The organism is Pseudomonas sp. PS01301 (genome assembly GCF_029960215.1).
Lineage (GTDB): Bacteria > Pseudomonadota > Gammaproteobacteria > Pseudomonadales > Pseudomonadaceae > Aquipseudomonas > Aquipseudomonas coleopterorum.
Map to the genome: position 1 here is coordinate 1 of NZ_JASCPM010000022.1, position 57671 is coordinate 57671.

51 protein-coding genes, 1 tRNA gene and 1 rRNA gene (1 of these 53 running past the window's edge) are annotated in these 57671 nt (G+C 60.1%); 39 read left to right on the plus strand and 14 right to left on the minus strand.

Annotated elements, in window-relative coordinates:
* Nucleotides 1-75: 75 nt before the first annotated feature.
* Nucleotides 76-191 (plus strand): 5S ribosomal RNA (rrf, locus tag QMX89_RS13095).
* Nucleotides 192-312: 121 nt separating this feature from the next.
* On the opposite strand, the gene queD is transcribed toward rrf, so the two are convergent.
* On the minus strand, nt 313-669 hold the full coding sequence (queD, locus tag QMX89_RS13100) for a 6-carboxytetrahydropterin synthase QueD (protein WP_090359068.1): 357 nt from the start codon (nt 667-669) through the stop codon (nt 313-315).
* A gap of 243 nt (nt 670-912) precedes the next feature.
* On the opposite strand from queD, the gene QMX89_RS13105 reads away from it, so the two are divergent.
* From QMX89_RS13105 to mrdA, 6 genes are all read left to right on the plus strand, one after another.
* The gene (locus QMX89_RS13105) at nt 913-1221 is read left to right on the plus strand and encodes a PepSY domain-containing protein (RefSeq protein ID WP_049859836.1); all 309 of its coding nucleotides are present in this window, start codon (nt 913-915) and stop codon (nt 1219-1221) included.
* A complete protein-coding gene (locus QMX89_RS13110; RefSeq protein WP_049859837.1) occupies nt 1221-1532 on the plus strand; it encodes a PepSY domain-containing protein in 312 nt (103 codons plus the stop codon). The genes QMX89_RS13105 and QMX89_RS13110 overlap by 1 nt, the downstream gene beginning before the upstream one ends.
* On the plus strand, nt 1532-2200 hold the full coding sequence (locus tag QMX89_RS13115; protein WP_056842207.1) for a response regulator transcription factor: 669 nt from the start codon (nt 1532-1534) through the stop codon (nt 2198-2200). Before QMX89_RS13110 ends, QMX89_RS13115 begins: the two co-directional genes overlap by 1 nt.
* Nucleotides 2197-3513 (plus strand): ATP-binding protein, encoded by a 1317-nt coding sequence (locus QMX89_RS13120; protein WP_282348549.1) that lies wholly within the window; start codon nt 2197-2199, stop codon nt 3511-3513. The genes QMX89_RS13115 and QMX89_RS13120 overlap by 4 nt, the downstream gene beginning before the upstream one ends.
* Before the next feature lie 99 nt (nt 3514-3612).
* Complete coding sequence (locus QMX89_RS13125; RefSeq protein ID WP_049859840.1) at nt 3613-4686, plus strand: AI-2E family transporter; 1074 nt, start codon at nt 3613-3615, stop codon at nt 4684-4686.
* Between the two features lie 99 nt (nt 4687-4785).
* Complete coding sequence (gene mrdA / locus QMX89_RS13130; RefSeq protein WP_282348550.1) at nt 4786-6678, plus strand: penicillin-binding protein 2; 1893 nt, start codon at nt 4786-4788, stop codon at nt 6676-6678.
* 4 nt (nt 6679-6682) lie between these two features.
* On the opposite strand, the gene QMX89_RS13135 is transcribed toward mrdA, so the two are convergent.
* Nucleotides 6683-7450 (minus strand): SDR family oxidoreductase, encoded by a 768-nt coding sequence (locus QMX89_RS13135; protein ID WP_282348551.1) that lies wholly within the window; start codon nt 7448-7450, stop codon nt 6683-6685.
* A gap of 25 nt (nt 7451-7475) precedes the next feature.
* Nucleotides 7476-9140, minus strand: coding sequence for an electron transfer flavoprotein-ubiquinone oxidoreductase (locus QMX89_RS13140; RefSeq protein ID WP_282348552.1), 1665 nt, complete (start codon nt 9138-9140; stop codon nt 7476-7478).
* Nucleotides 9141-9704: 564 nt separating this feature from the next.
* Here QMX89_RS13140 and QMX89_RS13145 point away from each other — a divergent pair.
* From QMX89_RS13145 to QMX89_RS13185, 9 genes are all read left to right on the plus strand, one after another.
* Entirely contained in the window at nt 9705-10454 is a 750-nt protein-coding gene (locus QMX89_RS13145; RefSeq protein ID WP_282348553.1) for an electron transfer flavoprotein subunit beta/FixA family protein, read from the plus strand.
* Nucleotides 10455-11399, plus strand: coding sequence for an FAD-binding protein (locus QMX89_RS13150; RefSeq protein WP_282348555.1), 945 nt, complete (start codon nt 10455-10457; stop codon nt 11397-11399). It begins immediately after the preceding gene.
* 162 nt (nt 11400-11561) lie between these two features.
* Nucleotides 11562-12350 carry a transporter substrate-binding domain-containing protein gene (locus QMX89_RS13155; RefSeq protein WP_282348593.1) on the plus strand — a complete coding sequence of 263 codons (789 nt, stop codon included), beginning with the start codon at nt 11562-11564 and terminating at the stop codon, nt 12348-12350.
* A gap of 24 nt (nt 12351-12374) precedes the next feature.
* Entirely contained in the window at nt 12375-12713 is a 339-nt protein-coding gene (locus QMX89_RS13160; RefSeq protein ID WP_282348595.1) for a DUF4398 domain-containing protein, read from the plus strand.
* A 14-nt stretch (nt 12714-12727) separates the two neighbouring features.
* Complete coding sequence (locus QMX89_RS13165) at nt 12728-13528, plus strand: OmpA family protein (RefSeq protein ID WP_049859848.1); 801 nt, start codon at nt 12728-12730, stop codon at nt 13526-13528.
* Nucleotides 13529-13639: 111 nt separating this feature from the next.
* Nucleotides 13640-15079 (plus strand): PLP-dependent aminotransferase family protein, encoded by a 1440-nt coding sequence (locus QMX89_RS13170; RefSeq protein WP_056842215.1) that lies wholly within the window; start codon nt 13640-13642, stop codon nt 15077-15079.
* A 238-nt stretch (nt 15080-15317) separates the two neighbouring features.
* Entirely contained in the window at nt 15318-15668 is a 351-nt protein-coding gene (locus QMX89_RS13175; RefSeq protein ID WP_282348556.1) for a translation initiation factor 2, read from the plus strand.
* A gap of 130 nt (nt 15669-15798) precedes the next feature.
* On the plus strand, nt 15799-16050 hold the full coding sequence (locus QMX89_RS13180; protein WP_049859850.1) for a YkgJ family cysteine cluster protein: 252 nt from the start codon (nt 15799-15801) through the stop codon (nt 16048-16050).
* Nucleotides 16051-16087: 37 nt separating this feature from the next.
* On the plus strand, nt 16088-16690 hold the full coding sequence (locus QMX89_RS13185) for an START domain-containing protein (RefSeq protein ID WP_049859851.1): 603 nt from the start codon (nt 16088-16090) through the stop codon (nt 16688-16690).
* A 48-nt stretch (nt 16691-16738) separates the two neighbouring features.
* Here QMX89_RS13185 and gltA read toward each other — a convergent pair whose 3' ends face one another.
* Entirely contained in the window at nt 16739-18028 is a 1290-nt protein-coding gene (gene gltA / locus QMX89_RS13190; protein WP_049859852.1) for a citrate synthase, read from the minus strand.
* Nucleotides 18029-18378: 350 nt separating this feature from the next.
* Here gltA and sdhC point away from each other — a divergent pair, with 350 nt between their 5' ends.
* From sdhC to brnQ, 11 genes are all read left to right on the plus strand, one after another.
* Nucleotides 18379-18765 carry a succinate dehydrogenase, cytochrome b556 subunit gene (gene sdhC, locus QMX89_RS13195; RefSeq protein ID WP_177327952.1) on the plus strand — a complete coding sequence of 129 codons (387 nt, stop codon included), beginning with the start codon at nt 18379-18381 and terminating at the stop codon, nt 18763-18765.
* Nucleotides 18759-19127, plus strand: coding sequence for a succinate dehydrogenase, hydrophobic membrane anchor protein (gene sdhD, locus QMX89_RS13200; RefSeq protein ID WP_049859853.1), 369 nt, complete (start codon nt 18759-18761; stop codon nt 19125-19127). Before sdhC ends, sdhD begins: the two co-directional genes overlap by 7 nt.
* A 3-nt stretch (nt 19128-19130) precedes the next feature.
* The gene (sdhA, locus tag QMX89_RS13205; protein ID WP_049859854.1) at nt 19131-20903 is read left to right on the plus strand and encodes a succinate dehydrogenase flavoprotein subunit; all 1773 of its coding nucleotides are present in this window, start codon (nt 19131-19133) and stop codon (nt 20901-20903) included.
* An 11-nt stretch (nt 20904-20914) separates the two neighbouring features.
* The gene (locus QMX89_RS13210; RefSeq protein WP_043193659.1) at nt 20915-21619 is read left to right on the plus strand and encodes a succinate dehydrogenase iron-sulfur subunit; all 705 of its coding nucleotides are present in this window, start codon (nt 20915-20917) and stop codon (nt 21617-21619) included.
* Nucleotides 21620-21865: 246 nt separating this feature from the next.
* Entirely contained in the window at nt 21866-24697 is a 2832-nt protein-coding gene (locus QMX89_RS13215; RefSeq protein WP_049859855.1) for a 2-oxoglutarate dehydrogenase E1 component, read from the plus strand.
* Nucleotides 24698-24739: 42 nt separating this feature from the next.
* The gene (gene odhB, locus QMX89_RS13220) at nt 24740-25975 is read left to right on the plus strand and encodes a 2-oxoglutarate dehydrogenase complex dihydrolipoyllysine-residue succinyltransferase (protein ID WP_282348558.1); all 1236 of its coding nucleotides are present in this window, start codon (nt 24740-24742) and stop codon (nt 25973-25975) included.
* 100 nt (nt 25976-26075) lie between these two features.
* Nucleotides 26076-27509, plus strand: coding sequence for a dihydrolipoyl dehydrogenase (gene lpdA / locus QMX89_RS13225; protein WP_049859857.1), 1434 nt, complete (start codon nt 26076-26078; stop codon nt 27507-27509).
* Nucleotides 27510-27686: 177 nt separating this feature from the next.
* Nucleotides 27687-28853, plus strand: a complete 1167-nt coding sequence (gene sucC / locus QMX89_RS13230) for an ADP-forming succinate--CoA ligase subunit beta (RefSeq protein WP_049859858.1) — start codon at nt 27687-27689, stop codon at nt 28851-28853.
* On the plus strand, nt 28853-29734 hold the full coding sequence (sucD, locus tag QMX89_RS13235; RefSeq protein WP_049859859.1) for a succinate--CoA ligase subunit alpha: 882 nt from the start codon (nt 28853-28855) through the stop codon (nt 29732-29734). Before sucC ends, sucD begins: the two co-directional genes overlap by 1 nt.
* Before the next feature lie 518 nt (nt 29735-30252).
* On the plus strand, nt 30253-31905 hold the full coding sequence (mqo, locus tag QMX89_RS13240) for a malate dehydrogenase (quinone) (protein ID WP_282348559.1): 1653 nt from the start codon (nt 30253-30255) through the stop codon (nt 31903-31905).
* A 272-nt stretch (nt 31906-32177) separates the two neighbouring features.
* Nucleotides 32178-33491, plus strand: a complete 1314-nt coding sequence (gene brnQ, locus QMX89_RS13245) for a branched-chain amino acid transport system II carrier protein (protein WP_056842220.1) — start codon at nt 32178-32180, stop codon at nt 33489-33491.
* A 58-nt stretch (nt 33492-33549) separates the two neighbouring features.
* Here the strand turns inward: brnQ and QMX89_RS13250 are convergent, their stop codons facing one another.
* The 3 genes from QMX89_RS13250 to QMX89_RS13260 all read right to left on the minus strand — a co-directional run bounded on the left by QMX89_RS13250 (nt 33550) and on the right by QMX89_RS13260 (nt 34683).
* Nucleotides 33550-33876: an Arc family DNA-binding protein gene (locus tag QMX89_RS13250; protein ID WP_043190613.1), complete on the minus strand. Its 327-nt coding sequence runs from the start codon at nt 33874-33876 to the stop codon at nt 33550-33552.
* A 383-nt stretch (nt 33877-34259) separates the two neighbouring features.
* Nucleotides 34260-34445, minus strand: coding sequence for a PA3371 family protein (locus QMX89_RS13255; RefSeq protein ID WP_056842221.1), 186 nt, complete (start codon nt 34443-34445; stop codon nt 34260-34262).
* Between the two features lie 10 nt (nt 34446-34455).
* A complete protein-coding gene (locus QMX89_RS13260) occupies nt 34456-34683 on the minus strand; it encodes a hypothetical protein (RefSeq protein WP_282348561.1) in 228 nt (75 codons plus the stop codon).
* 299 nt (nt 34684-34982) lie between these two features.
* Here QMX89_RS13260 and QMX89_RS13265 point away from each other — a divergent pair.
* Nucleotides 34983-35059: transfer RNA gene (locus QMX89_RS13265), tRNA-Arg, on the plus strand.
* A gap of 151 nt (nt 35060-35210) precedes the next feature.
* On the opposite strand, the gene dctA is transcribed toward QMX89_RS13265, so the two are convergent.
* Both dctA and QMX89_RS13275 read right to left on the minus strand, forming a co-directional pair.
* A complete protein-coding gene (dctA, locus tag QMX89_RS13270) occupies nt 35211-36518 on the minus strand; it encodes a C4-dicarboxylate transporter DctA (RefSeq protein WP_056842223.1) in 1308 nt (435 codons plus the stop codon).
* Nucleotides 36519-36620: 102 nt separating this feature from the next.
* The gene (locus QMX89_RS13275; protein ID WP_282348562.1) at nt 36621-37790 is read right to left on the minus strand and encodes a mandelate racemase/muconate lactonizing enzyme family protein; all 1170 of its coding nucleotides are present in this window, start codon (nt 37788-37790) and stop codon (nt 36621-36623) included.
* A gap of 99 nt (nt 37791-37889) precedes the next feature.
* On the opposite strand from QMX89_RS13275, the gene QMX89_RS13280 reads away from it, so the two are divergent.
* Nucleotides 37890-38795, plus strand: a complete 906-nt coding sequence (locus tag QMX89_RS13280) for a LysR substrate-binding domain-containing protein (RefSeq protein WP_122743413.1) — start codon at nt 37890-37892, stop codon at nt 38793-38795.
* Here the strand turns inward: QMX89_RS13280 and QMX89_RS13285 are convergent.
* Nucleotides 38773-39921: an MFS transporter gene (locus tag QMX89_RS13285; protein WP_282348563.1), complete on the minus strand. Its 1149-nt coding sequence runs from the start codon at nt 39919-39921 to the stop codon at nt 38773-38775. The genes QMX89_RS13280 and QMX89_RS13285 overlap by 23 nt on opposite strands.
* A 227-nt stretch (nt 39922-40148) precedes the next feature.
* Between QMX89_RS13285 and QMX89_RS13290 the strand changes: the two genes are divergently transcribed.
* The 4 genes from QMX89_RS13290 (at nt 40149) to QMX89_RS13305 (ending at nt 45270) form a co-directional block, all read left to right on the plus strand.
* A complete protein-coding gene (locus tag QMX89_RS13290) occupies nt 40149-41084 on the plus strand; it encodes an AraC family transcriptional regulator (protein ID WP_282348564.1) in 936 nt (311 codons plus the stop codon).
* Between the two features lie 387 nt (nt 41085-41471).
* Nucleotides 41472-42047: a (2Fe-2S)-binding protein gene (locus QMX89_RS13295; RefSeq protein WP_282348598.1), complete on the plus strand. Its 576-nt coding sequence runs from the start codon at nt 41472-41474 to the stop codon at nt 42045-42047.
* Nucleotides 42047-43042: a xanthine dehydrogenase family protein subunit M gene (locus QMX89_RS13300; RefSeq protein ID WP_282348565.1), complete on the plus strand. Its 996-nt coding sequence runs from the start codon at nt 42047-42049 to the stop codon at nt 43040-43042. Before QMX89_RS13295 ends, QMX89_RS13300 begins: the two co-directional genes overlap by 1 nt.
* On the plus strand, nt 43039-45270 hold the full coding sequence (locus QMX89_RS13305) for a xanthine dehydrogenase family protein molybdopterin-binding subunit (protein ID WP_192000462.1): 2232 nt from the start codon (nt 43039-43041) through the stop codon (nt 45268-45270). Before QMX89_RS13300 ends, QMX89_RS13305 begins: the two co-directional genes overlap by 4 nt.
* Before the next feature lie 55 nt (nt 45271-45325).
* Here QMX89_RS13305 and QMX89_RS13310 read toward each other — a convergent pair whose 3' ends face one another.
* Nucleotides 45326-45652, minus strand: coding sequence for a hypothetical protein (locus QMX89_RS13310; RefSeq protein WP_049859872.1), 327 nt, complete (start codon nt 45650-45652; stop codon nt 45326-45328).
* A 229-nt stretch (nt 45653-45881) separates the two neighbouring features.
* On the minus strand, nt 45882-46250 hold the full coding sequence (locus tag QMX89_RS13315) for a histone-like nucleoid-structuring protein, MvaT/MvaU family (protein WP_049859873.1): 369 nt from the start codon (nt 46248-46250) through the stop codon (nt 45882-45884).
* Between the two features lie 252 nt (nt 46251-46502).
* On the opposite strand from QMX89_RS13315, the gene QMX89_RS13320 reads away from it, so the two are divergent.
* From QMX89_RS13320 to QMX89_RS13335, 4 genes are all read left to right on the plus strand, one after another.
* On the plus strand, nt 46503-46913 hold the full coding sequence (locus QMX89_RS13320; protein ID WP_056842230.1) for a DUF3597 domain-containing protein: 411 nt from the start codon (nt 46503-46505) through the stop codon (nt 46911-46913).
* A 233-nt stretch (nt 46914-47146) separates the two neighbouring features.
* Nucleotides 47147-48865 (plus strand): ubiquinone-dependent pyruvate dehydrogenase, encoded by a 1719-nt coding sequence (poxB, locus tag QMX89_RS13325; RefSeq protein ID WP_090358992.1) that lies wholly within the window; start codon nt 47147-47149, stop codon nt 48863-48865.
* 169 nt (nt 48866-49034) lie between these two features.
* Nucleotides 49035-50192 carry an FAD-dependent urate hydroxylase HpxO gene (gene hpxO, locus QMX89_RS13330; RefSeq protein ID WP_282348569.1) on the plus strand — a complete coding sequence of 386 codons (1158 nt, stop codon included), beginning with the start codon at nt 49035-49037 and terminating at the stop codon, nt 50190-50192.
* Nucleotides 50193-50559: 367 nt separating this feature from the next.
* A complete protein-coding gene (locus QMX89_RS13335) occupies nt 50560-52914 on the plus strand; it encodes a DUF4214 domain-containing protein (protein WP_282348570.1) in 2355 nt (784 codons plus the stop codon).
* 35 nt (nt 52915-52949) lie between these two features.
* Here QMX89_RS13335 and QMX89_RS13340 read toward each other — a convergent pair whose 3' ends face one another.
* Complete coding sequence (locus QMX89_RS13340) at nt 52950-53957, minus strand: histidine kinase dimerization/phosphoacceptor domain -containing protein (RefSeq protein ID WP_049859878.1); 1008 nt, start codon at nt 53955-53957, stop codon at nt 52950-52952.
* Nucleotides 53950-54390, minus strand: coding sequence for a response regulator (locus tag QMX89_RS13345; protein ID WP_049859879.1), 441 nt, complete (start codon nt 54388-54390; stop codon nt 53950-53952). Before QMX89_RS13345 ends, QMX89_RS13340 begins: the two co-directional genes overlap by 8 nt.
* A gap of 232 nt (nt 54391-54622) precedes the next feature.
* On the opposite strand from QMX89_RS13345, the gene glgX reads away from it, so the two are divergent.
* Nucleotides 54623-56797 (plus strand): glycogen debranching protein GlgX, encoded by a 2175-nt coding sequence (glgX, locus tag QMX89_RS13350; RefSeq protein ID WP_244156859.1) that lies wholly within the window; start codon nt 54623-54625, stop codon nt 56795-56797.
* Nucleotides 56798-57059: 262 nt separating this feature from the next.
* Nucleotides 57060-57671: the beginning of a GGDEF domain-containing protein gene (locus QMX89_RS13355; RefSeq protein WP_282348573.1), read on the plus strand. Its footprint extends 936 nt past the window's final position; 612 of the gene's 1548 nt are visible here — the first part of the coding sequence; its start codon is at nt 57060-57062; the stop codon falls past the right edge of the window.

Consider the following 57671-nt stretch of genomic DNA (forward strand, 5'->3'; position numbering starts at 1 on the left):
AGCAAGACAACCCACAAATATCACATACCCGATTCGCTGGAGTGCCTCCCAAAGGGCATCCCGGCTACAGAATTTCTTGACGACCATAGAGCATTGGAACCACCTGATCCCATCCCGAACTCAGCAGTGAAACGATGCATCGCCGATGGTAGTGTGGGGTTTCCCCATGTGAGAGTAGGTCATCGTCAAGATTCAATTCCGAAACCCCTATCTGCGTGAGCAGGTAGGGGTTTTGTCTTTCTCGAAGCAAAAAAACACTGATCCGCACGCAAAAAAAACCACCCAGCAGGGTGGTTTTTCGTAGCATGCCGGTCAGTCGCCGGTGTACTCGCAGCCGCTCGTGCAGGTTTCGTGGATACGGATCTTGGACAATTCGGGCAATAGCGGTTTGAGCTCATGCCAGATCCATTTGGCGAGGTTCTCGCTGGTGGGATTCTCCAGGCCGGGAAGATCATTCAGATAGTTGTGGTCGAGACGCTCGTACAGCGGCTTGAATATCGCCTTGATTTCGGAAAAGTCTCGGATCCAGCCGGTATGGGGATCAACGTCGCCCTTAAGATAGATCGCGACCTTGAAGGAATGGCCATGCAAGCGACCGCATTTGTGTCCCTCGGGTACGTGAGGAAGCCGATGGGCAGACTCGAAAGTGAATTCCTTGAAAATTTCCACGTTTGTTCCAATTTGTAGGCAAGTCAGTGCTGCAGTTTATCAGGTGTCCAACCTGGACGGTAAGTGTGCATGGGGAGCGTGGTGGGATCGATCCAGCCGGCTGACGCACGGTGGGGCAGAGCGTGCTGCAACACCGCGATCATTTGGAGGCTAGCGTTGTGCCATTAAGTTTGAGTTAAGTCGCCTTCGGTATTGTGTCTCTCGTACACCATACATACCTCACACATACACAAGGTGAACTGAATGAAAACGTTGACTGCTTTGCTTCTGGCTTCTTCCATGAGTTTCGTTGCCGTCAGTGCTCAGGCCAAAGATCTTGGCCCGGACGAAGCGCTTCGCTTGCGCGATGCTGGTACCATCCAGTCCTTCGAGAAGCTCAATGCTGCAGCATTGGCGAAACATCCAGGCGGCACTGTTCACGAGACCGAGCTGGAAGAGGAATACGGTAAATACATCTATCAAGTCGAACTGCGCGACAGCAAGGGCGTCGAGTGGGATGTAGAGCTCGATGCAACCACTGGTCAAGTGCTCAAAGATCATCAGGATACCTAATGAACATACCGCCAGCGGGTCGCGCACTGATGGTCGGGCTGCTGGCGTTCTGCTCGTTGGCAGTGGCTCGAGATTTAGATCAGGATGAGGCGCTGCGACTCAGACAGGAGGGTGTGATTCTGCCCCTCGAACAACTGCTAGGCCAGGCCATGGCGCGTTATCCCGGTGCTCGCCTGCTGGAGGCTGAACTCGAAGAAAAGCAGCAGAAGCTGGTCTATGAAGTCGAGCTGCTGACCACGGCAGGTGTCGTTCGCGAGATCAAATTGGATGCGGCTACAGGTGATTTGCTCAAAGACGAGGAAGATGACTGATGCGCTTGCTGTTGGTGGAAGACAACGTTCCTCTGGCCGATGAGCTGAGCGCCAGCCTCAGTCGCCAGGGGTACGCCGTGGATTGGCTGGCGGACGGTCGAGACGCGGTCTATCAGGGGCAGTCCGAACCTTATGATTTGATCATCCTCGATCTAGGATTGCCTGGCCTGCCTGGGCTGGAAGTGTTGGCTCAGTGGCGAGCGGCGAACCTTTCCACCCCGGTGCTCATTCTGACCGCGCGTGGCTCATGGGCCGAGCGTATCGAAGGTTTGAAAGCAGGCGCCGATGACTACCTGACCAAGCCGTTTCACCCTGAAGAACTTCAGTTGCGTGCCCAGGCGTTGGTGCGGCGGGCGCGAGGTCTGTCGAACATGCCGCGTCTGGAAGCGGCGGGTCTGCATCTGGACGAAGGTCGCCAATGCGTATTGCAGGCCGGAGTCGATATACAGCTCACCGCTGCAGAGTTCCGGCTGCTGCGCTATTTCATGCTTCACCCCGACCAAATCCTGTCCAAGGGCCATTTGGCCGATCATCTGTATGATGGCGAGACCGAGCGCGATTCGAACGTGCTGGAAGTGCACGTCAATCACCTGCGGCGCAAGCTGGGTCGCAGTGTGATCGAAACGCGGCGAGGACAGGGCTACCGTTTTGCCGGGGTCGTGCAGTGAGATCCATCCAGGCGCGATTGAGCGTCGGACTGATCAGCGTTCTGGTCGTGGTTGGCCTGGTGCTTGCGCAGTTGAGTTTGTGGCTGTTCGAAATGGGTCTGCAGCGCTACCTGGAAGCGGGGCTGCGCAACGAAAGTGAAAACCTTCTGGTGGCCATGCAGCGGGGGCCGCAGGGTTTGCAGCTGGATCAACATCGTATTTCTCCTGCCTACGAACGTCCGTTCTCCGGGCATTATTTCCGCATAGACTTTCCCGAGGGCCACTGGCGGTCCCGCTCGCTGTGGGATCTCGAGCTGCCGGTGCCCGAGCAGTCGGGGTTGTATTCAGGTTTGAAGCTGGGTCCCGAAGGTCAACTGCTGCTGGTGTTGCGGGCTGACTACCGTCGGCTCGGCCAGCCACTGTCCATTATCGTGGCTCAGGACTACACACCCGTTCGCACAAGCTTTCAGCGGGTACGTCAGATTGGCCTGGGAATGGGTCTGGCCGCATTGATTGCGGTGCTCGTATTGCAACGCATCACGGTCAAACGCTCGCTCAAGCCACTTGAGCGAACCCGGGAGCAGATTGCCCAGTTGCAGCTCGGGCAGCGGTCGCAACTGGACAGCGAAGTTCCGGCAGAGCTTGAGCCGCTAGTGGCGCAGATCAACCATCTCTTGCTGCATACCGAAGACAGTCTCAAGCGTTCGCGTAATGCCCTGGGCAATCTTGGGCACGCGCTGAAGACGCCCATGGCGGTGCTGTTGAGTCTGGCGAGCAGTGAGCGGCTGCGTGACCATCCCGAGGTTGGTCGGCTGTTGCGGGAGCAGTTGGAGCACATCCAATTGCGGCTGAGCCGTGAGCTCAATCGTGCGCGCTTGGCAGGCGATGCGCTGCCGGGTGTTCAGTTCGATTGCGCAGAAGAGATTCCGGGTCTGTTCGCGACTCTGGAGATGATTCACGGCGGGCATTTGAACCTGAGCTACGAGGTGGCCGCGCATGTGCGTCTACCGTGGGATCGCGAGGACGTGCTGGAGCTGTTGGGCAACCTGCTCGACAACGCCTGCAAGTGGGCGGACGCGCAGGTCTGCCTGACCATCGTCGAGCACGCACAGGGGTACAGTATCTGGGTGGACGACGACGGTCCGGGGATACCCGAGGACGCACGTCAGGCGGTGCTGGATCGCGGCTCTCGCCTGGACGAGCAGGTCGACGGGCATGGTCTGGGGCTGGGTATCGTTCGTGACATCGTGGAAAGCTGGTCGGCTCGTTTGCAGCTGTCGGAAAGTCCGCTAGGTGGGCTGCGCGTAGCGGTCGAGTTGGATAAACGCGTTTAACGCGGATTTATCTTGCCGATGACTAAACTCGCAGGCGGCTGGGAGGACTAACCCACAGGGCCGAATGACGGTTCTGTAGCTTATCGACATGGATCGGACATGAACGAAACCAACCTGCAAAACAAAACCCTGTTGTTACTGTTGATCCTCGTCACCATCGCTTTCATCTGGATTCTTCTGCCTTATTACGGCGCGGTATTCTGGGCCGTGATCCTGGGTATCGTATTTGCGCCTTTGCAACGACTGGTGATGATGAAATTGAACCGGCGTCGCAACATCAGTTCGCTGGTCACGCTGACCACGGCGCTGCTTATAGCGATCCTGCCGGTGATCATCATCAGCGCGCTGTTGGTGCAAGAAGGCGCGGTGCTCTACAAGAATATCGAAAGTGGCCAACTGGACGTGGCGGGTTATATCGATCAGTTCAAGCAGCTGCTTCCGGCCTCCGGGCAACAATTGCTCGATCGCATGGGCATGGGCGATCTCGAAGGCGTGCGCGACAAAGTTGCCAAGGGCGCCATGCAGGGCAGTCAATATTTTGCGACTCAGGCATTCAGCTTCGGCCAGGGCACGCTGGATTTCGTGATCAGCTTCGGCATCATGCTGTACTTGCTGTTCTTCTTCCTGCGTGATGGCCCTGAACTGTCGCGCAAGATCCGTACGGCCATTCCATTGGCCGAGCAACAGAAGCGCCGTCTGCAGTTGAAGTTCAACCGTGTGGTGCGTGCCACGGTGAAGGGCAACCTGCTGGTGGCCGTTACGCAAGGTGCCTTGGGTGGGGTGATCTTCTGGTTCCTCGATATTCCCAGCGCGTTGCTGTGGGCTGTACTCATGGCTTTCCTGTCGCTGTTGCCTGCCGTCGGGGCCGGCATCGTCTGGGCGCCGGTGGCGGCCTACTTCCTGTTGAGCGGTTATATCTGGCAGGGGGTGACGTTGACCCTGTTCGGTATTCTGGTGATCGGCATGGTCGACAACGTGTTGCGTCCGGTTCTGGTCGGCAAGGACACGAAGATGCCGGATTACCTCATTCTGGTATCGACACTGGGTGGCTTGGCGGTGTTTGGCCTCAACGGTTTCGTGATCGGCCCGTTGATCGCGGCGCTGTTCATGTCCAGCTGGGGTATTTTCGTCAGTACTAAGCGCCAGGTGCGTCTGCCTCAGGACCGTACCTGATACACGCCTTACCCGGCTCCCTTGGTCAGCCCGAGGGAGTTGGCGCTTGAGGGCAGGGGCCTGCTTGGTTACCATCGGCGCTTTTTCAGAGCGGTCCGCATGCCCCAGCCCATTCCTCTCAAAGACCATGGCAAGGAACAAGGCCTGGTCAACCGTCGGTTGATCGCCTGCGCGTTGCTGGTGCTGGCCTTGAGCATTGCCTTGGTAGGGCGTCTGTACTTCCTGCAGGTTATCGAGTTCGCCTACAACTCCACGGTATCCGAAAACAACCGGGTGCACGTGCTGCCGATCCCGCCGGAGCGTGGGGTGATCTACGACCGCAATGGCGTGGTATTGGCCGATAACCGACCCAGTTTCAATCTGACTCTGACCCGCGAGCGCGCCGGCAATACCGCGCAGGTGCTCGATGAGGTGGTGAAGGTGCTGGAGCTGAGCGATGAGGCGCGCAAGCAGTTCGACAAGGACTTGAAGCGTGTACGCCATCCCTTCGAACCCGTCACCTTGATGTATGAACTGAACGAGAACCAGATCGCCAAGATCGCGGTGAATCAATTTCTGCTACCGGGCATCGATGTAGAGCCTCAGTTCGTACGTGAGTATCCGCGCAAGGAGCATTTCGCGCACTCGGTCGGCTACGTAGGGCGAATCAACGAGAAGGAATCCAAGACGCTCGATCAGACGCAATACCGCGGCACGCAGTCGGTGGGCAAGACCGGTGTCGAGCGCTTCTATGAAACGGAGCTGCATGGCCAGGTGGGCTATGAAGAGGTCGAGACCAATGCTCAGGGACGGGTCATGCGGGTGCTCAACCACCACGATCCGGTGCCGGGCAAGAACATCGTACTGAGCCTGGATGTGCACCTGCAGGAAGCCGCCGAGAAGGCGCTGGGCGATCGGCGTGGGGCGGTGGTGTGCATCGATCCGGAAACCGGTGACGTACTGGCCATGGTCAGCAAGCCCAGCTTCGATCCCAATCTTTTTGTCACCGGGATCAGCTTCAAGGAATATGCGGCGTTGCGCGATTCCATCGACCGGCCGCTGTTCAATCGCGTCCTGCGGGGTCTGTACGCACCTGGCTCGACGATCAAACCGGAAGTGGCGATTGCCGGCCTGGATACGGGTGCGGTCACGCCGCAGTCTCGGGTCTTCGACCCCGGTTACTACGAACTGCCCAACTACGACCACAAGTACCGCAACTGGAACCGCACGGGCGATGGCTGGGTGGACATGGACGCCGCCATCATGCGTTCCAACGACACCTATTTCTATGACCTGGCGCACAAGCTCGGTGTGGACCGCATGCACGACTACATGACCCGCTTCGGCCTGGGTCAGAAGGTGTCGCTGGACATGTTCGAGGAAGCGCCTGGCTTGATGCCGTCGCAGCAGTGGAAGCGCGCGACCCGACGTCAGGCGTGGTTCCCCGGTGAGACGCTGATCCTGGGCATTGGCCAGGGCTACATGCAGGTCACACCGTTGCAACTGGCCCAGGCCACCACGCTGATCGCCAGCAAGGGCGTTTGGCGTCGGCCGCACCTGGCTGAAACCGTAGGCGGGCTGGCGCCGGTGGACGACAACCCGATCCCCAATATCGTGCTGCGTGACAACCGCGAATGGGATCAGGTCAACCACGGCATGCAACTCGTCATGCACGATCCGCGCGGCATTGCGCGGCAGGCTGCCGCCGGTGCGCAGTATCGCATCGCGGGCAAGTCGGGTACGGCCCAAGTGGTTGCGATCAAGCAGGGTGAGCGCTACAACCGTCTCAAGACCTTGGAGCGCAACCGTGACAACGCGCTGTTCGTGGGCTTTGCGCCGGCCGACCGGCCGAAGATCGTGGTGGCGGTGATGATCGAGAACGGCGAGGCGGGCGGGCGCGTCGCAGGTCCCGTGGTGCGCGAGATCATGGATGCCTGGTTACTGGATGGCGAAGGTCACCTCAAGCCCAAATACGCGGCGCCCGCGAAGGCGCCTGCGGATCCCAGGGTCTAAGTATTCAGCAGAGAAAGCCACCGTCCACGTTCAGGGCGGTTCCTGTGGTGTAGCTGGAAGCCGAGCTGGCGAGGTACAGCACCGCCCCGGCCATTTCTTCAGGCTGGGCCACACGCTTGAGCGGAATCTGCGCGAGCGCGGTCTTGAGGATCGCCTGGTTCTCGACCAGTGCGGAAGCGAAACGGGTGTCGGTCAGGCCCGGTAGCAACGCATTGCAGCGGATGTTGAAGCAGGCGCATTCCTTGGCGAACGCCTTGGTCATGTTGATCACCGCAGCCTTGGTCATGGAATAGACGCCTTGGAACACACCGGGTGACACGCCGTTGATCGACGCCACGTTGATGATGCTGCCACCACCGTGTTCGCGCATCAACTTGCCGGCTTCGACCGACATGAAGAAGTAACCGCGGACATTGACGTCTACGGTCTTTTGGAAAGCGCCCAGGTCGACATCCAGGACGCTGCCGAACTGGGGGTTGGTGGCGGCATTGTTGACCAGGATGTCCAGGTGACCGAAGGTTGCGCGGATGCGTGCGAACAAGTCCTGAATCTGCTCGGTTTCGCCAATGTGGCAGGCCATCGCGGTAGCCTGGTCGCCGCCAGCGTTGATGCTGTCGGCGACACGCTGGCAGCCGTCCAGCCTGCGACTGACGACGATCACATGTGCACCCTGCTGCGCCAGCAATCGGGCAATGGACTCGCCGATCCCACGGCTGGCGCCGGAGACCAGCGCTATTCTGCCGTCGAGGTCGAACATCGTGGTCTTGGGCATATCCGCTCCTGCCGTGGGTGAGAAGTTACATGTTCGGGTAAGTCGGTCCACCCGAGCCTTCGGGTGCCACCCAGACGATGTTCTGCGAAGGATCCTTGATGTCGCACGTCTTGCAGTGCACGCAATTCTGCGCGTTGATCTGGAAGCGCTTGGCACCGTCTTCCTGGGTGACCACTTCATAGACACCGGCCGGGCAGTAGCGCTGGGCTGGCTCGTCGTACAGCGGCAGGTTCTTGCCGATGGGAATGCTCGGATCCTTGAGCTTGAGGTGGCACGGCTGCTCTTCTTCATGGTTGGTGCCTGAGATGAACACCGAACTGAGTTTGTCGAAGCTCAATTTGCCATCGGGCTTGGGGTAGTCGATGCGCTTGCTGTCGGCTGCCAGCTTCATGCAGGCGTAGTCAGGCTTGTTGTCGTGCAGGGTGAAGGGGATCTTGCCCTTGAAGAGGTTCTGATCGACGAAGTTGAACGCGCCGCCGACGATAGCTCCCCACTTGTGGATGGCAGCCCCGAAGTTGCGGCTGGCGAACAGCTCTTCATACAGCCAGCTGGCCTTGAAGCCGGACACGTAGCCGTCGAGCACGTCTCCGCCTTCCGAGCCCTGGAACAGCGCGTCGGCCACCGCTTCGGCAGCGAGCATGCCGGACTTCATGGCGGTGTGGCTGCCCTTGATCTTGGAGAAGTTCATGGTGCCCAGGTCGCAACCGATCAGCGCGCCGCCGGCGAAGACCATCTTGGGCAGCGAGTTGAAGCCGCCCTTGCAGATGGCACGGGCGCCGTAGCTGACGCGCTTGCCGCCTTCCAGGTACTGCTTGAGGACCGGATGGTGCTTGAGTCGCTGGAACTCGTCGAAAGGCGATAGGAACGGGTTGGCGTAGGACAAGTCGACGATGAGGCCGACCACCACCTGATTGTTTTCCAGGTGATAGAGGAACGAGCCGCCGGTGTTCTCGGTACCCATGATTTCCAGCGGCCAGCCGGCGGTGTGGACCACCAGCCCCGGCTGGTGCTTGGCAGGATCGATGTCCCAGATCTCTTTCAAGCCGATCCCGTAATGCTGCGCGTCGGCATCGCTGTCCAGTTTGAAACGTTCGATCAGTTGCTTGCCGATGTGCCCGCGGCAGCCTTCGGCGAATAGGGTGTATTTGCCGCGCAGTTCCATGCCTGGGGTATACAGCCCTTCTTTAGGCTTGCCTTCGCGATCCACGCCCAGGTCGCCGGTGATGATGCCGCGCACAACGCCCGTTTCGTCGATCAGCGCTTCTTGTGCGGCAAATCCAGGGTAGATCTCGACACCCAGGTTTTCAGCCTGCTGGGCGAGCCAGCGGCATAGATTGCCCAGGGAGATGATGTAATTGCCTTCGTTGTGCATGGTCTTGGGCACGAAGGCGTCGGGGATCTTCGTGCCACTCTCGGCGTTCTTCAGGATGAAGATGTCGTCGCGGGTGACGGGCGTGTTCAGGGGCGCACCCAGGGCTTTCCAGTCCGGGAACAGCTCGGTGAGCGCCCGCGGTTCGAAGACGGCACCGGAAAGGATGTGAGCACCGACCTCGGAGCCTTTTTCAACCACGCAGACGCTGATTTCCTGTCCGGCGTCGGCGGCTTTCTGCTTCAGTCGGCATGCGGCGGACAGGCCTGCTGGGCCTGCGCCGACGACGACGACGTCGAATTCCATGTATTCGCGTTCCACGGGTTCTCTCCTACTCAGGGCTCATCAGGCCTTTCTAATGGGTGAAGCGTCCGGAACGGTCATCCGGGGTGTCGCGGTTGGGTGCTGCGTTCATCTGCTCGTGTAGTACCGTGTCTGGACGGCTACAGGCAAGGGCATACGCGTGCTGCAGTATATCTACACCACTTGGCCGGTCCAATACAAACGTTTGTTTGAATCTGCTCCAGCCCAGTAAAATCAAGGTGGCCAGGGGGCGTGACCGGTGAGTTTCGCGTATTGACCGGTCAAGGCTCAGCGGTCAAGATACGGCCAGCTTCATGTTCGATGCAGCGCCTGCATGCAGTACAGGATGCCTCGAATCTCGACCCCGGCACGGGTCATTCATCCATGTCGAACGCCCATCGGGTCGAGTTTACACGTCATACTTGTTGAAGGCTGCCCCGTTTTGTTGGACAAGGTCTTGAAAAATCAGGTTTTTGCCAGCACTACGCAATGCTGCAAACGTTTCAATGGTGCCCTTGCGCCCACGTCATCGTCCGGTCTGCCTGGGCGACATTCTTTTCACCGGAGAGTAACGAGGAATCCATGAAGGTTCTTGTAGCTGTCAAACGAGTGGTCGACTACAACGTCAAGGTTCGCGTCAAGGCGGATAACTCCGGCGTTGATCTTGCCAACGTCAAGATGTCGATGAACCCGTTCTGCGAAATCGCTGTTGAAGAAGCCGTCCGCCTGAAAGAGAAAGGCATCGCCAGCGAAATCGTCGTGGTCACCATCGGCCCGGCCACCGCTCAGGAGCAACTGCGCACCGCGCTGGCCCTAGGCGCCGACCGCGCCATCCTGGTCGAGCACGCCGAGGAACTGAACGCCCTGGCAGTGGCCAAGCTGCTCAAGGCGGTGGTCGACAAGGAACAGCCGCAGTTGGTGATCCTGGGCAAGCAGGCGATCGATAGCGACAACAACCAGACTGGCCAGATGCTGGCAGCGCTGAGCGGCTACGCCCAGGGCACTTTCGCGTCCAAGGTCGAAGTGGCGGGCGACAAGCTCAATGTCACCCGTGAAGTCGATGACGGTCTGCAGACCGTTGGCCTGACCCTGCCGGCCATCGTCACCACCGACCTGCGTCTGAACGAGCCGCGCTACGCTTCCCTGCCCAACATCATGAAGGCCAAGAAGAAGCCGCTCGAATCGCTCACGCCCGAGGCGCTCGGCGTGTCGTTGACCTCCACCAACAAGACCCTCAAGGTCGAGGCGCCAGCGACCCGCAGTGCCGGTGTCAAGGTCAAGTCGGTGGCCGAACTGGTCGAAAAACTGAAAAACGAAGCGAAGGTAATCTGAATGACTATCCTGGTTATCGCCGATTATGTAACCGAAGGTCAGGTGAACACTGGCGTTGCACCTTCGACCCTGAACACCGTGGCTGCCGCGCAGAAGATCGGCGGCGACATTCACGTGCTGGTCGCCGGCGTGCAGGTCGACAGCGTTGCGCAAGCCGCCGCGAAGATCGCGGGCGTGAGCAAGGTGCTGGTGGCGGACAATGCCGCCTACGCGCACCAGTTGCCTGAAAACGTGGCACCGCTGATCGTCGAACTGGCCTCAGGCTACAGCCACGTGCTGTCCGCTGCGACCGCCAACGGCAAGAACATCCTGCCGCGCGTTGCCGCTGTGCTGGACGTCGACCAGATATCCGAGATCATCTCGGTCGAGTCGCCGGATACCTTCAAGCGTCCGATCTACGCCGGCAACGCCATTGCCACTGTGCAATCGAGCGCTGCGATCAAGGTCATCACCGTGCGTGCCACCGGTTTCGACGCCGTGCCTGCCGAAGGCGGGTCAGCAACTGTCGAAGCGGTGGGTGCAGCTCACGATACCGGCAAATCGAGCTTCGTTGGCGAAGAGCTGGCCAAGTCCGATCGTCCCGAGCTGACCGCGGCGAAGATTGTCGTCTCCGGCGGCCGTGGCATGCAGAATGGCGACAACTTCAAGCACCTCTACACCCTGGCCGACAAGCTGGGTGCTGCCGTGGGTGCGTCGCGTGCAGCGGTGGACGCCGGCTTCGTGCCCAACGACATGCAGGTCGGCCAGACCGGCAAGATCGTTGCGCCGCAGTTGTATATCGCGGTAGGCATTTCCGGCGCCATCCAGCATCTGGCTGGCATGAAGGACTCCAAGGTGATCGTTGCGATCAACAAGGACGAAGAGGCGCCGATCTTCCAGGTGGCCGACTATGGCCTGGTCGCTGACTTGTTCGAAGCCGTTCCCGAGCTGGAAAAGCTGGTCTGATCCAGCGCTTTGCGCTGCGGTCGAGTCAAGCCTGGTCGCCGTCCGTTGCCCACAGGGCAGCGGGCGGGGACCGGGCTTTTTTGCATCTGAATTTGCGTGTGACATGGGCTGGAGAGGTTGAGCATGACCAGACAAGGCAGACTTCGCCGCGCGGGCTTTTGCATGGTCGCGGCGTTGCTACCGCTGGCAGCGCAGGGGGCGGGCAAGTGCGAGCGACTGGTTGCCAGTGGCAGCCCCGACGCGCCGCCCTATCTATGGCGGGATCCACAGGACCCGGAGCGCCTGATCGGCGTCAACGCCGAGCTGTTGCAGCAGGTGGCGACCCAGATCGGCGTCAAGGTCGACATTCTTTATGCCGGCAAGCGTTCACAGGCGCTGGAAGAGGTGCGCAGTGGGCGAATGGACTTGCTGGTGGATGCACCCCTGAACGTCAGCGAGCTTGAATCCCTGGATTATGTGCATCCTGCCCTGGTCCCGAACGATTACCTGGTGTGGACCCTGCGATCGACGCCGCTGACTTACCGCAGTCTTGCCGATCTTCACGGCCACGCCGGGGCGATCTCGGCCAAGGCGCGACCCACCCAGGCATTCGCCACACTGGCCGCCGAGCATCTGAAGCTGGTCAGTACGGACAATCTGATTCAGGCCTTCGACAAGCTGGTGCTTGGCCAGGTCGAATACGTGATCGCCGGACGCTATTCCGGTGCGGCCATGGCTCAGGCACAGGGCCTGGGCGATCGACTGCAAAGCAGTGAGCTGCCCGTCGACCGGCCGGGGTTGTACCTGGCGTTGTCTCACGACTCCGCGTGCAACGATCCCTGGCTGCGCGGACAGCTGGCGAAAAAAATGACAGAATTGACCGCTTCAGGCATACCTGCCGAGGTGTTTTCCCGCAATGTCGAGCGTTGGAAAGTCCAGCAATCGCTCAAGCCTGCAGCACTTCCACAGTAGGAATCTTTCGTGAACATTCAAACGATGACCGCAGGCGCGATGCTTGCGCTGCTTGCCGGTTGCGCCAACGACCCGGCGCCTACGCAGCAATTGCGTCTGGCTGACCAGACCGTCGAGCAGGCCCGCGCCGTTGGCGCCACAGACGACAACGAGGCCATGAAGATGGCGGTCGACAAACTTGCCCAGGCGCGTGCGCAAATGGTCGATGAAAACTACAAGAGCGCCCGGCTCAACGCCGAACAGGCCGAGTTGGACGCACGTCTTGCGGAAGATCAATTGTTGACTGCCAAGGGGCAGGAGCAGATCAAGGTGCTGGAGGCTCGCATCCAGCGCCTGCGTAAACAATTGGGAGACATGCAGTGAAGCAGTTGACGGGAATGCGCATAGGCCTGGTGCTGGCGGCCGGTTTGGTGACGGTAGGCTGTACCGGTCAGCGCGCCAATAGCGAGGCCGTCCAGCGTGCCGAGGTTGCCTTTCAGGCGGTTCGTGATGATTCCAACGTGCTGCGCAGCGCGCCCAAGGATGTCATCCGGGCTGGCGAATCGCTGGCCCGCGCCGAGCGGCTCGCCAGCTATTGGGGCACGGGCAGCGACGCTCAGCATTATGCCTACCTGAGCCAGCGCTACAGCGAGATCGCCCGGGAGCGCAGTCAGCAGATGCTCAATCAGCAGCGCCTGACCAAGCTGCAGATGGACCAGCAGCGCCTGCAACTGGCGTTGCGTGACTCCAAGCTGGAAAGCGTGCAGCAGCAGGGCAAGTGGCTGGAAGAGCAGATTCTGGCGTTGGCCAATGTCGAGGCCGACCGCGGGCTGGTGATGACACTGGGTGACGTGCTGTTCGATACGGGGGAAGCGCAGCTCAAGCCACAGGCCAACCGTACGATCCTCAAGCTCGTGCAGTTCCTGCAACTCAATCCCAAGCGCGTGGTGCGTATCGAAGGCTACACCGATAACACTGGTGAAAAAGCCTTCAACCTGCAGCTGTCGACCGACCGAGCGCAGTCGGTAGCCGACACGCTGGTTGACTTGGGCATCGATGAGTCGCGTATTCAGGTACAGGGTTATGGCGACGCCTATCCTGTGGATGCAAACGCTTCGGAGCGGGGCAGGGCGCAGAACCGTCGGGTCGAGATCGTCTTTTCCAATGCAAAAGGGGAAATGGCGTTGCCGCGCGGTTGATGGAGAGGTGAATCTGGACAGTGCAGTTGCAGGATCAGCTCTGCTATTCTGCCAGCTGTCCCCGTACAGTTTGCATCTGTAGGGGTCCAGTGGCACATCTGAGATCCCGCCATGACCAACCTCTTGCTCTACCAGCGTATTGCCCAACAGTTGGCTGATGACATCCGTCGAGGGGTCTATCAGCCAGGTGAGCGTGTGCCTTCGGTACGCAAGATGAGCGCGCAGCTCAATGTCAGCCACGCCACGGTGTTGCAGGCCTACGCCAACCTCGAGGACCAGGGGTTGATTCGCGCGCGGCCACAGTCTGGCTACTACGTGCACCAGACGCCCGCGCTGACGGCGCCGACGCCTGACATTGCGCGGGTGGAGCGGCCGGGGTTGGTCACACGCAGCAGCATCATCCAGCAAGTGCTGGATGAGTCCCGACGCGAGGGCGTGTTTCCGTTGGGCGCCGCGGTGCCCCATGTCGAGTTTCTGCCGGTACGGGCATTGCACCAGCAGTTGGCCAAGGTCACCCGATTCCAGAGTCCACGTGCGTTCAGCTACATGTTCAGCCCAGGCTTCGAGCCGCTGCGCCGGCAGGTGGCGATCCGCATGCGCGATGCTGGCGTGGTGGTCGATCCTTCGGAGATCGTCATCACTCACGGTTGCGTCGACGCGTTGCAGATGAGCCTGCGCGTACTGACCCGACCCGGTGACCTGATTGCGGCCGAGTCGCCTACCTATTACGGTTTGCTGCAACTGGCGGACTTGCTCGGGCTCAAGGTGATCGAGATCCCCAGCGATCCGTCGACGGGTATCAGCCTGGAGGCGTTGCAGTTGGCCGCCAATCAGTGGTCGATCAAGGCGCTGGTGCTGACGCCGCGCTTGAGCAATCCATTGGGTGGGACCATGCCCGAGGAGCGCATGAAGCAGCTGTTGCGACTGTCTTCAGACTTCGATATCCAGATCGTCGAGGACGATATCTATGGCGAATTGATGTTCGAGCAGGGCAAGAGCAAGGCGCTCAAGGCGTTCGATCGGCTGGGGCATGTCATCTACTGCTCGAGTTTCTCCAAGACACTTTCCCCAGGGGTGCGGATCGGTTGGATGATTGCCGGTAAATACCAGGCCGAGGTCCAGCGCTTGCAGACGTTCAGCACCCATTCGGCCTGCAGCGTCACGCAGATGGGCGTGGCCAGCTACCTGGAGAACGGCGGCTACGACCGGCATCTGCGATTCATTCGTCAGGAGTACCGCAAGAACCTCAGTGCCTTCCAGTTGGCCGTGCAGCAGCACTTTCCCGAAGGCACGCAGATCACGCGGCCCACGGGTGGATTTATTCTCTGGGTCAGTCTGCCGGGCCGGGTCAATACCCAGGAACTGCACGTTCGCGCGCTGGAGCAGGGGATCAGCATTGCCCCGGGGCTGATCTTCAGCAATACAGAGCAGTTCAACCACTGCGTTCGGCTCAACTGCGGCGTGCCGTGGAATCGCGAGGCGGAGCGTGCCCTGGCGACGCTGGGTGTACTAGCACGTCAATTGTGTCAGGAGTCAGGAGTTTCTTATTGAAAGCGCTCAGGGGGCTTGTCAGCTCGACCGCGAACGCGGAGCATAGGGCTCTCATCGTTGTTGCCGTGCTCTTATGAACACCATGCGTCGTATTGCATTGCTGGTCTTCTGCTTGAATCTAGGCGTCTTCGCAGTGCCTTGCGTTCAGGCACAAACGTCGGAAAGTCCTTCTTCCGCAGCGCGCTCGGCGGAAACTGACAAGCCTGTCGTCAAAACTGACGCGCCGGCAAAGAAGGCCGTGGCAAAAAAACCGGCGGTTCGCAAGAAGGCGGCCAAAAGCCGTTCGCGTAAGGAGTCGGACGTCATCGCCACTCCTGTGCCTGAGGCCAAGCTGGATCTGAGCCTGCCCAAGGACATCGTCAAGGACCTCAAACCGCCGACTCAGCCTGTCAACGCTGCGGTCCAGCCGACTCCGCTTGCCGAGCGTGCGCCCAAGCCCATCCTGCCCGCTTTCTTCAGTGACAAGGGCAATGAGGATTTCCAGCTCAATGGTCGTCTGCTGAACAACGAAATGCAGCTGCAGCTGCAGCGGCGCGGCGACGGTCGTGAAGTCGAGGGTGCGGCGCTGGACTTCAATTTCAAGCAGTGATCAGTGCCCGTTGCGGTATCGGCCGTTACAGTTTGGCTGACTGAAATATCGATGCGGGCATTTTCAAACGCTCGTTTGGTCACTACCATGGGGGCTCTTCAACCCTTCGTGCCTGTGAGGTCATGACGTCATGAAATGCCGCGAAGGCTGTGGCGCCTGCTGTATCGCCCCTTCCATCAGTTCGCCTATTCCTGGCATGCCTTTAGGCAAGCCGGCAGGGCAGCGCTGCGTGCAGCTATCTCTGGACAACCTCTGTGCGCTGTTCGGTCTGCCCGAGCGGCCGGCAGTGTGCTCGGCGTTCAATGCCGATCCTGAGGTGTGCGGTGACAGCGATCAGGATGCCGTGCGCATTCTGGGTTGGTGGGAGCAGATGACCGCATAGGCAAGGGCTCCATTCTTGACAACAAGGAACAACAACAATGAGAGCGATGCATTCAATAGCGCTGGTAGCCCTGCTGGGCAGCGTCCACATGTCTGCCCAGGCGGAGCCGTGGGTGGTGGCCAAGGACGAGGAGGGGATCAAGGTCTCCTTGAGCGAGGTCGCAGGCTCCAAGTACAAGGCCTATCGTGGCGAAACCGTCATCAAGGCCAGCGTCGCGAAGCTGCGGGCGATGCAGGAAGACGTCGCCGGCGCGTGCACCTGGATTCACGAGTGCAAGACGCAAAAGCTGCTCAAGCATCAGGGCGATCAGACATGGACCTACACCCAGTTCAATACGCCGTGGCCGGTGACGCCGAGGGATTCAGTGTTGCACATCACCACGGTGGATGGCAGCGATGGCAGCGTTACCCGCAACCTGGCCGGGGCGGCAAACTATGTGCCAGAGGAGAAGGGCTTCGTGCGCGTGGCTCAGGTCGAAGGCTTCTGGAAGATGGTGCCTCAGGGTGCCAATCAGACCCAGGTGATCTACCAGGTGCACACCGAGCCTGGCGGCAGCGTGCCTTCCTGGCTTGCCAACAAGTTCGTCGTGGATGCGCCATTCAACACCCTCAAGGCGCTGCGTGCCAAGGCGGAACAATAGAAAAGCAAAAGGCCGCCCGAGGGCGGCCTTTCGTTGCAACCCGAACGCTTAGGTACGGTCGTCCAGCGCTGTGACGTCGCGGCTTTTCTCGCCGGTGTACAGCTGGCGTGGGCGGCCGATCTTGTACGGGCTCGAGAGCATTTCCTTCCAGTGGGAAATCCAGCCAACGGTGCGCGCCAAGGCGAATATCACCGTGAACATGCTGGTTGGAATGCCGATGGCCTTGAGGATGATGCCCGAATAGAAATCGACGTTCGGGTACAGCGAGCGCTCGATGAAGTACGGGTCGGTCAAGGCGATCTCTTCCAGGCGCATGGCCAGTTCGAGTTGCGGATCGTTCTTGATGCCCAGTTCCTTCAATACTTCGTCGCAGGTCTGCTTCATCACCGTGGCCCGTGGGTCGCGGTTCTTGTAGACGCGGTGGCCGAAGCCCATCAGTTTGAACGGATCGTTCTTGTCCTTGGCCTTGGCAATGAAGGCGTCGATGTTGGAAACATCGCCGATTTCATCGAGCATGGTCAGCACGGCTTCGTTGGCACCGCCGTGGGCAGGGCCCCACAGCGCCGCGATGCCGGCAGCGATGCAGGCGAACGGGTTGGCGCCCGAAGAGCCTGCCAGGCGCACGGTAGAGGTGGACGCATTCTGCTCGTGGTCGGCGTGCAGGATGAAGATGCGATCCATTGCCTTGGCCAGCACCGGGCTGATCGGTTTGATCTCGCACGGCGTGTTGAACATCATGTGCAGGAAGTTTTCGGCATACGAAAGATCGTTGCGCGGGTACATCATGGGCTGGCCCATGGAGTACTTGTAGACCATGGCTGCCAGTGTCGGCATCTTGGCTACCAGGCGTACTGCCGAGATCTCGCGATGCTGAGGGTTATTGATGTCGAGCGAGTCATGGTAGAACGCGGACAGTGCGCCGACCACTCCGCACATGATGGCCATGGGGTGGGCATCGCGGCGGAAGCCGTTGAAGAAGGTCTTCAACTGCTCGTGAACCATGGTGTGGTTCTTGATGTTGCCGACGAACTTGGCCTTCTGCTCGGCAGTCGGCAATTCGCCGTTGAGCAGCAGGTAGCAGGTTTCAAGGTAGTCGGATTGTTCGGCGAGTTGCTCGATCGGATAGCCGCGGTGCAGAAGGATTCCGGCATCGCCGTCGATGTAGGTGATCTTCGACTCGCACGAAGCGGTCGACATGAAGCCTGGGTCGAAAGTGAAGCGGCCCGTGGCAGTCAAACTCCTGACGTCGATTACATCGGGACCAACGGTGCCGGTTAAAATCGGCAGCTCGACGGGGGCTGCGCCCTCGATGATCAACTGCGCTTTTTTGTCAGCCATGTGGCCTCCTATTAATGCTTGAAATCATCAGACAGACCCCCCACGCAGGGCCCGCACCACTATAGTGAGATAAATTCGAATGTCAATTTGCTTAAAGTGAGGCCCCAGAGGGCTTCGAGCGTGCTTTTTTCGCGAAATTCCGACTCGTTCAAGCCTTTTGCCCCGCCTGCGCAATCCGCCGTCCGAGACCTGCGAGTGCGTTGTCATTAGTAGCCTAACTGTCTATACTCGGCAGCCGACCGCCGGGGGCTTTTCCGAGCCATTTCGACGGGGTCGTCACTCCCTGGGTGGTGAGTACCTGACCAGTACACTTCCCTACAACTTGCCCTGCTTGCTAGGGGCTCTTCAGTGTGAAAAAAGCCGTGAATAGCCAACGACCTGTAAACCTAGACCTAAGGACCATCAAACTCCCTGTCACTGCTTACACGTCCATTCTCCATCGTATATCCGGTGTCATCCTGTTCCTGGGCATCGCTCTCATGCTGTACGCATTGGGCAAATCCCTGGGCTCCGAGGAAGGCTTCGGCGAGGTGAAGGCGTATTTGACCAGCCCGCTGGCCAAGTTTGTGATCTGGGCCCTGCTGTCCGCCTTGCTGTATCACCTGGTGGCCGGTGTGCGCCACCTGATCATGGACATGGGCATCGGTGAGACGCTGGAAGGCGGCAAGCTGGGCTCCAAAATCGTTCTCATCATCTCGGTGGTGCTGATCGTTCTGGCAGGAGTTTGGGTATGGTAACCAACGTTACGAACCTTTCGCGTTCGGGCCTCTATGACTGGATGGCACAGCGCGTGTCTGCGGTCGTTCTCGCGGCTTATTTTCTGTTTCTGATCGGGTACATCATTGCCAATCCAGGCATGGAGTACACCCAATGGCACTCGCTGTTCAGCAGCAACTGGATGCGCATCTTCAGCCTCCTGGCCCTGGTCGCCCTGGGCGCCCACGCCTGGGTCGGCATGTGGACCATCGCCACCGACTACCTGACGCCGATGTCGTTCGGCAAGTCGGCCACGGCTATACGCTTCCTGTTCCAGGCGGTATGCGGCGTCGCGATGTTCGCGTACTTCGTCTGGGGTGTGCAGATTCTTTGGGGTATCTGATTCATGGCTAACATTAGTACGCTTTCCTTCGACGCCATCATCATTGGTGGTGGCGGTGCCGGCATGCGCGCAGCGCTGCAGCTGGCCCAGGGCGGTCACAAGACTGCCGTTGTCACCAAAGTCTTCCCGACTCGCTCGCACACCGTGTCGGCGCAGGGCGGCATCACGTGCGCCATCGCTTCGGCCGACCCGAACGATGACTGGCGCTGGCACATGTACGATACCGTCAAGGGTTCCGACTACATCGGTGACCAGGACGCTATCGAGTACATGTGTTCGGTAGGCCCGGAGGCCGTCTTCGAGCTCGAGCACATGGGGCTGCCGTTCTCGCGTACCGAGCAGGGCCGCATCTACCAGCGTCCGTTCGGTGGCCAGTCCAAGGACTTCGGCAAGGGCGGCCAGGCGGCACGTACCTGTGCTGCTGCCGACCGTACCGGTCACGCCTTGCTGCACACCCTCTACCAGGCGAACCTGAAGGCCGGCACTGTATTCCTGAACGAATACTATGCGGTCGATCTGGTGAAGAACCAGGACGGTGCGATCGTTGGCGTGATCGCCATCTGCATCGAAACTGGCGAAACCTCCTACATCCGTGCCAACGCCACCGTATTGGCAACCGGCGGGGCCGGGCGCATCTACTCGTCCACCACCAACGCCCTGATCAACACCGGTGACGGCGTCGGCATGGCCCTGCGTGCCGGTGTGCCGGTACAGGACATCGAGATGTGGCAGTTCCACCCGACCGGCATCGCCGGCGCAGGTGTACTGGTCACCGAAGGTTGCCGCGGTGAAGGCGGTTACCTGATCAACAAGCACGGCGAGCGTTTCATGGAACGCTACGCACCGAACGCCAAGGACCTTGCCGGTCGTGACGTGGTTGCGCGCTCCATGGTCAAGGAAATCATCGCCGGCAATGGCTGTGGTCCCGATGGCGATCACGTGATGCTCAAGCTCGATCACCTGGGCGAGGAAGTGCTGCACAGCCGCCTGCCGGGCATCATGGAGCTGTCCAAGACCTTTGCCCACGTCGATCCGGCCGCCGCGCCGATTCCTGTCGTGCCAACTTGTCATTACATGATGGGGGGTGTCGCTACCAACATCCACGGTCAGGCAATCACCCAGGATGCCAATGGCAACGACGCCATCATCCCTGGTCTGTTCGCTGTAGGCGAAGTGGCTTGCGTGTCGGTTCACGGTGCCAACCGCCTGGGTGGCAACTCGCTGCTCGACCTGGTGGTATTCGGCCGCGCCGCCGGCCTGCACCTGGAGCAGGCACTGAGCGAAGGCATCGACTACCGCCGTGCCAGCGACACCGATCTGGAAGTCGCCTTGGCGCGTCTGGACGGCCTCAATGCGCGGACTACCGGCGAAGACGTCGCCAGCCTGCGCAAGGAACTGCAGAGCTGCATGCAGAACTACTTCGGTGTGTTCCGTACCGGCGAGTACATGCAGAAGGGTATCGACCAGCTGGCCGGCCTGCGCGAGCGCATCGCCAACGTCAAGATCAACGACAAGAGCCAGGGCTTCAACACCGCCCGGATCGAAGCGCTGGAATTGCAGAACCTGCTGGAAGTGGCGGAAGCCACCGCGATCGCTGCAGAGCATCGCAAAGAGTCCCGCGGTGCTCACGCCCGTGAAGACTATGAAGATCGCGACGACGAAAACTGGCTGTGCCACACCCTGTACTTCCCGGGTGAAAAACGTGTTGCCAAGCGCGCCGTGAACTTCTCGCCGAAAACCGTTCCGACTTTCGAACCGAAAATCCGGACTTATTGAGGGTGGCCGTCATGTTGCAAGTCAGTGTTTATCGCTACAACCCGGATCAGGACGCAGCGCCGTCCATGCAGGAATTCCAGGTCGACACCGGTGGCAAGGATGTGATGGTGCTGGACGTGCTGGCCTTGATCAAGGAACAGGACGAAGGCTTTTCGTATCGTCGCTCGTGCCGTGAAGGCGTGTGCGGTTCCGACGGCATGAACATCAACGGCAAGAACGGCCTGGCGTGCATCACGCCGCTGTCCGCTGTCGTAAAAGGTAACAAGTTGATCGTGCGTCCGCTGCCAGGATTGCCCGTCATCCGTGACCTGGTCGTGGATATGAGCATCTTCTACAAGCAGTACGAGAAGGTGAAGCCGTTCCTGCAGAACGACACTCCGGCTCCGGCCATCGAGCGTCTGCAGACTCCGGAAGAGCGTGAGAAGCTTGACGGTCTGTACGAGTGCATCCTGTGTGCATGCTGCTCGACATCCTGCCCGTCGTTCTGGTGGAACCCCGACAAGTTCCTGGGCCCGGCAGCGTTGCTGCAGGCTTACCGTTTCCTGGCCGACAGCCGCGATACCCGGACCAGCGAGCGCCTCGCATCGATGGATGACCCGTTCAGCGTATTCCGCTGCCGCGGCATCATGAACTGCGTCAGCGTCTGCCCGAAAGGCTTGAACCCCACCAAGGCCATTGGCCATGTGCGGAACATGCTGCTGTCCAACGGCGTCTGATTCAACTGCTACACCGCAAGCCGTCACAGCGCAGGATCGATCCTGCGCTGTGACGAAAACCCGAGCGCGGCTGCGTATGGCTTCGCTTTTACTTTCGAAGAAACAAAACCAGCAGGGGCTCCGGGCTGGTACCCGGACTACCAGCGTACAACTCTGAGGTGGCTTGCACGGTCGCTCTACACGGACCGCGTCAATACGCCCAAGGTGTCAGCGCCGGTGGTGTCCCCTAACCGAGGGTGACCAAGCATGCAAGAAAGCGTGATGCAGCGCATGTGGAACAGCGCCCACCTATCCGGTGGTAACGCTGCCTATGTGGAAGAGCTCTATGAGCTTTACCTGCACGACCCTAACGCTGTGCCAGAGGAATGGCGCACCTACTTTCAGAAGTTGCCTGCCGAAGGCAGCACTGCCACCGACGTTGCACACTCCACCATTCGCGATCATTTCGTCCTGCTGGCCAAAAACCAGCGCCGTGCTCAACCGGTTTCCGCCGGGAGCGTGAGCAGCGAGCACGAAAAGAAGCAGGTAGAAGTGCTGCGACTGATTCAGGCCTACCGGATGCGCGGCCACCAGGCAGCCCAACTGGACCCGTTGGGGCTGTGGCAACGGCCTGCTCCGGCAGACCTGTCAATCAACCATTACGGCATGACCAATGCCGATCTGGATACGACCTTCCGTGCCGGCGACCTGTTCATCGGCAAGGAGGAGGCGAGCCTACGTGAAATTCTCGAGGCTTTGCAGCAGACATATTGCCGCACCATCGGCGCCGAGTTCACTCACATCACCGATTCCGAGCAGCGCAGCTGGTTCCAGCAGCGTCTGGAAAGCGTGCGCGGTCGTCCTTCTTTCTCGGCCGAGATCCGCAGCCACGTGCTGGAGCGCGTCACCGCTGCCGAAGGCCTTGAGAAGTATCTGGGCACCAAGTACCCCGGCACCAAGCGTTTCGGTCTGGAAGGTGGCGAAGCCCTGATCCCGATGCTCGACGAGATGATTCAGCGCTCGGGCTCCTACGGCACCAAGGAAGTCGTGATCGGCATGGCCCACCGTGGCCGTCTCAACGTACTGGTCAACACCTTCGGCAAGAACCCTCGCGACCTGTTCGACGAGTTCGAAGGCAAGAAGAAGGTCGAGCTGGGCTCCGGTGACGTCAAGTACCACCAGGGCTTTTCGTCCAACGTGATGACCGCAGGTGGCGAAGTGCACCTGGCCATGGCGTTCAACCCGTCCCACCTGGAGATCGTTTCTCCGGTGGTCGAGGGTTCGGTACGTGCCCGCCAGGACCGTCGCAACGATGCGGTCGGTGACAAGGTGCTGCCGATCTCGCTGCACGGCGACGCTGCATTCGCCGGCCAGGGCGTGGTCATGGAAACCTTCCAGATGTCGCAGACCCGCGGTTTCAAGACCGGCGGTACCGTGCACATCGTGATCAACAACCAGGTTGGTTTCACCATCAGCAACCCGTACGACGCGCGCTCCACCGAGTACGCGACCGACGTGGCCAAGATGATCCAGGCGCCGATCCTGCACGTGAACGGCGATGATCCGGAAGCCGTGGTGTTCGTCACCCAGCTGGCCATCGACTACCGCATGCAGTTCAAGCGCGACGTGGTCATCGACCTGGTGTGCTACCGCCGTCGCGGCCACAACGAGGCCGACGAGCCAAGTGGCACCCAGCCGCTGATGTACCAGCAGATCGCCAAGCAGCGCACCACCCGCGAGCTGTATGCCGAAAGCCTGATCAAGGCCGGCGTGCTCGACGAAGGCAGCGTGCAGAGCCAGATCGACGAGTACCGCAATGCGCTGGACAACGGTCTGCACGTGGTCAAGAGCCTGGTCAAGGAACCGAACAAGGAATTGTTCGTCGACTGGCGTCCTTACCTGGGCCATGCCTGGACGGCGCGCCATGACACGCGCTTCGACCTCAAGACCCTGCAGGAACTGTCCGCCAAGCTGCTGGAGATTCCCGAAGGCTTCGTGGTGCAGCGCCAGGTGTCCAAGATCTACGAAGATCGCCAGAAGATGCAGGCCGGTGGCTTGCCGATCAACTGGGGCTATGCCGAGACCATGGCGTACGCGACCTTGGCCTTCGAAGGTCATCCGATCCGCATGACCGGCCAGGACATCGGCCGCGGCACCTTCTCGCACCGCCATGCGGTGTTGCACAACCAGAAGGATGCGGCGACCTACATTCCGCTGCAGAACCTGTACAACGGCCAGCCGCGCTTCGATCTGTACGACTCGTTCCTGTCCGAAGAGGCGGTTCTGGCGTTCGAATACGGCTACTCGACCACCTCGCCCAACGCGTTGGTGATCTGGGAAGCGCAGTTCGGTGACTTCGCCAACGGTGCACAGGTCGTGGTCGACCAGTTCATCACCAGCGGCGAGCACAAGTGGGGCCGTCTGTGCGGTCTGACCATGCTGCTGCCGCACGGCTACGAAGGGCAGGGCCCGGAGCACTCGTCGGCGCGTCTGGAGCGTTACCTGCAGCTGTGCGCCGAGCACAACATTCAGGTGTGCGTGCCCACCACGCCCGCGCAGATCTACCATCTGCTGCGTCGTCAGGTGATCCGTCCGCTGCGCAAGCCGCTGATCGTGCTCACGCCCAAGTCGCTGCTGCGTCACAAGCTCGCGGTGTCGACCCTGGAAGACCTGGCTGAAGGTTCGTTCCAGACCGTCATCCCGGAAATCGATACCCTGGACGCCGCCAAGGTGACGCGTCTGGTGCTGTGCAGCGGCAAGGTCTACTACGACCTGCTGGAGAAGCGCCGCGCCGAAGGCCGCGAAGATGTCGCCATCGTGCGTATCGAGCAGCTGTATCCGTTCCCTGAAGACGACTTGATGGAAGCGATCGCTGCCTACACCAATCTGGAGCACGTGGTCTGGTGTCAGGAAGAGCCGATGAACCAGGGTGCCTGGTACAGCAGTCAGCATCACTTGCGCCGCAGCATGAGCAATCACAAGAAGACCCTGGTCCTCGAGTATGCCGGCCGTGACGCATCGGCTGCCCCGGCTTGTGGTTACGCTTCGATGCATGCCGAGCAGCAAGCCAAATTGCTGCAAGATGCCTTCACCGTTTAATGCCAACGCGCACCTGAAACCGAATTTAAGGAATTACTGATAATGGCTATCGAGATCAAAGCCCCTACCTTCCCGGAATCGGTCGCCGACGGCACCGTTGCGACCTGGCACAAGCAGCCGGGCGATGCAGTCAAGCGCGATGACCTGATCGTTGACATCGAGACCGACAAGGTCGTCCTGGAAGTACTGGCCACTGCCGACGGCGTCCTGGGCGCGATCGTCAAGAACGAAGGCGACACCGTTCTGTCGGACGAAGTCCTGGGCTCCATCGAGGAGGGCGGTGCTGCCGCCGCTGCACCTGCTGCTGCACCTCAGGCCGCTGCCGCGCCTCAAGCCGCCGAACCACAGGCCGCCTTGGCGCCTGCGGCCGGCGACGATGACGCCATCGGTGGTCCCGCTGCACGCAAGCTGGCCGAAGAAAACGGCATCAACCTGAACAGCGTCAAGGGCACCGGCAAAGACGGTCGCGTTACCAAGGAAGACCTGGTCGCCGCCATCGAAGCCAAGAAATCGGCACCGGCCGCCAAGCCTGCCATGCCTGCCGCTGCAGCCGCCGTGGTCCAGACTACCGGCGACCGCACCGAAAAGCGCGTGCCGATGACCCGTCTGCGCGCCAAGGTCGCTGAACGTCTGGTCGAAGCCCAGTCGAACATGGCCATGCTGACCACCTTCAACGAAGTCGACATGACCGAAGTCATGGCCTTGCGCTCCAAGTACAAGGACCTGTTCGAGAAGTCGCACAACGGCGTGCGCCTGGGCTTCATGTCGTTCTTCGTCAAGGCAGCCACCGAGGCACTCAAGCGCTTCCCGGCTGTCAACGCCTCGATCGACGGCTCCGACATCGTCTACCACGGCTACGCCGACGTCGGTGTAGCGGTGTCCAGCGACCGTGGCCTGGTGGTTCCCGTCCTGCGCAATGCCGAGGCCATGAGCCTGGCCGAGATCGAAGGCGGCATCGCCACCTTCGGCAAGAAAGCGCGCGACGGCAAGCTGTCGATGGACGAAATGACCGGGGGTACCTTTACCATCACCAACGGTGGTACCTTCGGTTCGATGATGTCGACCCCGATCGTCAACCCGCCGCAGGCGGCCATCCTGGGCATGCACAACATTCTGCAGCGTCCCATGGCGATCAACGGCCAAGTGGTCATCCGCCCGATGATGTACCTGGCGCTGTCCTATGACCACCGCCTGATCGATGGTAAGGAAGCCGTGACGTTCCTGGTGACCATCAAGAACCTGCTGGAAGATCCAGCTCGTCTGTTGCTGGATATCTGACAAGGCAGCCACAGGTAGCGGGATCCGCCATCGAGCCCACGCAGCTTGATCCGGGTCCCGTTGGCTGGGCTTCAAGCATGCCGCTAATAGGAATTGTTTTATGACTCAGAAATTCGACGTGGTAGTGATTGGCGCAGGCCCTGGTGGCTACGTCGCTGCCATCAAGGCCGCACAACTGGGCCTCAAGACTGCCTGTATCGAGAAGTATCAAGACGGCGAGGGCAAACTGGCCCTCGGCGGTACCTGCCTGAACGTGGGTTGCATTCCGTCCAAGGCACTGCTGGACAGCTCGTGGAAATTCCACGAAGCCCAGGACGGCTTTGCCATCCACGGTATCAACCATGCCGGCGTGACCATGGACGTCCCGGCGATGATTGGTCGCAAGTCCAACATCGTCAAGAACCTGACTGGCGGCGTTGCCGGCCTGTTCAAGTCCAACGGCGTGACCGTCCTGCAAGGCCACGGCAAACTGCTGGCTGGCAAGAAAGTCGAAGTGACCGGCCCCAACGGCGTTGAAGTCGTCGAAGCCGACAACGTCATTCTGGCTTCCGGCTCGCGTCCGATCGACATTCCACCGGCGCCGGTCGACCAGAAGATCATCGTCGACTCCACCGGTGCGCTGGAATTCCAGCAGGTGCCCAAGCGTCTCGGCGTTATCGGTGCCGGCGTGATCGGTCTGGAACTGGGTTCGGTATGGTCGCGCCTTGGCGCTCAGGTCACCGTGCTCGAAGCGCTGGACACGTTCCTCATGGCTGCCGACACTGCGGTGTCCAAGGAAGCCCTGAAGACCATGACCAAGCAAGGCCTGGACATCAAGCTCGGCGCTCGCGTGACCGGCTCCGAGGTTCAGGGCGAAGAAGTCGTGGTCAAGTACACCGATGCCAATGGCGAGCAGTCGATCACTTTCGACAAGCTGATCGTCGCCGTGGGCCGTCGTCCGGTGACCACCGACCTGCTGGCTTCGGACAGCGGCGTTGACATCGACGAGCGCGGCTTCATCTATGTCGATGACTATTGCGCGACCAGCGTCCCTGGCGTCTATGCCATTGGTGACGTGGTCCGTGGTCTGATGCTGGCGCACAAGGCGTCAGAGGAAGGCATCATGGTTGTCGAGCGCATCAAGGGCCACAAGGCCGTGATGAACTACGATCTGATTCCATCGGTCATCTACACCCACCCGGAAATCGCATGGGTCGGCAAGACCGAGCAGGCGCTCAAGGCCGAAGGCGTTGAAGTCAACGTCGGCAGCTTCCCGTTCGCGGCCAGCGGTCGTGCAATGGCAGCCAACGACACCGGCGGTTTCGTCAAGGTCATCGCCGATGCCAAGACCGACCGCGTACTGGGTGTCCACGTGATCGGCCCAAGCGCCGCAGAACTGGTTCAGCAGGGCGCCATCGCCATGGAATTCGGCACTAGTGCCGAAGACCTGGGCATGATGGTCTTCTCGCATCCGACCCTGTCGGAAGCCCTGCACGAAGCGGCCCTGGCCGTGAATGGCGGCGCCATCCACATCGCCAACCGCAAGAAGCGTTAAACAATAAGAAACCACGGTGGATTGCCCGTCGCATGCCCTGTTCGCAGGGGTGCCGCGGAACGTCCGCCGGACTCGCCTCGTCGGTCAACCGGCGAGTAGCAGTCACAGGTGGCGCGGCACTTCAATCACGAAGCGCAGCGCCGAAAAGCGCAGTACCTAACGAAGACGGTAATAAGCATGAATCTTCACGAGTATCAGGGTAAGCAGCTGTTCGCTGAATACGGCCTGCCAGTATCCAAGGGTTACGCGGTAGACACCCCCGAAGAAGCCGCAGAAGCCTGCGACAAGATCGGCGGCAGCGAGTGGGTCGTCAAGGCCCAGGTCCACGCCGGTGGCCGTGGTAAAGCTGGTGGTGTAAAGCTGGTTCGCAGCAAGGAAGACGCCAAGGCTTTCGCTCAGCAGTGGCTGGGCAAGCGTCTGGTGACTTACCAGACTGATGCCAACGGTCAGCCTGTCACCAAGATCCTGGTCGAGTCCTGCACCGATATCGCCAAAGAGCTGTATCTGGGCGCCGTAGTGGACCGCTCCAGCCGTCGCATCGTGTTCATGGCTTCCACCGAAGGTGGCGTGGACATCGAGAAGATCGCTCACGACACCCCCGAGAAGATCCTCAAGTCCACCATCGATCCGTTGGTCGGCGCTCAGCCGTTCCAGGGCCGCGAGCTGGCATTCCAGCTGGGTCTGGAAGGCAAGCAGGTTGCCCAGTTCGCCAAGATCTTCGTTGGCCTGGCCAAGCTGTTCCAGGACCACGACCTGGCCCTGCTGGAAGTCAACCCGTTGGTCATCAAGGCGGACGGCGATCTGCATTGCCTCGATGCCAAGATCAACATCGACGCCAACGCCATGTACCGTCAGCCCAAGCTGAAGGGTTTCCACGATCCTTCGCAGGACGACCCGCGTGAAGCGCACGCTGCCAAGTTCGAACTGAACTACGTGGCGCTGGAAGGCAACATCGGCTGCATGGTCAACGGTGCCGGCCTGGCCATGGGTACCATGGACATCGTCAACCTGCACGGCGGCAAGCCAGCCAACTTCCTCGACGTTGGCGGCGGTGCTACCAAGGAACGCGTGACCGAAGCGTTCAAGATCATTCTGTCCGACACCAATGTCGCGGCCGTACTGGTCAACATCTTCGGCGGCATCGTTCGTTGCGACATGATTGCCGAAGGCATCATTGGCGCGGTGAAGGAAGTCGGCGTGAAAATCCCGGTGGTTGTGCGCCTTGAAGGCAACAACGCTGAACTGGGCGCTAAAGTACTGGCGGAAAGCGGTCTGAACATCATCGCAGCCACCAGCCTGACCGACGCTGCTCAACAAGTTGTCAAAGCTGCGGAGGGCAAGTAATGAGCGTCCTGATCAATAAAGACACCAAGGTCATCTGCCAGGGCTTCACCGGCTCGCAGGGTACTTTCCACTCCGAACAGGCCATCGCCTACGGCACCAAGATGGTTGGCGGCGTGACTCCGGGCAAGGGTGGTACCACCCACCTGAACCTGCCTGTGTTCAACACCGTGAAAGAAGCCGTGGAAACCACAGGCGCTACCGCCTCGGTCATCTACGTACCGGCTCCTTTCTGCAAGGATTCCATCCTTGAAGCGGCGTTCGGCGGCATCAAGCTGATCGTCTGCATCACCGAAGGCATTCCGACCATCGATATGCTGGAAGCCAAGGTCAAGTGCGACGAGCTGGGTGTCATCCTGATCGGCCCTAACTGCCCAGGCGTGATTACTCCGGGCGAGTGCAAGATCGGCATCATGCCAGGCCACATCCATTTGCCAGGCAAGGTCGGTATCGTGTCGCGTTCCGGCACCCTGACCTATGAAGCCGTCAAGCAGACCACCGACGCCGGTTTCGGCCAGTCGACCTGCGTCGGTATCGGCGGTGACCCGATCCCGGGCTCGAACTTCATTGACATCCTGAAGCTGTTCCAGGAAGACCCACAGACCGAAGCGATCGTCATGATCGGCGAGATCGGTGGTTCGGCCGAAGAAGAAGCCGCTGCCTACATCAAGGCACACGTGACCAAGCCGGTCGTTTCCTACATCGCTGGTGTGACTGCCCCTCCAGGCAAGCGCATGGGCCATGCCGGTGCAATCATCTCGGGCGGCAAGGGCACTGCAGACGAGAAGTTTGCTGCCCTGCAGGACGCTGGTGTGAAAACCGTGCGTTCGCTGGCTGATATCGGCAAGGCCTTGGCCGAGCTGACTGGCTGGGCGGTCAAGTAAGCTTCGCTTACCTGCACGTGTAGTCGCAAAAGCCACCTTCGGGTGGCTTTTGTGTTTCTGGAAGATAAGTTCACGGCGACAACGAATAGAGACGATTGTTGCAGGGACAGTACAAGCTTTCTGCGACTTTGGGATGGTTGCGTTAGCGAGCCTCATGTACTATGTCGACCCGCCAGATTGTCGCAGCTCGCTGAAACGTTAAATCGTCTCTTCTGGGCGTGGTTGACGTCTGTGTCAGTGGGTCGAATCAAGCGGTTCAAATCAAGTTGGTGGAATTCTGTACGGCCCTGCTTCGGCAGCCGCAGGATTCAGCGTCGCTCAAGTAGCTGAAGACAATATTCAACAAGAAGAAGTCAGCGCAGGAGAGACATGAAAGTGAGACCGAGCACTGTCGTACGGTCTTGTATGTCTGCCCGTCAGTCCCTCTGAATGCCCGTGTGCGCTGGATTTGCCAATGAATGCTGGCTGTTCCGGGTCGCGACGACGGATGGATGACGTTCTATCCTAGGAATTTCTGAATGTTGAAGAAAGCGAACACAGCGCTGCTGGGTCTGGCTCTGTCCATCGGGATGGTGTCGGCACAAGCGGCCGAAGCGAAGAAAGTCGACGTCCTGCTGGTCGGCGGCGGTGTCATGAGCGCCACGCTGGGCGTGCTGCTCAACGAGCTCGAGCCGAGCTGGTCGATGGAAATGGTCGAGCGCCTGGACGCTGTCGCCGAAGAAAGCTCCAATGGATGGAACAACGCGGGTACCGGCCACTCGGCCCTGGCCGAGCTGAACTACACCCCGGAAGACAAGGACGGCAAGGTCCAGATCGCCAAGGCGATCGAGATCAACGAAGCCTTCCAGATTTCCCGTCAGTTCTGGGCTCACCAAGTGACGGTGGGGGTGTTGAAGAACCCGCGTACGTTCATCAACTCCACGCCGCACATGAGCTTCGTCTGGGGCGACAACAACATCGAGTTCCTCAAGAAGCGCTATGAAGCGCTGAAGGCGAGCCCGCTGTTCGCCGGCATGCAGTTCTCCCAGGACCACGAACAGATCAAGAAGTGGGTGCCGTTGATGATGGAGGGTCGCGACCCCAATCAGAAACTGGCCGTCACTTGGAGCCCGCTGGGTACCGACATGAACTTCGGCGAGATCACTCGTCAGTACGTCGGTCACCTGAAGGACCAGAAAGGCTTCGATCTGAAGCTTTCCAGCGAAGTTGAAGACATCAAGCGCAATGACGATGGTTCGTGGCGCGTGACCTACAAGAACCTGAAAGACGGCACCAAGACCGAGACCGACGCCAAGTTCGTGTTCATCGGTGCCGGTGGCGCTGCCCTGCATCTGCTGCAGGATTCGGGTATTCCAGAAGCCAAGGAATACGGTGGCTTCCCAGTGGGCGGCTCGTTCCTGGTGACCGAGAACCCAAGTGTGGCCATGCAGCATATGGCCAAGGCCTACGGCATCGCATCGACCGGTGCACCGCCCATGTCCGTTCCGCACCTGGACACCCGTGTCCTGGACGGCAAGCGTGTGGTTCTGTTTGGCCCATTCGCCACCTTCTCGACCAAGTTCCTGAAGAACGGTTCGTACCTGGACCTGCTGACCAGCACCAACCTGCACAACGTATGGCCCATGACCAAGGTCGGCATCGAGCAGTACCCGCTGATCGAATACCTGGCCGGTCAGGTCATGCTGTCGGACGACGATCGCTTCGAAGCCTTGAAGCAGTACTTCCCGCACGCCAAGAAAGAAGACTGGCGCCTGTGGCAGGCTGGCCAGCGCGTGCAGATCATCAAGCGTGACGCAGACAAGGGCGGCGTGCTGAAACTGGGTACTGAAATTGTCGTCTCCAAGGACAGCAGCATTGCTGGTTTGCTGGGTGCATCGCCTGGCGCATCGACGGCTGCACCAATCATGATCAACGTGCTGGAAAAGGCGTTCAAGGACAAGGTCGCGACGCCCGAGTGGCAAGCCAAGCTGCGCCAGATCGTGCCTAGCTATGGTACTGCGCTGAACAACTCGCCGGAAGCTGTGCAGAAAGAGTGGAACTACACCGCGAAGATTCTGCAGTTGGCCGTTGCTCCTCCTGTGATCGACCAGGCCGCTGCCGCTGCCAACCCGATCGAAGGCCAGACGGCACCGAAAGCTGAAAGCAACCCAGCGGCCGACATGGCGCTGTAAGTCCGGGCCTCACGCCTGAGGCTTCTGGAACAAGCTGTATCGTTTCCGCTGAGTCTTGCACCGATGCGACACTCAGGTGCACTCAGCGGACACTTCGCACTGCAACAGTGCGAGGGGCGTCGAATTTCGCTACTCTACGCGCCATTTTGCCGGGCCCGCTCACAAGGCAGCCGCCTGCGCATTCAGTCTGGCCTCATCCGGTCGACCGTGTTTCCCTCAATCCATGGGGAAAACCTCTCTCAATTCCAATCTATTGACGTGGTTTCCTTCCAATGAAAGTGCTTAAAGGCCAGGATATTCTGGCGCTTGGTTTCATGACGTTCGCCTTGTTCGTAGGCGCGGGCAATATCATCTTTCCACCCTTCGTCGGCCTGCAGGCTGGGCCGAACGTCTGGATGGCGGCATTGGGCTTCCTGGTGACGGCGGTAGGTCTGCCGGTGATCACCGTGGTGGCGCTGGCCAGGGTCGGCGGTTCGATGGATGCGCTGAGCAGCCCGATCGGCAAGCTGGCGGGTGGTCTGTTGGCCGCCGTGTGCTATCTGGCGGTCGGCCCGTTGTTCGCAACGCCGCGCACCGCCACCGTGTCGTTTGCCGTAGGCCTGGCGCCCTTGACCGGTGAAACGCCGCTGGCGCTGTTTCTCTACAGCGCGGTGTACTTCCTGCTGGTATACATCGTCTCACTCTACCCCGGGCGCCTGCTCGATACCGTAGGACGGTTTCTGGCTCCGCTGAAAATCATTGCTCTGGCCGTATTGGGTATCGCTGCGTTTGCCTTGCCGGTAGGTCCCAGCGGTGATGCGGTGCCCGAGTATGTCGCTGCGCCATTTTCACTCGGCTTCATCAATGGTTACCTGACCATGGATACGTTGGGTGCGCTGGTGTTCGGCATCGTCATCGTCAACGCCATTCGCTCCAGAGGGGTCGAGTCGCCCAAGCTGATCACGCGCTACGCGATCATCGCCGGGCTGATTGCCGGAGTAGGGCTGGCCCTGGTGTACATCAGTCTGTTCCGTCTTGGGTCGGGCAGCCACGCCGTTGCGGCCGGTGCTACCAACGGCGCTGCGGTTCTGCATGCCTATGTGCAGCACACCTTCGGTGGGCTGGGCAGTGGTTTCCTGGCCGTGCTGATCTCGCTGGCATGCCTGGTGACTGCTGTTGGCCTGACCTGCGCCTGCGCCGAGTATTTCAGCCGAGTCCTGCCACTGTCCTACAAGACGCTGGTGCTCTTGCTGGCGCTGTTCTCGCTGCTGGTATCCAACCTGGGCTTGACCAAGCTGATCGCGTTTTCCATCCCCGTGCTGACCGCCATCTACCCGCCCTGCATCGTGCTGGTGGCGCTGAGTTTCTGCGCCGGGTTGTGGTATTCACAATCGCGCATTCTTGGTCCGGTGATGCTCGTCTCGTTGCTGTTCGGCCTCATCGATGCGATCAAGGGGGCGGGTCTTTCGCAGTGGTTGCCAGCATCCTTGCTCGACCTTCCGCTGAGTGAACAAGGTCTGGCCTGGCTGGTGCCGTCGGTTGCTGTGCTGCTCGTGGCGGTGGTAATCGATCGTGTGCTGGGCGCGCGCGTTCACGCTGCGGCCTGAGCCTTTCGTCACCCACAAAAAAGCCAGCTCTAGAGCTGGCTTTTTTTTGCGGCGGTGTTCATGACGCTTCGGCTGCGGCCTCGACGTCATGGGCGATCAAGGACACCAGTGCATTTTGCTGTCGGTGCGACAGCTGACGGAAGCGCTGCAGGAGCTCACGCTCATGCAGGGACAATTCCGGGCTGTCCATCTTCATGCTCAACTCTTCACCCAAGGCACCTTCCTGGATCAGGCTCTGTTCCAGGCGTGCGATGATCTCTGAGTTCATGCTGCGGTGATGGTTACGAGCCACCTCAGCGATCTGCTCACGCATCCCGTCAGGAAGACGTACTACGAATTTGTCAGCCGTGCGGCTGGAGTAAACAGCCTGTTTGAGTGGGCGCATAGTGATGACCGATAAGTTCAGGGGGAGCGGTTCTTGAAGTAGGCCGCAGGATGTCGGTTAGGACACGCCGATCGGCAAATTGTTCCAGCCTGCCGATGCGGCGCTATGATGCACTAATGCGACATAGCTTTGACGCCAATTCTGTGACAAATAATGATCCGAATCGTGGCATTTCGCCAGCCCCTCCTGCACTGTATTTTGCGCAGGCTGGCCGCATCTGTCAGGACACGTTCACATACAGAGTGGAGATCTCTTCAAGAGGTGCTCTGACCCGCTTTGTGCATACTGCGCACAGCACGCGCGAGCTACCTTGGGGGGTAGCATAGTGACATCTGGGCCATTTGCTAGCATTGATTGTCGACAGGTACCGATCTTGTAGGCGATTAGCGTAACAGGGGATCGAATTTGATCCTGCGACCTTTGATCAGGGCCAGCAATAACGCAAGACTTGCGATACCGCCCATGGCTTGCAACGCGATCCCCAAAGCAGACGTGTGTTGTCCGAACGCGAACGCGCTGGTCCAACAGGCTATGGCAATCAACATGAATGCCAAGGCATATCTCGACATCTGCAACTCCTTAAAAGGTATAGCGTTCAGTGCGCTGGGTCGTGGCGGGCTCGCTGACGCCCTTGGCGGCCGTGAGCGGCGCCTCGGTACTGGAAGACGCAACGCGAGCGACGGGGGCGGGGATAAAGCGAGCGGCATCGACATGGACCAGTGCAGGGTCAGTGGTCTGGCTGTGGAACTGAAAGCCAATGAGGATGACCAATGTCATAGCGTTGAGCATCAAGAGTACGCTGTTCATTGAAATTCTCCGCAGCCTGAATGTCTAAGCGTGGTTCAGCATCGAATATAGCAGGCGGCGTGCCAACTTCAGAGATTGGGGAAAACCCAGTGATTTCAGCGGTATGCACAGTTCTCAGGGCAATTTGATATTGCATCCTGCACTGCCGAGTGCAGTTGAGTATTGCAAAATGCATGAACGCCGAAGCTGGGTTTTCGAACGACTCAACAAGGCAAAATCCTTTCCATGCTGCATGACAAACCGGGCCTGGCTGGGTAACATGCATGCCGTTCGTCGTGCCGCCCGGTACGCCGCTGTGTGTCTCAGTAGCTCAATTGGATAGAGCATCCCCCTCCTAAGGGGAAGGTTGCAGGTTCGAACCCCGCCTGGGACACCATTTTACGCGCGATTGTTTATCTGTCGTCAGCCTTTAAGGGCATCCAAAAACCAGACCGTCATGGCCTAGTGAGTTGTAACAACGTTTAATCGGTGTACTCAACGGTCCTGCGCCATGAGTCGTGATGCCCAGACGTGGCGAGCACGGCCTCTCACTTTTGCGCCAGCAGCGCTTTTTTTGCGGCCTTTTCGTCTTTCATGGCTGCCAGTTCACGCTGGCAGGTTTCGACGTCGAACGAGTTGTCCCACTTTGCAATCGCGATGGTGCCGATGCCGTTTCCGATCAGGTTGGTCACAGCGCGGGCTTCGTTGAGGAACCGGTCGATACCCAGCAGCAGCACCAGACCGACCAGAGGGATGGAGTGAATGGTGGTCAGCGTAGCCGCCAGCGTGACGAACCCGGCACCTGCCACGCCCGCCGAGCCTTTGGATGTCAGCAGGAACACGGCCAGCAGAATCATCTGGTCGGCGAACGTCAGGGGGGTATTGGTCGCCTGGGCGATGAAGATCGCTGCCATGGTCAGGTAGATGCAAGTGCCGTCCGCGTTGAACGTGTACCCGGTAGGCAGGACCATGCCCACGACCGATTTCCTGCAACCCAGCTTCTCCAGCTTGACCATCATGCGCGGCAATACCGCTTCGGTGGAGCAGGTGCCCAGCGTGATGAGTATTTCGTCCTTGAAGTAGCGCAGAAACTGCATCAACGGCATCCCCGACCAGCGGGCTACCGCGCCCAGCACGACCACGATGAATATCAGCGTCGTAATATAGAGCGCGACCAGCAACTGGCCGAGGGACAGCAAGGTACCGATGCCGTATTTGCCGATGGTGAACGCCATGCCGGCGCCTGCGCCGAGCGGCGCCAGGCGCATGACCATGGCGACGATCTTGAACAGCCCTTGCAGGAAGAGATCGATGGTATTGATCAGCGGCTTGCTGACTTCGCCCAATTGAACCAGCGCGATGCCCATCAGTACCGACAGCAGTATGACCTGCAGCATCACGCCGTTGGAAAACGCACCGACGAAGGTGTGCGGGATGATGTTGAGGAAGAATTCGACCGTACCGCCTTGTTCGCTGGCCGCCTGGCTGTATTTGTTGATGGCACTGGCGTCGAGTGCATTGACGTTGATGTTCATGCCGACGCCGGGCTTGACGATATTGACCACGATCAAGCCTACGACCAACGCAATGGTCGAGAGGATCTCGAAGTAGATCAGGGCTTTGACGCCGATGCGGCCAACCTCCTTGATGCTACCCATTTTTGCGATGCCGACGACGACGGTACCGAAAATGATGGGTGCCAGAAGCATTTTGATCAGCTTGATGAAACCATCGGCAAAGGGTTGAAGCTTGGCGCCGATGTTGGGGGCGAAATAGCCGATGGCGGCACCGATGACGATGCCGATCAACACTTGGACATACAGCTGGCCGTACCAGCGAGATCTGGAGACTTCCACGAGAGCACCTCATTTTATTGTTGTGATGGGCGTGTGGCGTGGCGTCGGTGTCCGACGCCGGCGTCTGCGGCCTGTTCTGGGCAGGCCGCAGAAGGGCGGCGGTCAGCCTTCGCCCAGTTCGCGCATGACGGCGTACAGGGCCGACTTGGCTTCGAAGCCGACGCCCGGAATGTCCGGTAGGCCGACATAACCGTTTTCGACCTGGATGCCGTCGGCGAAGCCGCCAAATGGCTGGAACACATCCGGGTAGGATTCGTTGCCGCCCAGGTGCAGGCCGGCGGCGATGTTCAGCGACATCTGGTGGCCACCGTGCGGCACCACCCGACGCGAAGACCAGCCCAGCTCTTCCATCACCTTCAGGGTGCGCATGTATTCCACGAGCCCGTAGGACAGCGCGCAGTCGAACTGCAGGTAGTCGCGATCAGGGCGCATGCCACCGTGACGCAGCAGGTTGCGGGCGTCCTGATGGGAAAACAGGTTCTCGCCGGTGGCCATGGGCAGTTCGTAATGATTGGCCAGTTCGGCCTGGAGGGCGTAGTCCAGCGGATCACCGACTTCCTCATACCAGAACAGGTTGTACTGCTTGATCGCTTCGGCATAGGCGATGCCGGTCTGCAAATCGAAGCGGCCGTTGGCATCCACGGCCAGTCGACGGCCATCGCCCACCACCTCGAGAACGGCTTCGATACGGCGGATGTCTTCATCCAGCGGTACGGCACCGATCTTCATCTTGACGACGTCGTAGCCGCGGTCCAGATAGCTTTGCATCTCGGCCTTGAGCTTGGTCTGGTCCTTGCCGGGATAGTAATAACCACCCGCCGCGTAGACCCAGACCTTGTCGTCCGCGACGCCATTGCGGTAGCGGTCCGCCAGCAGGCGATACAGCGGCTTGCCTTCGATCTTGGCGACCGCATCCCACACCGCCATGTCCAGGGTGCCGACGGCGACCGAGCGCTCGCCATGACCGCCCGGCTTTTCGTTGGTCATCAGGGTTTTCCAGATGGCGAACGGATCGAGGTTGTCGTTTGCCGAATCGATCAGGGTGTCGGGATCGGCTTCGACGATGCGTGCCAGGAAGCGGTCACGCATCAGCGCGCCCTGACCGTAACGACCATTGGAGTTGAAGCCATAGCCGATCACCGGCTTGCCATCGCGAATCACGTCCGTGATCACGGCCACCACCGAGCAGGTCATCTTGGAGAAGTCGATGTAGGCGTTGGCAATGGGGGAGGCAATGGAGACGGTCTTTTCACGAATGTCCACGATGCGCATGGAGGGTTCCTTTTGTTGGTTGTGGCCTCACGTTATGCTTTGCGCAGTCACCCGCCCAATGCTATTAATGCCGAACCCTATGCACAGAAGGCATGGCCCGTGGAACTCGTCTGGCTTGAAGATCTTTCGGCGCTTGCCGAATACGGCAGCTTCGTGCGCGCCGCCGAAGCACGTCACATCACCCAGCCGGCTTTCAGCCGCAGGGTCCGTTCGCTGGAAAACTGGATGGGTGTAGAATTGCTCGTGCGCACGCCCCATGGCGCGACGTTGACGGAGGCAGGGCGCAAGATTCTACCCGGCGCCCAGGAGGCGGCCCGGCACCTTTACCGGCTGCGCAACGAGGCTCAGGAAGTGGCGGGCGTGTCGGCCCGGTCACTCAAGTTCGCTGCGACCCATTCGCTGTCGTTCACGTTTTTTCCCAAGTGGCTGCGCAGCTCCGAAACCGGTGCGCCGATCGAAGCGGTGCAGCTTCATTCCGACAGCATGGCCGTCTGCGAGCAGATGCTGATACACGGCCAGGTTCAGTTTCTGCTCTGCCATCGTCACCCCGACGTCCCACCGCTGCTGGCTCCCGACCAGTTCGTCAGCAAGAAGGTGGGTGAGGATGTTCTGGTACCGCTCGCCAGTGCCGGCGTTCATGTCGGTACGTCGCCGGCGGCACTTCCTTACCTGGCCTATACCCATCAATCAGGTCTGGGGCGGATCGTTGCTCACCGCCTTCGGGGCAAGGAGGACTACCTTCATCTGCAGCCTCTGTTCAGCAGTCATCTCGCGGCCGTGCTGATGTCGATGGCGCTAGAAAGCAAAGGCGTCGCCTGGCTACCCAAGAGCCTGACGGAGCAGGAAGTTCAGGAAGGACGCCTGGTCAGGGCACTCGACGAAGATTGGGACATACCGCTGGAGATTCATTTGACTCGGCCAAAAGGCCATCTGGGCCAGTCGGCCGAAGCGTTCTGGGCTAGAGCGGGCAGTGATCTGGCGCCTAGTCCGCTGCCGCGCGGCTGAAAGCCGATGCATGGGATGTGGCGCGTCCTGCAATCGCCGCCAGAATCGCGGCCATTGCCAGCAACGCTGCGCTGGACTCGAAGGTTGCACGGTAGCCGCTTGCGTCGAAGATCAGCCCGCCGACGATGGCGCCAGAGGCGATGGCCAACTGGATGATCGCCACCATCAGGCCGCCGCCGGCATCGGCGTCGTCCGGCAGTGTCTTCGCAAGCCAGGTCCACCAGCCCACCGGTGCGGCCGTCGCCACCAGCCCCCAAAAACCGAGCAGTACAGCGGTCACCGTTGGTGAACTGCCGAAGGCAACCAGTGCCAAGGCCACCGCTGACATCAGCAGGGGAATGACGATCAGCGTGCGGTGCAGCCCATGCTTCAGGAAGGCCTCGATCAGGAACGTTCCGGCCAGCCCGGCCACCCCCAGTCCCAGAAGCATCAATGAGAGAGTGGAAACGCTGACGTGCGTGACCGTTTCCAGAAACGGGCGCAGGTAGGTGAACAGCATGAACTGGCCCATGAAAAACACGCTGATCGCGAGCATACCCAAGGCGACGGGTGCAGTTTTCAGCAAGGGGAACACATTGCTGCCGCTCGATCCGCCTTGCGGTTTCATGGGGGGAAGGCTCGCCAGCAGCCATGCACAGGCCACGACGGCGATGGGGAGCAGCGACAGGAACGCGCCGCGCCAGCCGATCAGGGCTCCCAGAAAGCTGCCCAAAGGGGCCGCGACTACGGTCGCCAGTGCGTTGCCACCGTTGACGATGGCCATGGCCCGAGTGATCTGCTCTTGTGGGACCAGGCGCATGGCGGTGGCTGCCGACAAGGACCAGAATCCGCCAATCGCGACGCCGATCATGGCCCGGCCGATCATGAATACCCAATAGTTGGGCGCGAACGCCACCACTGCGCCGGAGACGATCATCAGCACGGTGAGGGCAACCAGCAGTGGTCTGCGGTCCACTCGAGCGGCGACGGATGCGATCAAGAGGCTGGTGAACAGGGCAAACAGCCCCGATACGGAAATGCCCTGACCCGCCTGGCCCTCGGTGATGTGCAGGTCCGAGGCAATGGGGGTGAGCAGGCTGACGGGCATGAATTCCGAGGCGACCAGTACGAAGGCGGCCAATGACATGGCGAATACCGCGCCCCAGGATCGAGGGGGCTGGGTGACAGGTGTCGGAGACCTTTCCATCCGATGTTGCCTCTCCAATGAGTGTTGGGATGTGCATTCTCCTGTGCTCATGAGACGGTCTGTAGCGCATTTCACTGGATTACTTGCCTGATTCGATGAGTGTTCAGGGCGAGGCAGGACGGACAGTCGAGCGCGGGTTAAAGTCGCTGCAGGAGCCCGAGGTGCATATGACCCACACAGTCGACACAGTTTTCCAGCCGGTATCGGCCCCAGAAAGGCTGGCCCGCATGATCGGTTCGCGCATTGCCAGCCCAGGTGATTACCCCACGGACATTCCCGGCCTCGGGCTTTTCAGACGTGATCATCCCGCACCGCCGGTGACCTGCATGGTGGAGCCGAGCATCATCCTGGTGGCGCAGGGCGAGAAGCGTCTGTGGGTGGGCGGGGAGGGCTACGAATACAGCACGTCGAGGTTCTTGATCACGTCTCTGGATCTGCCGGCCAACTCCGAAGTGCTCGTCGCAAGCCCCGACAAGCCCTGCCTGGGGCTGACGTTGAGGCTGGATGTGCGCATGCTCGCCGAGCTGATCGGGTTGAGCGATCTGCCTGCGGCCCGCGATCGGAACCGGGTCAGGGGCAGGGGCAGGGTCAGGGGCGTGGGTATCGGGTCGGTGACCGTGCAGATGCTCGGTTCGCTGGAGCGTTTGCTGGCATTGCTCGATGAGCCGGAATCCATTGCGGTGATGGCGCCGTTGATACAGCGTGAAATTCACTACCGCCTGCTGCAGAGCGATCAGACCGGAAGGCTCAGGCAGATCACTGCGGTGGATGGGCAGGGGTATCGAATCGGCAGGGCCATCGATTGGTTGAAACTCAACTATACGTCGCCGCTGCGTGTCGACGAGTTGGCGGCAAAGGTCCAGATGAGCACTCCGACCTTTCATCACCACTTCCGGCAGCTCACCTTGATGAGTCCGTTGCAGTATCAAAAATGGCTTCGGCTCAACGAAGCCAAGCGTTTGATGCTCAATGAACATCAGGACGTATCCAGCGCGGCGTTCAAGGTCGGCTATGAGAGCCCATCACAGTTCAGTCGCGAATACCGGCGTCTGTTCGGCGCGCCGCCCAAGCGTGACATCGCTGTCCTGCGTGGCGAGGGCTAGGCCGGCTTTCTTTCATTGGATTCTTTCATTGGAATAGGCAAGAACGCGCTTCGATTGGGCAAGGGCCTGGTTGTGGGCGAATGCATACTGAAAGTCTTTGTGCTGATTGCGTTCGCGAGCGTCTGATTTACACAGTCCCATCGGTGGCGCGTGACGTGCGACACGCTTTGAAACCAAACCGCGAACCGACCTGACGTACAACATCAACCAATGGTGCCCTTCAGATGTCTGCACTAGGCACAGCAAGACCGTGATTCGTGACATAAAAAAATAGATGAGGACCGCTACATGACCGATCCGACCGAAAAAACTTCCTCAGATCCCGAAGGCTCCGGCGAGCTGTTCAAGGAGCTGACCACGCCGTCGCGCCGTAACTTTCTGCGGACCATGGGCATATCGGGCATGGCGGCTGCGACCGCGCCGGTCTGGGCCCAGGCCGCGCAGCTGGCGCCCATCGATGACAGCGAAAAGCCGCTGGCCAAGGGCGAGCAGCGGATCACGCTCAAGGTCAACGGCCAGCCGCACACCCTCAATGTGCCTGGCAATGCCGTGCTGCTGGACGTGCTGCGCGATCGCCTGCAGCTGACCGGCACCAAGAAGGGCTGTGACCATGGCCAGTGCGGCGCCTGCATCTTGCACATCAATGGCCAGCCGGTGAACAGCTGCCTGTCCCTGGCGGCGATGCACCAAGGTGACGAAATCACCACCATCGAGGGCTTGGAGCGCAATGGTCAGCTGCACCCCATTCAGGAAGCCTTCTGGGCCCACGACGCGTTTCAGTGCGGTTACTGCACCTCGGGCCAGATGATGACGGCCGCGGCGATCATCAAGGACCCGAACATCGGTGCCGATGACGCCAGCGTGCGCGAAGCCATGAGCGGCAACATCTGCCGGTGTGGCGCGTACAAGAACATCCTCGCCGCCGTGCAGGATGCCCGTGGCAAAGTACAGGGAGCCAGCTGATGAGAGCCTTGGAATACACCCGCGCAACCAGCCCCGAACAGGCCGTTGCCACCCATGCCCGCAATGAAGCCACGGCGTTTCTGGCCGGTGGCACGACGCTGCTGGATTTGGTCAAGATCGACATCATGCAGCCCGATCGAGTGATCGATGTGCATGCCCTGGCGCTGGACCAGGTCGAGACCTTGAGTGACGGTCGCACCCGCATCGGGGCCATGGTCACCAATACCGGGTTGGCCAATCATCCGCGCATCAAGAGCGACTACGCGGTGTTGTCCCAGGCACTGCTGTCGGGAGCCACCACGCAACTGCGCAACAAGGCCACCACGGCCGGCAATGTCATGCAACGAGTACGCTGCAACTACTTCCGCGACGGCGTTTCTGCCTGCAACAAACGTACACCCGGATCCGGCTGCGCTGCCATCGGCGGACACAACCGCAGCGTGCATGCAGTGCTGGGCACCAGCGATCAGTGCATTGCCACCCACCCGTCGGACATGTGCGTAGCCATGGCGGCGATCGGCGCCACCGTTCAGGTGCAGGGCCCCAACGGCAAACGGGAAATCGACTTCCAGGACTTCCATCTGCTGCCTGGCGCGACTCCCTGGAAAGAACACGCCCTGCAGCCTGACGAATTGATCACGCACGTCACGTTGAACGCGCCTCTGGCGGGCGGCAAATCTGCCTACCTGAAGCTGCGTGATCGGGCTTCCTACCAGTTCGCTCTGGCCTCCAGCGCGGTGATCCTGGTGATGGACGGTCAGGTCATCCGTGAGGCGCGCATTGCCTTGGGCGGCGTCGGCACCAAGCCGTGGCGTGCGCTCGAAGCCGAGCGTGCGCTGCGTGGCGCGGCGGCGACCCCGGAGAATTTTGCCAAGGCCGCAGCCATTGCCCTGCAAGGCGCCAAGCCGTATGCCCACAATGCCTACAAGATCCCGCTGGGGCAGCAGGCCATCGTGCGCAACCTCATCACACTGGGCACAGGAGCCATCGCATGAGCGAGTCAATCATGGGAGCATCCCCACGCCGCGTCGACGGTCGCCTGAAGGTCACCGGTGCCGCGCACTATGCAGCCGACCATCAGCCCAAGGGCATGGTTTTCGCCTACGGTGTCTACAGCACCGTAGCTAGTGGCTCGATCAAGTCCCTGGACATCGATGCTGCACGGCGCTCGCCCGGCGTGCTGGAAATTCTGCACCACGGCAATTTTCCCCAGGCGTTCCATACCTCGCCCGTGCCGTTTTCCCTGGCCGGCGTGCTGTCGGGCTCACGTACCGATGAAAAACGGCTGCCTTTCGAAGACAACGTGGTGCGCTATGCCGGTCAGTTCGTGGCGCTGGTGGTGGCCGACACGTTCGAGCACGCCCGTGAGGCGGCCTACAAGGTCAAGGTCAGCTACAGCGAAAGTGCCGCCGCAGCCAATCTGGAGCAGGGTCTAAAGCGCAAGGCGGCTGCCGATGGTGGGCAGGGTCACAAGCGCGGCGATCCGGCCGGTGCGTTCGACGGTGGTGCACAGACGGTCGATGCCACCTACACGACGCCGGTGGAAACCCACAACCCGATGGAGATGCACGCCACCGTGGCCATGTGGGACAACGGCAAGTTGGTGGTGTACGAATCGACCCAGTCGGTAGTAGTCCATCGCAACACATTGGCGCAGATTTTCGGCCTGCCGACCGAACGCGTCGAAGTTCGCGCGCCTTTCATTGGTTCGGGGTTCGGCGGCAAGCTATGGATCTGGCCGCACTCGGTCGCGGCCTGCGCCGCTGCCAAGGTGGTCGGTCGCCCCGTGCAGTTGGTGATTCCACGGGCGCAGATGTTCACCACCGTGGGCCATCGTCCGGAAACCCGGCAGCGCATGCGCCTGGCCGCCGATGGCAAGGGCAAGCTGGTATCCCTGCGGCATGAATCGCTCAACACCACTGGCATTGGCGACCAGTACGTCGAGAACTGCGGGGGCATGAGTGCCAGCCTGTATTCGTGTGCCAATGTCGAGGTCACCCACGGCACGGTCCAGGTCAACCGCGGGGCACCGACCTCGATGCGTGCGCCGGGTGCGGCACCCGGCCTGTTCGCGCTGGAGTCGGCCATCGACGAGCTGGCCGAGCGCTGCAAGATGGACCCGCTGGCGTTCCGTCAGTTGAACTGGGCCGAGCAGAACGAGCAGGAAAACCTGCCCTGGTCGGGCAACCATTTGCGCGAAGCCTTGGCTCAAGGTGCGGAACGTTTTGGCTGGGCCAATCGCAAGCCCGGTATCGGCAGCATGCGCGATGGCCATGAAATCGTCGGCTACGGCATGGCACAGTGCAACTGGGATGCCTTCCGCACGCCCTGCGAAGCACGGGTTTCGCTGACGGCCGACGGCCGTGCCGTGGTGTATTGCGGGGGCCAGGACATCGGCACCGGTACCTACACGGTGCTCGCCCAGTGTGTCAGCGACATCACCGGTCTGCCTTTGGACAGGATCACAGTGGAGCTGGGTAATTCGTCCTATCCACCCGCGCCGGTTTCCGGCGGCTCCTGGATGACGGCCAGCGCACTGCCCGCCGTGGCCGAGGCCACCCGTGCAGCGCTTACCCAACTCAAGAGCTTTGCCGCTTCCGAGGAGGGCGGGTTGCCCAACGCCAAGGCGGAAGCGATCACGGTGAGCAACGGTCGTCTGCAGGATGGCTCGACCAGCCTGGAATTCGCCGAAGTGCTGAAGAAGCTCAAGATCGCCAGTGCCGAGGGTGAGGCCCATACCGGCATGGCCGACACCAAGAAGCACGCCTTCAGTTCGTTCGGCGCGCATTTCGTCGAGGTTCGCTGGGATCCGGGCATCTCGCGCCTGCGGGTGTCTCGTGTGGTCAGCGCCATCGACGTCGGCAAGGTCATCAACGGCAAGACCGCGCGTAATCAGGTCGAAGGGGCGATCGTCATGGCCATCGGCATGGCGTTGTTCGAGTCCACCGACTACGACGAGCGCAATGGCATGCCGGTGAACAACAACTATGCCGAATATGTAGTGCCGGTGCATGCCGACCAGCCGGAGATCGATGTAATTCTGCTCGATTACCCGGACTACAACCTCAACGAGTACGGTGCGCGTGGGGTCGGTGAGATTGGTGTGACCGGTTTGGCGGCGGCGGTGGCCAATGCGGTCTACCATGCCACGGGCAAGCGGGTGCGCAACCTGCCGATCACCCTGGAAAAGCTGATGGATGGCGTACCCACCGTCAGCGTTTGATCGCTGTATGCCGCGCCGGGGTAGTCTCGGCGCGGTCCAGCCTTGCCGTGGCGCGCTACTTCAGCGATGCCTCATCCAGCCCCGCGTACCAATCTGCATAAACGGTATTGCGCGCCATGCGTCGATTCATGTCGGCGCTGCCGTCGGTCCACCACACTTCGCCCCGTTCGCCCAAGGCCTGCTTGGCAGCGTCGACCTGCGCACGCGCCTGTTTCAGCGCCTGGGGATCTTCGGCGTGTTTGGCAGCCTTGACGGCTCGCCGGGCATCCATCAGCGCGTTGACCCAATGCTGGCGCACGTTTTCGGGAAGGGCAGGATTGCTGCAGCGCCAGAGTCGACCGCGTACTACGAAATAGCGTCCATCGGGCGTGGTGGGATACATCGGCAATCTTCGGAAGGGAGGGTATCGGAAGGGAAGGGGCAGTCCGGCAAGCGGGCCGCGTGGTCCCGCTTGCCGGTGGGTGTGACTTAGGCTCTGTGTGAAAAGCCTTGATACTCGGTGATGCTGCGTTGAAAACAGCCTCGGAATGCTCATTTACAACCCGTAAACTCCGCTTCCTCGGCTGTTTTCGCCTTGCCTGACCTTCGTCTCAAGACTTTTCAAACAGACCCTAGCTCAACCAGCTTTCGACGGTGTCGGAACCGTATTCGGCTTTCCATTCTTTCAGCGTCTTGTGATTGCCGCCCTTGGTTTCGACGACTTCACCCGAATGCGGGTTTTTGTAGGTCTTCAAGGAGCGCGGCTTGCGGGTTGCCTTCTCGGGTGCGGCAGGGGCCTTGGTCGATTTGCCGCCATGCTGCGGATCGAGAATGGAAACGATGTCCTTGAGGCTTTTATTGTATTCGCCCAACAACGCACGCAACTTGGTTTCGAACTCGATTTCCTGTTCCAGACCCTTGTCGCCTTTCATGGCTTCGAGTGCGGCAAGTTGTTCGGCCAGATGACGTTCGAGTTGACGGTATTCAGCAAGTTTGGACATTGGTATCCCCAGGCATGGATCGTGGTATGGATCGTGGATAAGAACGGTAAAGGTATCGAGGAAGGATTCTGGCGCAGTACGCGCATTCACGCCACAACTAAATAACGTGTTTTAACACTTTAATTCACCTCTCTAGGAGGGTGGGTGTGGGGAATGTCGCCGATTCGATAAAACTTTTCGGCAACCCGGGGGGTCAGGTCTTAAGTAGGCTGTCGAATCCACGGCAGCAGCCAAGAAATCTGGAGATACGAAATGAGCTTTTTTAGCAGCATCCTCGAGAAACTGGGTATCGGCAAGCACGCGGTTCCGGACGCAGACGCTTCTACGCAAACCCCTGCCGCCCCGGCGCCAGGTGCCTCGCCAACCACCACCGTGACCAACCAGCCTTCGGCTGCGCCGATTACCCAGGTGGATGTCGCTCAAAAACTCGAAGCGCTGGCCGCCAATCACGGTGAGACGCTGAACTGGCGAACTTCGATCGTCGATTTGCTGAAACTGCTGGGTCTGGACAGCAGTCTGACCGCTCGCAAGGAACTTGCCGAAGAATTGCACTACACCGGTTCGACCGATGACTCCGCGGCCATGAACACCTGGTTGCATTCGGCTGTGATGAAAAAGCTCGCCGAAAACGGCGGCACCGTGCCAGCGGAATTGCTAAACTGATAGTTCGTTCAAGCTTTCGCTAACGCTTATTAAGAAGGCCCGGCATCCGTCGGGCCTTCTTGCATTTGAACACCTCTCTCGCTCAGCGCGGCTGCCCTTTAGAAGCCGAGCTTAAAGGTCTGCGCTTAGACATCAGCGAACCCCCAACCTATCTTTTTGTTAATAAATCGGTTGGAACACCGTCGGCAGCCCGGCACTCAGATCCTTGAACTTATATTTCGAAGGAGCGCCGAATGCCTACCGCAGCCGATTTCATGGTCAATACTCTCAAGCAAGCCGGCGTCAAGCGCGTCTATGGCGTCGTCGGCGATTCATTGAATGGTTTTACCGATTCGATGCGTCGTCTGGGCGGATTGGACTGGATACACATGCGCAACGAAGAAGCCGGTGCGTTCGCTGCCGGTGGCGAAGCTCACCTTACCGGTGAACTGGCGGTGTGTGCCGGCAGCTGTGGCCCAGGCAACCTGCACTTGATCAATGGCCTGTTCGATTGCCACCGCAGCGGTGTGCCGGTGCTGGCCATCGCGGCGCATATTCCCAGCAGTGAAATCGGTATCGACTACTTTCAGGCGACGCACCCGGAATCACTGTTCAAGGACTGCAGCCACTATGTCGAGCTGGTGTCGCGTGCCGAGCAATTGCCGCAGATTCTCGAGCGCGCCATGCGCGTGGCCATTAGCCGCCGCGGTGTTGCTGTGGTGGTGATTCCGGGTGACGTGGCATTGAGCCCCCTTGAAGCTACGGTGAGCCAGTGGATCGCGCCACCGAAGCCGGTCGTGGTGCCCGAGCCCGCACAAATCGACGAACTTGCGCAGTTTCTCAACGGCGGCAAGCGCGTGACGCTGCTGTGCGGTGCTGGCTGCGCAGGCGCCCACAGCGAAGTCGTCGCCCTGGCCAAGCAGCTCAAGGCGCCGATCGTGCATGCGCTGCGTGGCAAGGAACATCTGGAGTACGACAACCCCTACGATGTAGGCATGACCGGTTTGATCGGCTTCGCCTCCGGCTTCAATGCCATGAAAGAGTGCGACACCCTGTTGATGCTGGGTACCAACTTCCCTTATCGGCAGTTCTTTCCCGAACATTCGCGCATCGCTCAGATCGACCTGCAGCCTGAAGCCTTGGGCAACCGTTGCCCGCTGGCCATCGGCTTGATCGGTGATATCAAGCACACCGTGCAGCAACTGTTGCCACGGCTGGAGGAGCGCACGGACACCATGCACTTGAACAAGGCGCTGGCGGACTACGACAGCGCGCGCAAGGGCCTCGACGACCTCGCCGAGAGCGGTCCGAACAGCACTATCATCCATCCGCAATACGTCAGCCGGCTGGTCAGTGAGCTGGCAGCCGAGGACGCTGTGTTCACCTGCGACGTGGGCACGCCCACGGCCTGGGCCGCGCGCTACCTGAAGATGAACGGCAAGCGCCGCCTGATCGGCTCCTTCAACCATGGGTCAATGGCCAACGCCATGTTGCAGGCCATCGGCGCTCAGGCGGCGTACCCGCAGCGTCAGGTTGTATCGATGTCCGGTGATGGTGGCTTCAGCATGATGATGGGGGACTTCCTGACCCTGAGCCAGGCCAACCTGCCGGTGAAGGTGATCGTGCTCAACAATGGCACCTTGGGCTTCGTTGAGATGGAAATGAAGGCCAGTGGTCTGGTGGACGTTGGCTGCGAGCTGAAGAACCCCAACTTCGCCACGTTCGCCCAAGGCATGGGCATCAAGGGTATTCGCGTGGAGAAGCCGCAGGATCTGCGCGCGGCCCTGGTCGAAGCGTTCGAGCACGATGGACCGGTGCTGGTGGACGTGGTCAGCGAACGTCAGGAGCTGATCATGCCGCCGGAAATCACCGCGGCCAACGTCAAGGGCTTTGGCTTGTTCATGATGCGCGCGGTGCTTGACGGGCGCGCCAAGGAGCTGGTGAACCTGGCAAAGAACAACCTTTTGCGTTGAGTCTCGATGCTACAAACCGGTGCGCATTCAACAATGCCGCACTGGTTTGACGCCGATCATGGGCCGCCTTCGCTGCACCGGCAGGCGTGATTTACGCTATTGACGGTTCCTGATCACTTGGTCAGCTTTTTGCACGGTGATTGGCAAACCCGATCTCAGCGGAGAGACCATGGAATCCTTGAACATCGTCATTGCCGGCGCCGGCATGGGCGGCTTGACCGCAGCTGCAGCCTTGCAGCAGGCCGGCCATCAGGTGCACCTCTATGAGCGTGCGGCAGAACTCGCCCCCGTCGGCGCAGCGATTTCCATCTGGCCCAACGGTGTCCGCGTGCTGGATGCGCTTGGCCTAGGCGACTCCATCGAGCAGGCTGGCGGGCACATGCGGAGCATGAGCTACAGCGATCATCAGGACCACTTGCTCACGCGGTTCGACCTGCAGCCCTTGTACACGTACGCTCGACGCCGGGCGTTTCCCATCGCCAGGGCGCGTTTGCAAAACATTTTGCTGGAAGCGGTCGGGATGCAGAACGTGACGCTAGGCGTGGCGTGCGTGGACTATGAGGAAAACGAGACGGACGTGCAGGTCAGGTTGTCGACGGGTGAAACGGTAACGGCCGATCTGTTGATCGCTGCCAACGGTACCCATTCGTTGCTGCGCGATACCATTGCCGGGGAGCCGGTTCCCCGACGCTATTGTGGCTACGTCAACTGGAACGGCCGGATCAAGGCGTCGCCGGACCTGGCGCCTGCCGATGAATGGGTTCAGTACGTGGGTGAGCACAAGCGGGTGTCATTGATGCCCATGGGCAACGATGAACTGTATTTCTTCTTCGACGTGCCGTTGCCAGCCGGCACACCGAACGTTCGTGAGCACTATCGCGCGGAACTGGAGCAGCATTTCGCGCAATGGCCCGAGCCGGTTCAGCGTCTTTTGCAGCGCCTGGACCCCGCAGCCGTGGCCCGTGTGGAAATCCACGACACCGCGCGGGTACCCCATCTGGTCAGTACACGGGTCGCCCTGCTGGGCGATGCGGCCCATGCCATGACGCCGAACATAGGGCAGGGCGGTTGCCAGGCCATGGAGGATGCCTGGGTGCTCGCCCGCTGCATCGAACGCGAACGCACGCCGACGGCTGCGCTGGCAGCCTATGAGTCGGCGCGAGCTGATCGGGTGGCTAGCCTGGTGACCAAGGCGCGCAAACGGGCGGCGATCATCCACGGCGAAATGCCTGACGAAACCCGGGAATGGTATGCACAGCTTGCAGAGAGCGATGGCAGCGACATTCTGGCCGGGCTGATCAAGACCGACGAAGGCAGCCCGTTGTAGGGCCGCAGCACTCACAGAAAAGGGGGCGTGACAGCTCCCAGTCCAACCTGCTGACAGCGCCTGACCCGCCAGAGCGCTTTCCCAAGCTTCTCCCAGATGTATTTGGTCGACTCCTGGAAAAATCGCTTCAGTCGCCGGACAACATGCCGATAACGTCGTCAGGAATAGGCGTTGAAGGTCTTCGACCGCGCCCTGCCGTGCCTTCCCGAAGAGCAGCACCCTCGTCAAGACCAAGGCGGGTCGGACGCGCGTGAAGGTCATGACGCCTGCTTTCAGAGCGTGCTCAGCGGCTTGAACTCATCACCCATTCATACCTGATTCTTGTGTCATTGACTTGGCAAGGCCTGCCTCGCCCCGGAGTTTCTACATGTGTTCGATGTGCGATTCACTCACCCAACTCTGGGCCCAAGGAGTGATCGGCCAAGAGGTGAGTAAACACACAGCCATCAGCCAGGCTAAACTTGAGCACCTGACGCTGGACCAGCAGGCCAACTACCTGACCGATGGCTTTTGGCGCGACGCTTACGGCGGCTCCCAGCATCATTTCAATGTCCACGCTGGTGACTCGCTCACCGTCAACCTGACCCGTTTGAGCGCAAACGCTCAGGCTGTTGCCAAATATGCGCTGCAGACCTGGACCAACGTCAGTGGCCTCAAGTTTGTGGAAACCACCGCTGCTGGTGCGATCAATTTCAGCGAAAACAAAAGCGGCGCGTACGCCAATTCCAATTATGCAGGGAGCATCATCTCGGACAGCAGCGTCAACATCGCTTCCGATTGGGTGAATTACGGTTGGTATTATGTGCAAACCTACATTCATGAAATCGGTCACGCGCTGGGGTTGGGCCATGCGGGCAACTACAACGGCAGCGCGTCCTTTCCCAACAATGCCTTCTATCAAGAGGACAGCTGGAAATACTCGGTGATGTCCTATTTCAGTCAGGACGAGAATACCTATTCCAATGCCTCTTTCGGCTATGTCGTCACGCCGATGCTGGCGGATATCGTCGCCATCCAGTCGCTGTACGGCACCGCCGCTACCCGCACGGGTGACGATACCTACCGTTTGAACAACGCTGACATCAAGGCCGGAACCGTCTTCGTGCCTGGCCTGGTGGGCACGATCTACGATTCAGGCGGCAACGACAGAATCGATGTCAGCGCCTATGGCGGGGCTCAGACGATCGATTTGAGAAGTGAAGCGTTTTCCAGCGTATACGGCGGTTTATCGAATGTTGCCATCGCGCGCGGTACGGTGATCGAGAGCGCCATCACCGGTGCAGGCGCGGATACGCTGATCGGCAATGCCCGTGATAACGTTCTCGATGGGGGCGCAGGCAACGACCAGTTGCAGGGCGGCGATGGCGACGATCGGCTGGTGGGTGGGTCGGGCTCGGACATCCTCAACGGCGACAACGGCATCGACACCGCTGTGTATGGCCAAACGGGGGCGCGCTACTTCGCACCCTACGATGCCGCGCTCGTGAGTGATGGCACCCTCAGCGTTCATGATGCGCAAACGTTCGATGTGGACACACTTTCAAGCGTCGAAAAGCTGGCTTTCAGCGACCGCACTGCCAATCTTGACGAGCTGCTCATGGCTTTTCGCAGCCGGTATGGCGCCTTCAACACCGAGAGTGACGCCACTGTTTCGTTGAGTTTCGGGATGGATACACATCACATCGCGCTCACCGAGGATCAGGCCGACGTTGCCAGGCTCTACTCACTGTTCGGTCGGACGCCCGATTATCAGGGTTTGAATCACTGGCTGACGCAGCAGGCGATGGGCACTTCGGATGCAGAGATTCGCGATGCCTTTCTGAATTCCACCGAAGCGATGCAGCGCTACAGCTTGCTGGGTGACAAGGATTTTGTCCTTGATCTCTATCAGACTGTATTGCATCGCACAGGTGAAGCATCAGGTGTGTCGTCCTGGAACGCGCTGCTGCAGGCGGGTGTGAGTCGAGCAACGGTCGCTGATGGCTTCCTGAATTCGCGCGAGAGCCATGACCTCTCCGAAGGCGAGACGGGGTTCATCAGGATCGTGGCTCATAACGCCTGGAACACTCTGGATATGGCAGTGGGTAAGGGGGTTGCCACCGGCACGGCGGGTGATGATCAGATCAGTGAGCAGGAGGTCATCCTCGACAGTCATGCGGTTTCGCACCTGGCTGGCAAGGCCGGTATCGACACCTTTATTTTCAACGACGCTGCATCGGCCTACACGATCAGCGCGCTCGACAACGACACCCTATCGGTCAGTCGTGCGACGGGAGCTGCTGCGCACTTCGACCTGAATGGCTTCAATGTTCTCGATTTCACAGATCGCGGACTGTTCGTTCTCGACTCGGCGCAGGCAAGCATTGGTCGTCTGTATACCATTCTGGGTCGTGCCCCCGACATCGAAGGCCTGAAGTCCTGGCTTTCCCAGAGCGCCTCAGGCGGAGCCGGTGCCCAGGTTGCGGATGGTTTTGTGCAATCTGCCGAATTCTCCCAAAGCCTGCCCAATGCCAGCAATGCAGCCTTTGTCGAAAAGCTGTATCACAATGTCCTCGACAGAGGCAGCGACGCTGGAGGTCTCGCTCATTGGGTCAACTTGCTGGACGCAGGTACGAGCCGTGGACAGGTCGCATTCACTATCGCCAACTCCGAGGAGTCTGCTGGACTGACACAAGGCGATGCCGGATTCATCCACCTGGTCGGTCATGCTGATTGGGCTTGAAGCACTAAACACCACGACGAGGTCAACGGCGCAGGCTAGGGATGCGGCAAGGTCAACGTCACCACGGCACCGCCCGCATTGCTGCGGTGCAGGACCGCGCCGCAGCGTTTGGCCAGTGCGCCGATCAGGCCTTGGCCACTGAGCTTGGGCGCGGCGGCGCCAGCATCGCTGAGCTGGGTTGCGGTAAAGCCCTGGCCACGGTCGCGTACCTTGAGTTGCAGCTCGCCGCTGGGCAGGCGCTTGAGTGAAAACTGGATCTGCGTGGTGGGCTGGCTGCCGTGGCGGATGGCATTGGCGACCAGTTCATTGACGATCAGGCCCAGGTCCGATGCCAGTTTGAAAGGCGCATAGGCGCTGTCGGCGTCGACACTGAAATGGATGCGGTCATTGCCTTCGGCTTCGATCGACGCCCTGATCAAGTGCGGCAGGTAATGGGCCAGGTCTACGGTGCCCGAAGCGCTGCGATACAGTTCGGCCTGCACCGTACCAACACCCTGAATGCGCGCAATGGCCGATTCGAGCAGTTGCCGCGCTTCGTCGCCCTGGGCGCGTAGCTTGGACATCTGCAAGAAGGCGATGATCAGTTGCAGGTTGTTCTTGACCCGGTGGTTGAGCTCGGAGACCAGGACGTCCTGATGGGCCTCGAGTTCTTTCTGTGCAGTGATGTCGGTGCAGCTGCCGAAGTAACCGGCGAATTCGCCCTGGCGGTAGAACGGTGCGCCGTGGTCGAGGAACCAGCGGTAGCAGCCGTCGTGTCGGCGCAGGCGGTAAGGCGTGCTGAAGGACACTCGGGCATCGAACGCCTGTTCATAATTGCGGGTGCAAAGATCCAGATCGTCGGGATGCACGTCGTCGCTCCAGCCGTATCCGCAGAGCTGCTTCTGCGTCTTGCCGGTGAAGTCGAGCCAGGGTTTGTTGAACCAGTCGCACTGCTTGTCGACACCGGCACGCCAGATCAGGACCGGCGCGTTGTCGGCCAACTCGCGGAACTCGGTTTCACCCAGTCCTGTTCCAGGGCGCAAGACATCCGTGGGTTCACTCATGTTTCTTTCCATATAGGCCGCGCGATTCGGTAAAGAGCTTCAAGGGCACTGGCAGCGGTCGGTTCAAGGGCAGTTCACCTTGAACCAGCGCATGCACGATGTGGGCGCTGCGTGACAGGTCATTGGGGCTGTAGGGCTTGGACAACAGCCCGAGCGCGTAGCCGCTGTTGGCCTTGGCCACGTCGATCTGGCCACTGACGAACAGCGAATGGATATTGAACTGTTCGTAGAGCGTCTGCGCCAAGCCTACGCCCTCGTCATGACCGTCCAGGTTGATGTCGACGAATGCAATGTCGATGCCATGGGTCTGCGCCAGCAACAGCGCTCCGGCCACGTCATACGCGGGGCCGATGATCTCGTGGCCATCTTCCTCCAGCGCTATCTCGGCCAACAGCGCCAAAATTGGATCGTCTTCTATCAACAGGATACGCATTGGGTCAACTCATTGTCTTCAAGGGCGCTTGCGCTCTTCCTTCTTGCAAAGCTTGTTCTAAGAGCACTGTGGCATCCGTGCGTTCAATCGCAGATCGTGGCATGCAGCCAAAGGCACCACGCAAGGCTGAAAAAATATCCTGAACTGTTGCGCGGCGCGCGCTTCTATCAATAGACCGTTTTGGTCGTCTACCCAAGAGCTCAGGCTCAACCTATTTCCGGAGTGTTTGATCATGTCTGATCAATCAATGAATGACAGTGCGTCGAGCCAGGAACGTCCCGCCAGCCGTGTGAGCGAGGGCTTGCCGTACCCATTGGGCGCGACCTGGGATGGGTCGGGCGTCAACTTTGCAATTTTTTCGGCCAACGCTACCAAAGTCGAGCTGTGCCTGTTCGACGCCGATGGCGTGGAAGAGATCGAACGCATCGCGTTGCCTGAATTCACCAACGAGATCTGGCACGGCTATCTGCCCGATGCGCGCCCGGGCACTCTGTATGGTTACCGTGTGCACGGTCCGTATGACCCTGCAAACGGCCACCGTTTCAATGCCAACAAGCTGCTGATCGACCCCTATGCCAAGCAGATTTCCGGCGAGCTGAAGTGGGACGATGCACTGTTCGGCTATATCGTTGGCCACGAAGACGGCGATCTGTCGTTCGACGAGCGCGACAGCGCGCCGTTCATGCCACGCTGCCGCGTGATCGACCCGGCCTTCACCTGGGGCAGTACGGCCAAGCCGAACGTGCCGTGGGAAAAGACCATTTTCTACGAAACCCATGTGCGCGGCTTCACCATGCGTCACCCCTCGGTGCGTGAAACCGAGCGCGGCACCTTCGCCGCCTTCCACGAAAACGATGTGGTGGAATACATCCGTTCCCTGGGTGTGACGTCGGTGGAGCTGATGCCAGTCCATTATTTCCTGGATGACAATCATCTGCTGGAAAAGGGCCTGCACAACTTCTGGGGCTACAACACCCTGGGCTTCTTTGCGCCCCATGCGCGCTACATGGCGGGTTCGTCGATCGGCGAGTTCAAGGTCATGGTCTCGCGCTTCCACAAGGCCGGCCTGGAAGTGATTCTCGACGTGGTCTACAACCACACGGCCGAAGGCAACGAGATGGGTCCGACCCTGTCGCTCAAGGGTATCGACAACGCCAACTACTACCGCCTGATGCCAGACGATGCGCGTTACTACATCAACGACACCGGCACCGGCAACACCCTGAACATGAGCCACCCCTGCGTCCTGCAGATGGTCACCGACTCCCTGCGCTACTGGAGTTCGGAAATGGGCGTGGACGGTTTCCGGTTCGACCTGGCGACCATTCTGGGCCGCGAAGCTCATGGGTTCAGCGAAGGCGGCGGCTTCCTCGACGCCTGCCGTCAGGATCCGGTGCTGGCCAAGGTCAAGCTGGTCGCCGAGCCTTGGGACTGCGGTCCGGGCGGCTACCAGGTGGGCAACTTCCCGCCGGGCTGGATGGAATGGAACGACAAGTTCCGCGACATCTCCCGCGCGTTCTGGAAGGGCGACGACGAGATGCTCGGCGATTTCGCGAAAATCTTCCTGGGCTCGGGCGACCAGTTCAACCGTCGCGGCCGCAAGCCGGCGTCGTCGGTCAACTTCATCACCGCTCACGATGGTTTCACCTTGAACGACCTGGTGTCGTACAACGAGAAGCACAACGAAGCCAACGGTGAAGACAACCGCGACGGTCACTCCGATAACCGCTCGTGGAACTGCGGTGTCGAAGGCCCGACTGACGATCCGGAAATCGTCGCTCTGCGCTACCGCCAGATGCGTAACCTGCTGGCGACGCTGTTCCTCGCCCAAGGCACCCCGATGCTGCTGGCCGGCGACGAGTTCGCGCGTACCCAGGGTGGCAGCAACAACGCCTATTGCCAGGACAGCGAGATCGGCTGGGTGGACTGGAACATCAGCGAGCAGAGCACCGAGCTGCAGGACTTCGTCAAGTACCTGATCGAGCTGCGCAACCGCTACCCGCTGCTGCGCCGCAATCGCTTCTTCACGGGTGCCTACGACGAAAGCCTGGGTATCAAGGACGTCAGCTGGATCCAGCCCAACGGCAGCGAAATGGGTGTTGAGCAGTGGCAGGACGGCAGCAACCGCTGCATGGGTATCCTGCTCGACGGTCGCACTCAGGCCAGTGGTATCCGCCGCGCCGGGGTCGACCATTCGCTGTTGATCGTGGTCAACGCGCACCATGACGTGGTCGGCTTCACCCTGCCGGAAGTACCGGAAGGCAAGCGTTGGATTCTGCAGTTGGATACCAACCAGACTGACTTCGAGGCAGGCGAGTCATTTGATTTCGGTACCGAGTACGCCGTCACCGGGCGTTCGGTGCTGATGTTCGAACTGGCCAAGCCATCGACCAAGAAGCGTCGTTAACAACGTAATACCCGAACGCCCCGATGCGGTCATCGACTGACCGCATCGGGGAGTTTGTCGTTGTGCCGTTTTGATTGCAAACGGGTGACAAGCCGCTGTAGACGCTAAGATGGCAATTTGCTAGCTTTCGAGGCAAGGGCGACTGCTCATGCAATCCGCCCCCATGCCTGTCGTAGAAAGAGCCTGTCGTGCGCCAGCATGATCTCTTCGACGATTCTCACCCTTACAGTCTGTGCACGCTTGTGCGCTGGATATTGCCACGATGTTGATCAGACGCCGCCCATCGCTCGCAGGTTTTGTCGGCCTGGCGTTCGGCTTGATCGCATTCTCGGCATTTTCTCTGTTGCGCTCGGAAATCCAGCGGCAGGAAACCCGCTTTTCGGAGTACGTGCAAAGCATCGCGAGCAGTGTGCGCAACCAGCTCGACACCAACGATGCGGTGCTGGCCGGGTTTGCCGCGTTCCTGCAGGCGGTCAAGCAGAGCGATACCGATGCGGCCGCTCGCTATGGCGCCGCCGTGCTGGCGGCCTATCCGCACATCTACATGCTGGAAGTGGCGCACAGTGTGCCTCAGGACGAGCAGTGCAATTTCGCGGCCCTGCTGCGGCGCACCTGGTTGCCGGATTTTCAATTGAAGGATTTCACACCGCCTGCCCCTGTGGTCGATTCCCGCAGTGGCATGAACACGACCTGGCCGATCCTCTTCATGTCGCCGCAGTTGCCGGAGACCAATGTGATCTACGGCGTGAGGCTCGAGACCGTCCCCTATCTGAGCGACGCCTTGGTGCGTATCCACCAGAGTTCCGTGCCGGTGGCGACGCCCGTTTTCGCTCTGTACGAAGGTGGCGATGCCTACATTCTGATGAAATCGGTG

Excerpts from the sequence above, each read along its gene's own strand:
- QMX89_RS13105 (WP_049859836.1), top strand. The coding sequence starts at position 913 with ATGAAAACGTTGACTGCTTTGCTTCTGGCTTCTTCCATGAGTTTCGTT.
- QMX89_RS13110 (WP_049859837.1), top strand. The coding sequence starts at position 1,221 with ATGAACATACCGCCAGCGGGTCGCGCACTGATGGTCGGGCTGCTGGCG.
- QMX89_RS13115 (WP_056842207.1), top strand. The coding sequence starts at position 1,532 with ATGCGCTTGCTGTTGGTGGAAGACAACGTTCCTCTGGCCGATGAGCTG.
- QMX89_RS13125 (WP_049859840.1), top strand. The coding sequence starts at position 3,613 with ATGAACGAAACCAACCTGCAAAACAAAACCCTGTTGTTACTGTTGATC.
- mrdA (WP_282348550.1), top strand. The coding sequence starts at position 4,786 with ATGCCCCAGCCCATTCCTCTCAAAGACCATGGCAAGGAACAAGGCCTG.
- QMX89_RS13135 (WP_282348551.1), bottom strand. The coding sequence starts at position 7,450 with ATGCCCAAGACCACGATGTTCGACCTCGACGGCAGAATAGCGCTGGTC.
- QMX89_RS13145 (WP_282348553.1), top strand. The coding sequence starts at position 9,705 with ATGAAGGTTCTTGTAGCTGTCAAACGAGTGGTCGACTACAACGTCAAG.
- QMX89_RS13150 (WP_282348555.1), top strand. The coding sequence starts at position 10,455 with ATGACTATCCTGGTTATCGCCGATTATGTAACCGAAGGTCAGGTGAAC.
- QMX89_RS13155 (WP_282348593.1), top strand. The coding sequence starts at position 11,562 with ATGGTCGCGGCGTTGCTACCGCTGGCAGCGCAGGGGGCGGGCAAGTGC.
- QMX89_RS13160 (WP_282348595.1), top strand. The coding sequence starts at position 12,375 with ATGACCGCAGGCGCGATGCTTGCGCTGCTTGCCGGTTGCGCCAACGAC.
- QMX89_RS13165 (WP_049859848.1), top strand. The coding sequence starts at position 12,728 with ATGCGCATAGGCCTGGTGCTGGCGGCCGGTTTGGTGACGGTAGGCTGT.
- QMX89_RS13170 (WP_056842215.1), top strand. The coding sequence starts at position 13,640 with ATGACCAACCTCTTGCTCTACCAGCGTATTGCCCAACAGTTGGCTGAT.
- QMX89_RS13180 (WP_049859850.1), top strand. The coding sequence starts at position 15,799 with ATGAAATGCCGCGAAGGCTGTGGCGCCTGCTGTATCGCCCCTTCCATC.
- QMX89_RS13185 (WP_049859851.1), top strand. The coding sequence starts at position 16,088 with ATGAGAGCGATGCATTCAATAGCGCTGGTAGCCCTGCTGGGCAGCGTC.
- gltA (WP_049859852.1), bottom strand. The coding sequence starts at position 18,028 with ATGGCTGACAAAAAAGCGCAGTTGATCATCGAGGGCGCAGCCCCCGTC.
- sdhD (WP_049859853.1), top strand. The coding sequence starts at position 18,759 with ATGGTAACCAACGTTACGAACCTTTCGCGTTCGGGCCTCTATGACTGG.
- sdhA (WP_049859854.1), top strand. The coding sequence starts at position 19,131 with ATGGCTAACATTAGTACGCTTTCCTTCGACGCCATCATCATTGGTGGT.
- QMX89_RS13210 (WP_043193659.1), top strand. The coding sequence starts at position 20,915 with ATGTTGCAAGTCAGTGTTTATCGCTACAACCCGGATCAGGACGCAGCG.
- QMX89_RS13215 (WP_049859855.1), top strand. The coding sequence starts at position 21,866 with ATGCAAGAAAGCGTGATGCAGCGCATGTGGAACAGCGCCCACCTATCC.
- odhB (WP_282348558.1), top strand. The coding sequence starts at position 24,740 with ATGGCTATCGAGATCAAAGCCCCTACCTTCCCGGAATCGGTCGCCGAC.
- lpdA (WP_049859857.1), top strand. The coding sequence starts at position 26,076 with ATGACTCAGAAATTCGACGTGGTAGTGATTGGCGCAGGCCCTGGTGGC.
- sucC (WP_049859858.1), top strand. The coding sequence starts at position 27,687 with ATGAATCTTCACGAGTATCAGGGTAAGCAGCTGTTCGCTGAATACGGC.
- sucD (WP_049859859.1), top strand. The coding sequence starts at position 28,853 with ATGAGCGTCCTGATCAATAAAGACACCAAGGTCATCTGCCAGGGCTTC.
- mqo (WP_282348559.1), top strand. The coding sequence starts at position 30,253 with ATGTTGAAGAAAGCGAACACAGCGCTGCTGGGTCTGGCTCTGTCCATC.
- brnQ (WP_056842220.1), top strand. The coding sequence starts at position 32,178 with ATGAAAGTGCTTAAAGGCCAGGATATTCTGGCGCTTGGTTTCATGACG.
- QMX89_RS13250 (WP_043190613.1), bottom strand. The coding sequence starts at position 33,876 with ATGCGCCCACTCAAACAGGCTGTTTACTCCAGCCGCACGGCTGACAAA.
- QMX89_RS13255 (WP_056842221.1), bottom strand. The coding sequence starts at position 34,445 with ATGTCGAGATATGCCTTGGCATTCATGTTGATTGCCATAGCCTGTTGG.
- QMX89_RS13260 (WP_282348561.1), bottom strand. The coding sequence starts at position 34,683 with ATGAACAGCGTACTCTTGATGCTCAACGCTATGACATTGGTCATCCTC.
- QMX89_RS13275 (WP_282348562.1), bottom strand. The coding sequence starts at position 37,790 with ATGCGCATCGTGGACATTCGTGAAAAGACCGTCTCCATTGCCTCCCCC.
- QMX89_RS13285 (WP_282348563.1), bottom strand. The coding sequence starts at position 39,921 with ATGTCATTGGCCGCCTTCGTACTGGTCGCCTCGGAATTCATGCCCGTC.
- QMX89_RS13290 (WP_282348564.1), top strand. The coding sequence starts at position 40,149 with ATGACCCACACAGTCGACACAGTTTTCCAGCCGGTATCGGCCCCAGAA.
- QMX89_RS13295 (WP_282348598.1), top strand. The coding sequence starts at position 41,472 with ATGGGCATATCGGGCATGGCGGCTGCGACCGCGCCGGTCTGGGCCCAG.
- QMX89_RS13300 (WP_282348565.1), top strand. The coding sequence starts at position 42,047 with ATGAGAGCCTTGGAATACACCCGCGCAACCAGCCCCGAACAGGCCGTT.
- QMX89_RS13305 (WP_192000462.1), top strand. The coding sequence starts at position 43,039 with ATGAGCGAGTCAATCATGGGAGCATCCCCACGCCGCGTCGACGGTCGC.
- QMX89_RS13310 (WP_049859872.1), bottom strand. The coding sequence starts at position 45,652 with ATGTATCCCACCACGCCCGATGGACGCTATTTCGTAGTACGCGGTCGA.
- QMX89_RS13315 (WP_049859873.1), bottom strand. The coding sequence starts at position 46,250 with ATGTCCAAACTTGCTGAATACCGTCAACTCGAACGTCATCTGGCCGAA.
- QMX89_RS13320 (WP_056842230.1), top strand. The coding sequence starts at position 46,503 with ATGAGCTTTTTTAGCAGCATCCTCGAGAAACTGGGTATCGGCAAGCAC.
- poxB (WP_090358992.1), top strand. The coding sequence starts at position 47,147 with ATGCCTACCGCAGCCGATTTCATGGTCAATACTCTCAAGCAAGCCGGC.
- hpxO (WP_282348569.1), top strand. The coding sequence starts at position 49,035 with ATGGAATCCTTGAACATCGTCATTGCCGGCGCCGGCATGGGCGGCTTG.
- QMX89_RS13335 (WP_282348570.1), top strand. The coding sequence starts at position 50,560 with ATGTGTTCGATGTGCGATTCACTCACCCAACTCTGGGCCCAAGGAGTG.
- QMX89_RS13340 (WP_049859878.1), bottom strand. The coding sequence starts at position 53,957 with ATGAGTGAACCCACGGATGTCTTGCGCCCTGGAACAGGACTGGGTGAA.
- QMX89_RS13345 (WP_049859879.1), bottom strand. The coding sequence starts at position 54,390 with ATGCGTATCCTGTTGATAGAAGACGATCCAATTTTGGCGCTGTTGGCC.
- glgX (WP_244156859.1), top strand. The coding sequence starts at position 54,623 with ATGTCTGATCAATCAATGAATGACAGTGCGTCGAGCCAGGAACGTCCC.